General features: G+C 47.9%; 46 protein-coding genes and 5 rRNA genes (2 of these 51 cut by a window edge). 29 read left to right on the top strand and 22 right to left on the bottom strand.

Annotated features, from left to right (window positions below; genetic code table 11):
- On the top strand, positions 1-642 hold the final stretch of the coding sequence (locus FIU82_RS00470) for a M48 family metalloprotease (protein WP_152440089.1). Its footprint begins 1,203 nt before the window's first position; 642 of the gene's 1,845 nt are visible here — the last part of the coding sequence; its start codon lies off the left edge, out of view; its stop codon occupies positions 640-642.
- Between the two features lies 1 nt (position 643).
- Here FIU82_RS00470 and FIU82_RS00465 read toward each other — a convergent pair whose 3' ends face one another.
- From FIU82_RS00465 to ylqF, 4 genes are all read right to left on the bottom strand, one after another.
- Positions 644-1,309 (bottom strand): SDR family oxidoreductase, encoded by a 666-nt coding sequence (locus tag FIU82_RS00465; RefSeq protein WP_053911903.1) that lies wholly within the window; start codon positions 1,307-1,309, stop codon positions 644-646.
- A gap of 62 nt (positions 1,310-1,371) precedes the next feature.
- Complete coding sequence (locus tag FIU82_RS00460) at positions 1,372-2,151, bottom strand: VOC family protein (protein WP_152440088.1); 780 nt, start codon at positions 2,149-2,151, stop codon at positions 1,372-1,374.
- 36 nt (positions 2,152-2,187) lie between these two features.
- Positions 2,188-2,652, bottom strand: coding sequence for a DUF2383 domain-containing protein (locus tag FIU82_RS00455; RefSeq protein WP_022946258.1), 465 nt, complete (start codon positions 2,650-2,652; stop codon positions 2,188-2,190).
- A gap of 432 nt (positions 2,653-3,084) precedes the next feature.
- Entirely contained in the window at positions 3,085-4,029 is a 945-nt protein-coding gene (gene ylqF / locus FIU82_RS00450; RefSeq protein WP_022946257.1) for a ribosome biogenesis GTPase YlqF, read from the bottom strand.
- 106 nt (positions 4,030-4,135) lie between these two features.
- Between ylqF and FIU82_RS00445 the strand changes: the two genes are divergently transcribed.
- A complete protein-coding gene (locus FIU82_RS00445; RefSeq protein WP_022946256.1) occupies positions 4,136-4,681 on the top strand; it encodes a YaeQ family protein in 546 nt (181 codons plus the stop codon).
- A 32-nt stretch (positions 4,682-4,713) separates the two neighbouring features.
- Positions 4,714-5,310, top strand: a complete 597-nt coding sequence (locus FIU82_RS00440; RefSeq protein WP_138588380.1) for an alpha/beta hydrolase — start codon at positions 4,714-4,716, stop codon at positions 5,308-5,310.
- On the opposite strand, the gene FIU82_RS00435 is transcribed toward FIU82_RS00440, so the two are convergent.
- Positions 5,307-5,504, bottom strand: coding sequence for a hypothetical protein (locus FIU82_RS00435; protein ID WP_022946254.1), 198 nt, complete (start codon positions 5,502-5,504; stop codon positions 5,307-5,309). The two genes, FIU82_RS00440 and FIU82_RS00435, sit on opposite strands and share 4 nt — an antisense overlap.
- Before the next feature lie 289 nt (positions 5,505-5,793).
- Here FIU82_RS00435 and FIU82_RS00430 point away from each other — a divergent pair, with 289 nt between their 5' ends.
- The 4 genes from FIU82_RS00430 to FIU82_RS00415 all read left to right on the top strand — a co-directional run bounded on the left by FIU82_RS00430 (position 5,794) and on the right by FIU82_RS00415 (position 8,719).
- Positions 5,794-6,267: a Dps family protein gene (locus tag FIU82_RS00430; RefSeq protein WP_022946252.1), complete on the top strand. Its 474-nt coding sequence runs from the start codon at positions 5,794-5,796 to the stop codon at positions 6,265-6,267.
- A gap of 75 nt (positions 6,268-6,342) precedes the next feature.
- A complete protein-coding gene (locus tag FIU82_RS00425; RefSeq protein ID WP_138510058.1) occupies positions 6,343-6,705 on the top strand; it encodes a hypothetical protein in 363 nt (120 codons plus the stop codon).
- A 10-nt stretch (positions 6,706-6,715) separates the two neighbouring features.
- Positions 6,716-8,101 (top strand): lyase family protein, encoded by a 1,386-nt coding sequence (locus FIU82_RS00420; RefSeq protein WP_152440087.1) that lies wholly within the window; start codon positions 6,716-6,718, stop codon positions 8,099-8,101.
- A 93-nt stretch (positions 8,102-8,194) separates the two neighbouring features.
- Positions 8,195-8,719: a hypothetical protein gene (locus FIU82_RS00415; protein ID WP_152440086.1), complete on the top strand. Its 525-nt coding sequence runs from the start codon at positions 8,195-8,197 to the stop codon at positions 8,717-8,719.
- 789 nt (positions 8,720-9,508) lie between these two features.
- Here FIU82_RS00415 and rrf (FIU82_RS00405) read toward each other — a convergent pair.
- The 5 genes from rrf (FIU82_RS00405) to rhlB all read right to left on the bottom strand — a co-directional run bounded on the left by rrf (FIU82_RS00405) (position 9,509) and on the right by rhlB (position 17,792).
- Positions 9,509-9,623, bottom strand: a 5S ribosomal RNA gene (gene rrf / locus FIU82_RS00405).
- A 115-nt stretch (positions 9,624-9,738) separates the two neighbouring features.
- Positions 9,739-12,623: ribosomal RNA gene (locus FIU82_RS00400) — 23S ribosomal RNA — on the bottom strand.
- 259 nt (positions 12,624-12,882) lie between these two features.
- Positions 12,883-14,417: ribosomal RNA gene (locus tag FIU82_RS00395) — 16S ribosomal RNA — on the bottom strand.
- The 16S, 23S and 5S rRNA genes sit together here, the layout of an rRNA operon.
- A gap of 554 nt (positions 14,418-14,971) precedes the next feature.
- Positions 14,972-16,465: a guanosine-5'-triphosphate,3'-diphosphate diphosphatase gene (gppA, locus tag FIU82_RS00390; RefSeq protein WP_045979503.1), complete on the bottom strand. Its 1,494-nt coding sequence runs from the start codon at positions 16,463-16,465 to the stop codon at positions 14,972-14,974.
- A gap of 55 nt (positions 16,466-16,520) precedes the next feature.
- Positions 16,521-17,792, bottom strand: a complete 1,272-nt coding sequence (gene rhlB / locus FIU82_RS00385) for an ATP-dependent RNA helicase RhlB (protein ID WP_022943567.1) — start codon at positions 17,790-17,792, stop codon at positions 16,521-16,523.
- A gap of 91 nt (positions 17,793-17,883) precedes the next feature.
- On the opposite strand from rhlB, the gene trxA reads away from it, so the two are divergent.
- The 3 genes from trxA (at position 17,884) to FIU82_RS00370 (ending at position 21,023) form a co-directional block, all read left to right on the top strand.
- The gene (gene trxA / locus FIU82_RS00380; protein ID WP_022943568.1) at positions 17,884-18,210 is read left to right on the top strand and encodes a thioredoxin TrxA; all 327 of its coding nucleotides are present in this window, start codon (positions 17,884-17,886) and stop codon (positions 18,208-18,210) included.
- Between the two features lie 173 nt (positions 18,211-18,383).
- Positions 18,384-19,643, top strand: coding sequence for a transcription termination factor Rho (gene rho, locus FIU82_RS00375; protein ID WP_022943569.1), 1,260 nt, complete (start codon positions 18,384-18,386; stop codon positions 19,641-19,643).
- Positions 19,644-19,760: 117 nt separating this feature from the next.
- The gene (locus FIU82_RS00370; RefSeq protein ID WP_152440084.1) at positions 19,761-21,023 is read left to right on the top strand and encodes a methyl-accepting chemotaxis protein; all 1,263 of its coding nucleotides are present in this window, start codon (positions 19,761-19,763) and stop codon (positions 21,021-21,023) included.
- Here FIU82_RS00370 and FIU82_RS00365 read toward each other — a convergent pair.
- On the bottom strand, positions 21,015-23,801 hold the full coding sequence (locus FIU82_RS00365; protein ID WP_152440083.1) for an ATP-binding protein: 2,787 nt from the start codon (positions 23,799-23,801) through the stop codon (positions 21,015-21,017). The two genes, FIU82_RS00370 and FIU82_RS00365, sit on opposite strands and share 9 nt — an antisense overlap.
- 72 nt (positions 23,802-23,873) lie before the next feature.
- On the opposite strand from FIU82_RS00365, the gene FIU82_RS00360 reads away from it, so the two are divergent.
- From FIU82_RS00360 to FIU82_RS00340, 5 genes are all read left to right on the top strand, one after another.
- Positions 23,874-24,473: a DNA-J related domain-containing protein gene (locus FIU82_RS00360; RefSeq protein ID WP_152440082.1), complete on the top strand. Its 600-nt coding sequence runs from the start codon at positions 23,874-23,876 to the stop codon at positions 24,471-24,473.
- Between the two features lie 51 nt (positions 24,474-24,524).
- Entirely contained in the window at positions 24,525-26,594 is a 2,070-nt protein-coding gene (locus tag FIU82_RS00355) for a TonB-dependent siderophore receptor (RefSeq protein WP_152440081.1), read from the top strand.
- Between the two features lie 114 nt (positions 26,595-26,708).
- Positions 26,709-28,103: a M20/M25/M40 family metallo-hydrolase gene (locus FIU82_RS00350; RefSeq protein ID WP_138508521.1), complete on the top strand. Its 1,395-nt coding sequence runs from the start codon at positions 26,709-26,711 to the stop codon at positions 28,101-28,103.
- Between the two features lie 63 nt (positions 28,104-28,166).
- On the top strand, positions 28,167-29,018 hold the full coding sequence (locus tag FIU82_RS00345) for a tetratricopeptide repeat protein (RefSeq protein WP_152440080.1): 852 nt from the start codon (positions 28,167-28,169) through the stop codon (positions 29,016-29,018).
- Positions 29,019-29,139: 121 nt separating this feature from the next.
- Positions 29,140-30,426, top strand: coding sequence for a hypothetical protein (locus FIU82_RS00340; protein ID WP_152440079.1), 1,287 nt, complete (start codon positions 29,140-29,142; stop codon positions 30,424-30,426).
- Positions 30,427-30,534: 108 nt separating this feature from the next.
- Here the strand turns inward: FIU82_RS00340 and FIU82_RS00335 are convergent, their stop codons facing one another.
- Complete coding sequence (locus FIU82_RS00335; protein ID WP_152440078.1) at positions 30,535-32,493, bottom strand: S9 family peptidase; 1,959 nt, start codon at positions 32,491-32,493, stop codon at positions 30,535-30,537.
- Positions 32,494-32,874: 381 nt separating this feature from the next.
- On the opposite strand from FIU82_RS00335, the gene FIU82_RS00330 reads away from it, so the two are divergent.
- The 4 genes from FIU82_RS00330 to FIU82_RS00315 all read left to right on the top strand — a co-directional run bounded on the left by FIU82_RS00330 (position 32,875) and on the right by FIU82_RS00315 (position 36,053).
- Complete coding sequence (locus FIU82_RS00330; protein WP_045979496.1) at positions 32,875-33,180, top strand: MliC family protein; 306 nt, start codon at positions 32,875-32,877, stop codon at positions 33,178-33,180.
- A gap of 58 nt (positions 33,181-33,238) precedes the next feature.
- Positions 33,239-34,705: a 4-hydroxy-3-polyprenylbenzoate decarboxylase gene (gene ubiD, locus FIU82_RS00325; RefSeq protein WP_045979495.1), complete on the top strand. Its 1,467-nt coding sequence runs from the start codon at positions 33,239-33,241 to the stop codon at positions 34,703-34,705.
- 69 nt (positions 34,706-34,774) lie between these two features.
- Positions 34,775-35,488 (top strand): NAD(P)H-flavin reductase, encoded by a 714-nt coding sequence (gene fre, locus FIU82_RS00320; protein WP_045979494.1) that lies wholly within the window; start codon positions 34,775-34,777, stop codon positions 35,486-35,488.
- A gap of 151 nt (positions 35,489-35,639) precedes the next feature.
- Positions 35,640-36,053, top strand: a complete 414-nt coding sequence (locus FIU82_RS00315) for a CBS domain-containing protein (protein WP_152440077.1) — start codon at positions 35,640-35,642, stop codon at positions 36,051-36,053.
- Position 36,054: 1 nt separating this feature from the next.
- Here FIU82_RS00315 and add read toward each other — a convergent pair whose 3' ends face one another.
- The 8 genes from add to cyaY all read right to left on the bottom strand — a co-directional run bounded on the left by add (position 36,055) and on the right by cyaY (position 45,622).
- On the bottom strand, positions 36,055-37,059 hold the full coding sequence (gene add / locus FIU82_RS00310; protein ID WP_152440076.1) for an adenosine deaminase: 1,005 nt from the start codon (positions 37,057-37,059) through the stop codon (positions 36,055-36,057).
- 62 nt (positions 37,060-37,121) lie between these two features.
- On the bottom strand, positions 37,122-39,788 hold the full coding sequence (locus FIU82_RS00305) for an ATP-binding protein (protein WP_152440075.1): 2,667 nt from the start codon (positions 39,786-39,788) through the stop codon (positions 37,122-37,124).
- 27 nt (positions 39,789-39,815) lie between these two features.
- Positions 39,816-40,928, bottom strand: coding sequence for a heme biosynthesis HemY N-terminal domain-containing protein (locus FIU82_RS00300; protein WP_152440074.1), 1,113 nt, complete (start codon positions 40,926-40,928; stop codon positions 39,816-39,818).
- Between the two features lies 1 nt (position 40,929).
- Complete coding sequence (locus FIU82_RS00295) at positions 40,930-42,768, bottom strand: uroporphyrinogen-III synthase (RefSeq protein WP_152440073.1); 1,839 nt, start codon at positions 42,766-42,768, stop codon at positions 40,930-40,932.
- Positions 42,769-42,783: 15 nt separating this feature from the next.
- Positions 42,784-43,725 carry a hydroxymethylbilane synthase gene (gene hemC / locus FIU82_RS00290; protein WP_152440072.1) on the bottom strand — a complete coding sequence of 314 codons (942 nt, stop codon included), beginning with the start codon at positions 43,723-43,725 and terminating at the stop codon, positions 42,784-42,786.
- Between the two features lie 18 nt (positions 43,726-43,743).
- The gene (locus FIU82_RS00285; RefSeq protein ID WP_152440071.1) at positions 43,744-44,619 is read right to left on the bottom strand and encodes a DUF2914 domain-containing protein; all 876 of its coding nucleotides are present in this window, start codon (positions 44,617-44,619) and stop codon (positions 43,744-43,746) included.
- Between the two features lie 22 nt (positions 44,620-44,641).
- The gene (locus FIU82_RS00280; RefSeq protein WP_249311460.1) at positions 44,642-45,301 is read right to left on the bottom strand and encodes an alpha/beta hydrolase; all 660 of its coding nucleotides are present in this window, start codon (positions 45,299-45,301) and stop codon (positions 44,642-44,644) included.
- Positions 45,302-45,622: an iron donor protein CyaY gene (cyaY, locus tag FIU82_RS00275; protein ID WP_026110922.1), complete on the bottom strand. Its 321-nt coding sequence runs from the start codon at positions 45,620-45,622 to the stop codon at positions 45,302-45,304. It abuts the gene before it with no gap.
- A 146-nt stretch (positions 45,623-45,768) separates the two neighbouring features.
- Between cyaY and FIU82_RS00270 the strand changes: the two genes are divergently transcribed.
- From FIU82_RS00270 to FIU82_RS00225, 10 genes are all read left to right on the top strand, one after another.
- Entirely contained in the window at positions 45,769-45,954 is a 186-nt protein-coding gene (locus FIU82_RS00270; RefSeq protein WP_022943589.1) for a lipoprotein, read from the top strand.
- Positions 45,955-46,020: 66 nt separating this feature from the next.
- Positions 46,021-46,851, top strand: coding sequence for a diaminopimelate epimerase (dapF, locus tag FIU82_RS00265; protein ID WP_022943590.1), 831 nt, complete (start codon positions 46,021-46,023; stop codon positions 46,849-46,851).
- Complete coding sequence (locus FIU82_RS00260) at positions 46,848-47,459, top strand: DUF484 family protein (protein ID WP_152440070.1); 612 nt, start codon at positions 46,848-46,850, stop codon at positions 47,457-47,459. The genes dapF and FIU82_RS00260 overlap by 4 nt, the downstream gene beginning before the upstream one ends.
- Complete coding sequence (xerC, locus tag FIU82_RS00255; RefSeq protein ID WP_152440069.1) at positions 47,456-48,388, top strand: tyrosine recombinase XerC; 933 nt, start codon at positions 47,456-47,458, stop codon at positions 48,386-48,388. The genes FIU82_RS00260 and xerC overlap by 4 nt, the downstream gene beginning before the upstream one ends.
- Before the next feature lie 2 nt (positions 48,389-48,390).
- Positions 48,391-49,083, top strand: a complete 693-nt coding sequence (locus FIU82_RS00250; protein WP_152440068.1) for an HAD-IA family hydrolase — start codon at positions 48,391-48,393, stop codon at positions 49,081-49,083.
- Between the two features lie 116 nt (positions 49,084-49,199).
- A complete protein-coding gene (locus tag FIU82_RS00245) occupies positions 49,200-49,499 on the top strand; it encodes a GNAT family N-acetyltransferase (RefSeq protein ID WP_253946328.1) in 300 nt (99 codons plus the stop codon).
- 142 nt (positions 49,500-49,641) lie between these two features.
- Entirely contained in the window at positions 49,642-51,807 is a 2,166-nt protein-coding gene (gene uvrD, locus FIU82_RS00240) for a DNA helicase II (RefSeq protein ID WP_045979484.1), read from the top strand.
- Positions 51,785-53,848: a GNAT family N-acetyltransferase gene (locus tag FIU82_RS00235; protein ID WP_172972686.1), complete on the top strand. Its 2,064-nt coding sequence runs from the start codon at positions 51,785-51,787 to the stop codon at positions 53,846-53,848. The genes uvrD and FIU82_RS00235 overlap by 23 nt, the downstream gene beginning before the upstream one ends.
- Before the next feature lie 8 nt (positions 53,849-53,856).
- Positions 53,857-54,939: an ABC transporter substrate-binding protein gene (locus FIU82_RS00230; RefSeq protein WP_152440065.1), complete on the top strand. Its 1,083-nt coding sequence runs from the start codon at positions 53,857-53,859 to the stop codon at positions 54,937-54,939.
- Positions 54,940-55,011: 72 nt separating this feature from the next.
- A complete protein-coding gene (locus FIU82_RS00225; protein WP_151172252.1) occupies positions 55,012-55,845 on the top strand; it encodes a chemotaxis protein in 834 nt (277 codons plus the stop codon).
- Positions 55,846-56,232: 387 nt separating this feature from the next.
- Here the strand turns inward: FIU82_RS00225 and rrf (FIU82_RS00220) are convergent.
- A 5S ribosomal RNA gene (gene rrf, locus FIU82_RS00220) occupies positions 56,233-56,347 on the bottom strand.
- 115 nt (positions 56,348-56,462) lie between these two features.
- Positions 56,463-57,671 (bottom strand): 23S ribosomal RNA (locus FIU82_RS00215); it runs 1,676 nt beyond the window's last position.

Here is a 57,671-nt window from a genome sequence, read left to right as displayed (position 1 = left end):
TGTCTTCATCAACACTGGCCGAATCGCCAAGCACAACTAACGTTTATCGCCGCGCTTCCTTATGTGGATATGTATAAGCTGGATAGGGCTGAGCTTGCATTAACGAAGCTCAGCACCGAACCTCAATTTCGCCTGCTTGAGGTTGCCATTGGTGCAATTCGCTGTTTGCCCAAAGCGCAACGCAGCCAATTTCTTGCCCAGCTAAAACAGCTCGCTGCGCTGTGTGAGGACTGGGAGCTTGTTCCTTGGTCTTTTCAGCAGCTGAGCGCTCATGCCCTCGCTGATAAAACCGTTGGTGCGTTGCCGGTTATGAATAAAACAGTGATTGTTGCAGCTTGTGAGCAGCTTCTTGGCGCTTTGGCAAGCTATGGCCATGCTAACCCAGAGCAACAACGCCTGGCGCTTGCTGCAGCGGCGCAGCATCTACAGATACCGCTTAGCTTAGAGCATGAAGCGCGATGCCAGCTGACACGATTGCAGCGCGCCCTGCGAGTCATAAAAGGCCTCCCTGTGGTCAAACGGCAACAGTTACTGGAGGCTTGTCGTGTATGCGTAGAGCACGATGCACACATTAACGAAGCGGAGCAAACGCTGCTCTACACGCTTGCTGCCTGCTTAGAGATAGATGGTATCGATTGCTAGCTTACCACGGTAAGGTTTCACCGTTAGCATGCCAAAAGCCGCCGCTGTTATTTAAGTTTAGCTCGTCAATACGCTCACTGATCCGCTGTGCTGCAACGTCAGGGCCTATATCGCCAGCGTAACCGACCATTTCGGTTTGCACGAATCCGGGGTGAATTAACCCCACCGCCACATCTTGTGCTTTAAGTTCATGGGCCAAGCTCACTGAGGCTGCATTTAACGCTGCCTTGGACATACGGTAGCCTATATAGCCTCCAGAACCATTGTCGGCAATAGAGCCCATACGTGAGGTGATCATCGCCACTTTCGCGCCTTTGCTAAAGTTATCACGCAATGCATGAGTCACACGCACAGGAGCCACTGCATTGACCGAGAGCTGTTCATTGATAGTGTCAAAGTTCATCTCTGCCAGGGTTTCGTTACGAAACACACCGGCATTATTAATCAATAAATCGATGTGCTCGTCTTTAAGCTCAGTGCGCAAGCGGGCCACATCGTCAGCGTGGCTTACATCAAACCCGGTGCGCACATCAACACCTAGCTCATCAAGCTCATCGCTGCTACGCCTAACCACGGCAATAACCTTAGCTCCAGCAGTTTTATAAATTTTCGCTAGCTGTAAACCGATGCCCCGATTGGCACCGGTGATCACCACATGTTGGCTCATAATCACTCATCCTCTTTTTAAGTTGATGAGTTTAGGGTGGGGGTGAATCAATAAAACCCAAGTTATTGATTAAGGTTTATGATTGAAAAGACTGCCCCTTGTGGATCTGTGAGGACGCAAAAACGGCCTACTTCAGGTACATCCATGGGCTGCACACATACTTCACCACCAAGTTTTTTAGCTTGCTCTGCTTGTGCATCACAATCGTTGACACTGAAGTAGATCATCCAATGTGGCGGAATATCATCAGGCCACTGCTCATCCATGGCCACCATACCACCGACCATAGTGTCACCCGCTTTGAACAGGGTGTAATCCATCCCTTCCATGGCTTTTAGTTCGGCGCGCCAGCCCAACAACTCACTGTAAAAACTAGTACTAGATTCAATATCGCGGGTCGCTAACTCAAACCAGCACGGCGTATCAACCTCATTTTGCACACTGGCCCCTTTGTGCCCCTGGCCCTGCCATAGCGCTACCATGGCGCCCACAGGGTCGCACAACAACACCATGCGACCTGCCTCGGGCACATCATGTGGACCGTGTACTATGGTTGCCCCCAGCGACTTTGCTTTGTCTGCCATCGCGTCTACATCATCAACGGCAATATAGCTCAACCAATAACTGGGAACACCCTGAGCATGTTGATCGGCGGGCATTTGATACATCGCAGCCACATCCCCATGTGGCTTTTTTAGCATGGTATAGTAAAGCCCATTGCCGATAGGCTGGTCCTCAGCCGACCAAGTAAACAAATCACTATAAAATGTTTTCCCACCTTGCCAGTCGGATGAACACAATTCGGTCCAGCAAAAGTGTCCCTGGGGGTAATTCTCGCTCATAAATTACATCCTTTTGTTGTTTTCATTAACCATAGACTACGCATTCAGAAAACGCTTGAGGTACTGCTCATGAGTTTCCAACTGGGCAATCACGGTCTCAACCTCTTGGGCTCCCTGACTATCATTCATCACCTGCGCGGCATTACGACATTGCACTAAGGTTTTGTGTTGCTGTGAATTCAACTCTTCAAGGAAAGCTTGCACACTGTCACCCACTACGGACTCAAGCTTTGCCTGCCACTCCTTCAAATCTCCTAATAAACTGGTGTCGACTTCGTCGAGTTGCTGCTGTTGCCCTACCGCTTTTGCTAACTCGGTTTGCAAATAACGCTTATGATCATGTAAGACTTTCATGCGTGCTTGCAAAGATTCGTCTTCAGCGTGCTTTTGCACATCTTGAATTAGGACTCGCTCATTTTCTAAAGACTCAATTAATTGATCAATAATTTCAATATCTTGCTCTTGTTCACTGGATACAGAGGTGGGAATTTTTAAACCCATAACATGGCTCCTTCTATCGTTACTGTCCTTAATGCTTACTCAAGAACCATTCCAACAAAAAAGAAGAGAAATAAGTTTCAATAATTTCAGTTGGTTATAGAAAAACACAGATATTAATGAGAATTATTTGCAAAAAGCGTTGACACAAAGGCAAATCTTATTGATAATCAATATCAACAAAACGGGAACGCATTCGAAAGCAGTGATGTCATTAAACGTTTTGTTGCGGACAACTTTGTTTCTCGACCCTGAAACACGTGTTGCGCACGTAATGCGCTTTGGTTGGTGGCTGCACTCCTCAACGCCCCTTGAACTGTTAGGCCGCCAACCACCCTACTATTTTACTTGCTACATTGCTCATATCGGTGACGGTAGATATGAAAACAAAAAAGCCCGAAAGGGCTTTTTTTATGTCTAAAATTTGTCGTGATATCAGCGGCGGTTTTTCCGTGCTCTTGCACGTCGTTGCCGCTTTTCTTCTTCCTTAGCGGCCTTTTTAGCCTCTGCTGCCGCGCGCAATTCGGCAACCATTTGTTCCTCTCGCTCACGCATCTGCGGAGTTTCCATGGTAATACGTCCAATCACCGCATCACGTAACTCGTTAATGAGAATTTCAGCGAACTTATGAAGATCAACCTGATTACCACCACGCAGACAGCCGCGATTTTTGCCCGCTGCAAGCATAAAGTCATAGTCATGTTCTGGCAGTGGTGACACTTTATAGCGTTGGCTCAATAATGCCGGATACGCTTGCAGTAAATACTCACAGGTGTAGCTGGCAACCTCTTCATAATCAATAGCGGTGTCACGAATAGCGCCGGTTGCCGCTAAACGATAGCCGGAGTTCTCGTTTTCAACCTTAGGCCATAACATCCCTGGGGTGTCGTAAAGCATGATCCCTTCGTCTATTTTTATCCGCTGTTGCGCTTTGGTGACCGCAGGTTCATTGCCGGTTTTAGCAACGATGCGCCCTGCAAGCGTATTGATAAGCGTTGACTTACCAACGTTAGGGATCCCCATAATCATGGCTTTAATCTGTTTATCAGCACCTACTTTGTGCGGCACAAGCTTTTTACACAGTTCAATGACTTTGCCAGTATGGCCCGCTTTATCGTTCGCGAGCGGCATGGCTTTGACACCATTTTCACGCTCAAGGTAGTCCATCCATTGGGTGGTCATCTGCGGGTCGGCTAAGTCAGCCTTATTTAGGATCTTAATGACTGGCTTATCACCGCGCAACGCGCCAACCATAGGGTTCTCACTGCTGTAGGGAATGCGCGCGTCCAATACCTCAATGATGACATCCATTTGTGGCATGATCTCTTTAATTTCGTTACGCGCTTTATTCATATGGCCTGGGAACCACTGGATTGCCATGTTTTCTCTCCCCTAAGTGATGAATAATTATTTTACCTTCGAGACACGCCAAGATCACCCGTTAATGTGTATACTGCCCGCTTTTCTTCTCTCTTATGGAACAGGCATGGCCCTAAAAGCAACGATCATCAAGGCACGATTGAATATTAGTGATTTAAACCGCCATCATTACCAGCAATACTCTTTTACCCTCGCGCAGCACCCATCAGAAACCGACCAACGGATGATGATCAGAGTGCTTGCCTTTGCCTTAAATGCTAATGATAATTTAGTTTTCACCAAAGGCTTATGTGCCGATGATGAGCCCGAGCTGTGGTGGATAAACGACGATGATAGCATTCACTTATGGGTAGAACTTGGTCTCGCTGATGACAAGCGCCTAAAAAAGGCCTGTAGCCGAGCACAGCAAGTATTACTTTATGCCTATGGTGAAGGAAGCCAGCAAGCTTGGTGGCAAAAACACCAAGCGAAACTCGCTGGGTTTGATAACCTGCGTATCGTCAGCCTTGCTTATGAAGATACGCAGAAGCTAGCAGCAATGGCCTCCAGAAGCTTAGATTTAACGATTACCATCGAAGATAATGAAGTGTGGGTGAGTGATAGCGAGACCAGCTTACAAATCCCCTTGACCTTGTTGCAAGGACAAGGCTAAATACTAGCGCCATTGTTATCAACGGAGTCACTATGATCACTAAGGTAGTTGTATTACACGGATTGTATATGTCTGGCTTCGTAATGCGCCCTCTTTGCGCACGTCTTAAAAAGCAGGGGTATGGCATTTTAAATGTGTCATACAACACCCTGAACCCAGATACCGATAAAATCTTTGCGCAAATTAATGACTTCATCGCCGATGACCAGTGCGCTTTTGTTTGTCATTCCTTGGGCGGCCTTATTGCTCGGCAATACCTCAGTCAGGCGTTTCCACAGACGAACCAGGTAAAAAAGGTCTTTACCCTTGGCACCCCACACAAAGGGGCACAAATAGCCCGCCATATGCAGGACCGGGGCATGCAAGCACTGTTGAAGAATAGCCTTGAGTACCTCGTGAGTGAAAGCCAAGATTGGCCCTTCTCAGCCCAACTCTACAGTATCGCCGGAGACTTGCCCTTTGGCTTACTGCCATTATTTGAGCAAGGCAAGCCGTCAGATGGTACGGTCATGGTCGATGAAACCCGCGTCTCAGGTATGGCGCAGCATAAAGTTTTTCACCTTAGCCACACCAGCCTCATTTACTCGCGTAAGGTGGTCGATTATATCTTGGCGCAGCTAAAGACTTAATCCTCAGCAGCCGCTGCAATTTTATACGCAATTACCGCAATAACACCGACTATCAATGGGATCGGCGCAGCAATAATGCCAAACGCATCAGAGTTGGCATAACTGGCTCCAGCTAAATGACCAACAAGACCGATTACAAAGGTTAGTACGGCGATAATACATACTGTGATTTCTGCTTTTTTTGCTTTTGTCATTGCCCTATCTCCTCATCGTTGATGGTTTCAGTATGGCCTGCACAAGGAAAGTAACCTTGCGCTAAATCAAGTTTTCACTGGGCAATAATTCATCGGTATCGAGTTGTTGCGTTAGATCAAAAATTCATCTCCTCGGCCTTGTTTTTGGCATACATCATGCCCAAGTATGATTATAGGGTCGGTGTTGTTATCGCTAAAAGTGATGTCAGGCATCGAATTTATCTGCTTGTTATCAGGTGCCTTTAGGCCATACTGATTATCAGCAAACAACCATGCAAAGGAGACAGCTATGTCGCAAATCAATGCCATTGGATTAGATAGTGAAGAAACTCAAAACGTAATTGAATCACTCAATCGGCTATTAAGTTGCTATCAAATTCAGTATATGAATGCCCGTGGCTTCCATTGGAACATCAAAGGTCGTGATTTCTTCGAGCTGCACGTGAAGTTTGAGGAAATTTATAATTTGCTGTTGGAAAAAGTAGATGAAATAGCTGAGCGTATTCTTACCTTGGGTGGTGAGCCCTTACACGCATTTTCGGACTTTATCGAATTAAGCCAAATTAACGAAGTGAAAAATGTCAGCGACGGCGGCCAAGCCGTACAATCACTCGTCGATGGCTACTCAACACTTATAAAAATGCAGCGTAAGGTGCTCAGTGATGCCGGCGATAACCAAGATGAAGGGACAGCCGCATTAATGAGCGATTACATCAAAGAACAAGAGAAGCTTGTTTGGATGTTAAAAGCCTATTTGGATTAATCACAAAATCACTTGCATCTTCCCCCTCTAGCTGTAATGATAATTATTATCAATACAGCTAGAGGGATTTGCACCGTGCCACAGATTTCGCTTGAATTTCTTGGAGCTCAACTGCGCCGTCTATCGCGGTGTCAACAAGGCCAAGCACCCAACTTAGTTGCACAGTTTATTGAAACGGGTTTGCATTGGGCTCGCTACTATGGAGCTCGACAGATGTATTTATTACAAGAGCTTTATTTACGTCGCACGTTTTACCAATTGGTTAATATCATCTGTGACCCTTTGTTGGAACAGCAAGTAAGAAAACAAAGCCTTTGTCAGTTGCATAAACCACAGCTTGCCCTTCAGCGCTTTTATCGCCAGCAACAGGGTATGCATAAGTACAGAGCACTCAGCCAAGAAGCTCGCGTTCTCTGTCATGAGTTCAACCCCTATTAAGGAGCACATTATGAGCACAGAGTACCGACATGAAAAGGACAGCATGGGTGAGCTACAGGTCCCAGCAGATGCCTTATATCAAGCACAAACCCAACGCGCTGTGAACAACTTTCACATCAGTGCCATGCGTATGCCAGCACGCTTTATTCAGGCATTGGCACAGATAAAACGCGCAGCCGCCACCGTTAATACCGAGCTAGGGCATCTTGATGCCAATGTGGGTGGTGCAATAGACAACGCCTGTCGCGAAATTATTGCTGGTGAGCACCTTGAGCACTTCCCTGTGGATGTATTTCAAACCGGCTCAGGGACCAGTACCAATATGAACGCTAATGAGGTCATTGCTACGCGTGCAAGTCAGTTACTGGGTGATAATGTACACCCCAATGATCATGTCAATATGGGGCAAAGCTCCAATGATGTGATCCCAACAGCAATTCATGTAAGTAGTGCGCTGGCGATAGAGAAAGAGCTGATCCCAGCACTGGATCACCTTATTAGTGTGATAGAAGCTAAGATTGAACAAGTGGGCAGCCATGTTAAAACCGGCCGCACACATTTAATGGATGCCATGCCTGTTACCTTCGCTCAAAGCATGTCGGCTTGGCGCGAACAAGTCGTTAAGGCGAAGCAACAAATCAGCGCTAGCGCTGAGCACTTACAGCAACTTGCCCAAGGCGGCACTGCTGTAGGCACAGGTATAAATGCTGATCCTGAATTTTCGGCGCGTTTCGCTAAACAGCTCGCTACCCAAACCGATAGTCACTTCCAAGGGGCAGAAAACCTGTTCTACCACATCGCAACTCAAGATTCGGTGGTTGCGGTATCCGGGCAACTAAAGACTGCTGCGGTCGCGTTTATGAAAATCGCTAACGACCTACGTTGGATGAACTCTGGACCTTTAGGTGGGATTGGTGAAATAGAGCTCGAAGCACTGCAACCTGGTTCATCCATTATGCCTGGCAAAGTGAACCCGGTGATCCCTGAGGCCACAGCCATGGTTTCGGCGCAGGTCATAGGTAATGACAGTACTATTACCGTAGCGGGTCAGGCTGGTAACTTTGAACTAAATGTAATGTTGCCCGTTATCGCCTATAACGTATTGCAGAGTATCGAGTTACTGACTAATACCAGCTATGCTTTGGCCGATAAGGCAATTGCCAGCTTCGTCGTCAGAGAAGATAACTTACAGCGTTCTTTAGCAAAGAACCCCATTCTGGTAACGGCGCTTAACCCCATTATTGGATATGAGAAGGCGGCCGCTATTGCCAAGCAAGCTTACAAAGAGAATAAAGCTATTCTCGATGTAGCTGCAGCACAAACCGACATTCCTTATAAGGAGCTAGAGAAGTTACTCGATCCTAAAGGGCTTACCCTAGGGGGCATTCAAAAATAGATAGCCTGAGCTTAGTGACCATAACATTGGCATTTGCGCATTAGCGCAATGTTTGTATTATGGTCACTATACTCATCAACAATTATAAATATTATGCGCCACTTAATTATCCCCCTTGCACTGCTCTCCCTCACTGCATGTCAAAATAATGAGCCACAAAATACGACCGGTGAAATAGAGACAGCCGTAGAGCAAGCTAGCTCTGAGTCAACAACAGATAATCTAGGAAAAGATAAGCGGATAGACGGCGAACAACTTAGCCAACCGATTAACGAAGAGCGCGCCATTAGTGCCACAGAGCAATCCATCAAAGCTGATTATCAACGTTTAGAAGCACTGACGCAGGACAAATCTTGTGACAGCGCCAGCCAATGTAAAGTGGTTGCAGTGGGTAGCCGTGCTTGCGGCGGCCCAAGCCAATATCTTGTATATTCAAGTAAATCAGCAGATCCGCAGCAAGTGTCTGCGTTAGCAAACAGTTTGGCTGCTCAGGAAAGCCAACTAAATGCTGAAAAAGGCATGGTCAGTATCTGTCAGCACCTTACGCGACCCGCAGCACAATGCAAAGCAAAGCAGTGCGTCGCTGTACAGAGCAATGCCAACCAAGAAACGTATTAATAACCGAAGGCGCTCAACACCAGCGACAATACAGTAACGGCGGCAATACAAGCCAAAGCCCGAATAATAAATTTGGGCTTTATCTCATTCTTATACCAATGAAAGTAAAGGAATTTGACGAAATACGTTGCAGCTACACCAAACAGCGCAAAGATCAATAAGTAAGCAAGTAACGGAAGGGTCAAAAGTCAGCCCTAATAAATTCAAAATCTGTTCTCTAGCCTAACAATTCCACTCGAAAAAGACCAAAAATATATAGCCATTTGGCACCCCCTAATCATGTTTTTAAAAGCCTAATATTGTAGGTCATGGGTTACCCAGCCTAGCCTACAGGTGTGGGGTTTTCTGTTGTTTGGTTCTGTTGTGGGTCAGGGTTTACCCTGACTAGGGTGATGCAAGGCTGAAGCCTTGCCTACAGGTGCTGTGACAGATGGTGCTGTGTTGTGGGTCAGGGTTTACCCTGACTAGGCTGATGCAAGGCTAAAAGCCTTGCCTACAGGTGTGGGTTTTTTCTGGTGTTCCGCTCTGTTGTAGGTCGGGATTTATCCTGACTAGGGTGGTGCAAGGCTAAAAGCCTTGCCTACAGATGCGGTGACGGTGTGCTGTGTTGTAGGTTGGGGTTTACCCGGACTAGATGCTGCAAGGCTGAAGCCTTGCCTACAGATGCGGTGACGGTGTGCTGTGTTGTAGGTCAGGGTTTACCCTGACTAGGATGTTGCAAGGCTGAGGCCTGGCCTACAGGCATAAAAAAACCCGCTGCACTGGTGCAACGGGTTTCTCTAATTAGGAGCCTGGTGATGACCTACTTTCACATGGGCGAACCCACACTATCATCGGCGCAGTTCCGTTTCACTTCTGAGTTCGGCATGGGGTCAGGTGGGTCCAGAACGCTATTATCACCAAGCATAAACTTGGGCTAACACGGCGTGTTAGTCATTTGGAAAGCTGTATAAGTAACTCTACTTTAGTCTCTTAACTTCTGTGCTTAAACAGTCACATACAAACCACTTTGGCGTTGTATGGTTAAGCCTCACGGGTAATTAGTACAGGTTAGCTTAACGCCTTGCAGCGCTTCCACATCCTGCCTATCAACGTTGTCGTCTTCAACGGCCCTTTAGTGGCGTTAAACGCCAAGTGAGAACTCATCTCGAGGCTCGCTTCCCGCTTAGATGCTTTCAGCGGTTATCGATTCCGAACGTAGCTACCGGGCAATGCCTTTGGCAAAACAACCCGAACACCAGCGGTTCGTCCACTCCGGTCCTCTCGTACTAGGAGCAGCCCCTCTCAATTCTCAAACGCCCACGGCAGATAGGGACCGAACTGTCTCACGACGTTCTAAACCCAGCTCGCGTACCACTTTAAATGGCGAACAGCCATACCCTTGGGACCGACTTCAGCCCCAGGATGTGATGAGCCGACATCGAGGTGCCAAACACCGCCGTCGATATGAACTCTTGGGCGGTATCAGCCTGTTATCCCCGGAGTACCTTTTATCCGTTGAGCGATGGCCCTTCCATTCAGAACCACCGGATCACTATGACCTACTTTCGTACCTGCTCGACGTGTCTGTCTCGCAGTTAAGCTGGCTTCTACCATTACACTAACCGTACGATGTCCGACCGTACTTAGCCAACCTTCGTGCTCCTCCGTTACTCTTTGGGAGGAGACCGCCCCAGTCAAACTACCCACCAGGCACTGTCCGCAACCCCGATTCAGGGGCCAACGTTAGAACATCAAACATACAAGGGTGGTATTTCAAGGATGGCTCCATGATTACTGGCGTAACCACTTCAAAGCCTCCCACCTATCCTACACATGTAGGCTCAATGTTCAGTGCCAAGCTGTAGTAAAGGTTCACGGGGTCTTTCCGTCTAGCCGCGGGTACACAGCATCTTCACTGCGATTTCAATTTCACTGAGTCTCGGGTGGAGACAGCGTGGCCATGGTTACACCATTCGTGCAGGTCGGAACTTACCCGACAAGGAATTTCGCTACCTTAGGACCGTTATAGTTACGGCCGCCGTTTACCGGGGCTTCGATCAAGAGCTTCGACAAAGTCTAACCCCATCAATTAACCTTCCGGCACCGGGCAGGTGTCACACCGTATACGTCATCTCACGATTTAGCACAGTGCTGTGTTTTTAATAAACAGTCCCAGCCACCTGGTCACTGCGACCCACTTCAGCTCCAGACGCAGGTCCTTCACCTAATGTGGGCGTACCTTCTCCCGAAGTTACGGTACTATTTTGCCTAGTTCCTTCACCCGAGTTCTCTCAAGCGCCTTAGTATTCTCTACCTGACCACCTGTGTCGGTTTAGGGTACGATTCGATATAGACTGAAGCTTAGAGGCTTTTCCTGGAAGTATGGCACCAACAGCTTCCACTCCGTAGAGTGTCGTCTCGACTCTCAGCCTTAAAGAATCCCGGATTTACCTAAGATTCAAGCCTACTGCCTTTCACACGGACAACCAACGCCGTGCCTGCCTAGCCTTCTCCGTCCCCCCATCGCATCTATACCAAGTACGGGAATATTAACCCGTTTCCCATCGACTACGCCTTTCGGCCTCGCCTTAGGGGTCGACTCACCCTACCCTGATTAACATGGGATAGGAACCCTTGGTCTTCCGGCGTGCGGGTTTTTCACCCGCATTATCGTTACTCATGTCAGCATTCGCACTTGTGATATGTCCAGCATGCCTCCCGGCACACCTTCAGCCACTTACACAACGCTCCCCTACCCCGCAACATAAAGTTGCAGCCGCAGCTTCGGTGGTATGTTTAGCCCCGTTACATCTTCCGCGCAGGCCGACTCGACTAGTGAGCTATTACGCTTTCTTTAAAGGGTGGCTGCTTCTAAGCCAACCTCCTAGCTGTTTTAGCCTTCCCACATCGTTTCCCACTTAACATACACTTTGGGACCTTAGCTGGCGGTCTGGGTTGTTTCCCTCTCCACGATGGACGTTAGCACCCACCGTGTGTCTCCCGGATAGTACTCATTGGTATTCGGAGTTTGCATGGGGTTGGTAAGTCGGGATGACCCCCTAGCCCAAACAGTGCTCTACCCCCAATGGTATTCGTCCGAGGCTCTACCTAAATAGATTTCGGGGAGAACCAGCTATCTCCCGGTTTGATTAGCCTTTCACTCCAAGCCACAGGTCATCCCCTAACTTTTCAACGTTAGTGGGTTCGGTCCTCCAATTGATGTTACTCAATCTTCAACCTGCCCATGGCTAGATCACCGGGTTTCGGGTCTATACCTTGCAACTCAACGCGCAGTTAACGCTCGCTTTCACTACGGCTACCCTATTCGGTTAACCTCGCTACAAAATATAAGTCGCTGACCCATTATACAAAAGGTACGCAGTCACCCTCGAAGGGCTCCTACTGCTTGTACGTACACGGTTTCAGGTTCTATTTCACTCCCCTCACAGGGGTTCTTTTCGCCTTTCCCTCACGGTACTGGTTCACTATCGGTCAGTTGGGAGTATTTAGCCTTGGAGGATGGTCCCCCCATATTCAGTCAAAGTTTCACGTGCTCCGACCTACTCGATTTCACTTATTAGACGTTGTCGTGTACGGGACTATCACCCTGTATCGTGGCACTTTCCAGAGCCTTCCACTAACATCAAATAAGCTTAAGGGCTGCTCCGATTTCGCTCGCCGCTACTTTCGGAATCTCGGTTGATTTCTTTTCCTACGGGTACTTAGATGTTTCAGTTCTCCGCGTTCGCCTCTTACACCTATGTATTCAGTGCAAGATACCTGCAAGCAGGTGGGTTTCCCCATTCGGAAATCCTGGCCTCAAGCGCTTTTTACTAGCTTGACCAGGCTTATCGCAAGTTAATACGTCCTTCATCGCCTCCAACTGCCAAGGCATCCACCGTGTACGCTTAGTCACTTAACCATACAACCCAAAGTAGTTTGAGCTGTTTGGTGCGACTGTTTAACTTCGCCAGAAGTTATAGAATACTAAAGTAGACGCACAATTAATCTGTCGATTAACTGGCATTTTCTTTACTTATTGAGAACTCTAAATCACTTACGTGATTCAAAGTTTTTATCAGCTTTCCAAATTGTTAAAGAGCAAATATTACCTACCCGCCTTGGCAAGTAAGTAACAATCATCTGTGTGGACACTGCGAACAAATTCGTTCTAAATCGTATAAGGAGGTGATCCAGCCCCAGGTTCCCCTAGGGCTACCTTGTTACGACTTCACCCCAGTCATGAATCACTCCGTGGTGATCGCCCTCCCGAAGGTTAGGCTAACCACTTCTGGAGCAACCCACTCCCATGGTGTGACGGGCGGTGTGTACAAGGCCCGGGAACGTATTCACCGCGACATTCTGATTCGCGATTACTAGCGATTCCGACTTCATGGAGTCGAGTTGCAGACTCCAATCCGGACTACGACGCACTTTAAGTGATTCGCTCACCCTCGCAGGCTCGCAGCACTCTGTATGCGCCATTGTAGCACGTGTGTAGCCCTACACGTAAGGGCCATGATGACTTGACGTCGTCCCCACCTTCCTCCGGTTTATCACCGGCAGTCTCCTTAGAGTTCCCGACCGAATCGCTGGCAACTAAGGATAGGGGTTGCGCTCGTTGCGGGACTTAACCCAACATCTCACAACACGAGCTGACGACAGCCATGCAGCACCTGTCTCAGAGCTCCCGAAGGCACCAATCTATCTCTAGAAAGTTCTCTGGATGTCAAGTGTAGGTAAGGTTCTTCGCGTTGCATCGAATTAAACCACATGCTCCACCGCTTGTGCGGGCCCCCGTCAATTCATTTGAGTTTTAACCTTGCGGCCGTACTCCCCAGGCGGTCTACTTAATGCGTTTGCTTTGGAAAACAGCTCCGAAAAGCCGAGCTCCTAGTAGACATCGTTTACGGCGTGGACTACCAGGGTATCTAATCCTGTTTGCTCCCCACGCTTTCGTACATGAGCGTCAGTGTTGACCCAGGTGGCTGCCTTCGCCATCGGTATTCCTTCAGATCTCTACGCATTTCACCGCTACACCTGAAATTCTACCACCCTCTATCACACTCTAGCCTGCCAGTTCGAAATGCAGTTCCCAGGTTAAGCCCGGGGCTTTCACATCTCGCTTAACAAACCGCCTGCGTACGCTTTACGCCCAGTAATTCCGATTAACGCTCGCACCCTCCGTATTACCGCGGCTGCTGGCACGGAGTTAGCCGGTGCTTCTTCTGCAAGTAACGTCACAGATGTAAGGTATTAACTTACACCCTTTCCTCCTTGCTGAAAGTGCTTTACAACCCGAAGGCCTTCTTCACACACGCGGCATGGCTGCATCAGGCTTGCGCCCATTGTGCAATATTCCCCACTGCTGCCTCCCGTAGGAGTCTGGGCCGTGTCTCAGTCCCAGTGTGGCTGATCATCCTCTCAAACCAGCTAGGGATCGTCGCCTTGGTGAGCCATTACCTCACCAACTAGCTAATCCCACTTGGGCCAATCTAAAGGCGAGAGCCGAAGCCCCCTTTGGTCCGTAGACATTATGCGGTATTAGCCGTCGTTTCCAACGGTTGTCCCCCACCTCAAGGCATGTTCCCAAGCATTACTCACCCGTCCGCCGCTCGACGCCAGAGGTGCAAGCACCTCTTCGTTTCCGCTCGACTTGCATGTGTTAGGCCTGCCGCCAGCGTTCAATCTGAGCCATGATCAAACTCTTCAATTAAAAGTTTTTTATTCTCTACCTAATGAAAGGCGAAGAATCATGCTCAATGAATACTGATTTTGTTCTTGTTTCCAAGAACGAATTGACTGTGCTGAATAAATTAAATTTATTCCGTTGGTCACTCAGTTCAATTGAGACTCTAAATCTGTTTGCGTCATCTAGCGAACTAGAATCGGCTGTTAGAACTCAATCTGTACGAGTGCCCACACAGATGATTGCTTCATATTTTTAAAGAACGTTTCGAGTTGCTTTCGCGTCTCGAGGGCTGTGCATTCTACTCAACCCTGTTTTATTGTCAACACTTTATTTTAAGAAGTTTGCATTTTTCAATGCGCTTTTTAAAACTCAGTTTTACTTGACTCACCCAACTCGTTGAAGTGCTTGTTTGTAAGCAGTCAGCCGTGTCGGTGGATGCGCATTATAGGGAGATTCGATTTCCACGCAACCCCTTTTTTAAAGAAAACTGCAAAAAATGGATCGTTTGCTTTTAATTTAGGCATTACGGCTTAAATTAATACAAAAAGCCGCTGTTCGGCGGCTTTATTGTGGGACTTTTATTGTTGGATGGTTAACTTCCAACCAGCATTACGTTGGTAGAGTGTCTCTTGGTTAAGTTCGCTTAGCATAAGCGGGTGTTGCTTTAACCATTGCGAGTCTATAGATAAGATGAGTGCCTCACCTTGAGCATTAATGGCTAGTTGCGGTAGTACATCATCTTTACGGCGCATAGAGAGAATAACAGCTAAACGCAAAACTCTAACCAAACATATCGCTAGTTGTTGGTGCGCACCAAGGGACTCAAACTGGTTTGCACTCAAGTCCCCCTTGTGGCTTTGCACTAACTTAGTCACTAATAAGTGCTGTTGACGAGTGAACCCTGGCATATCGGTATTTTTAAGAATATAAGCGCCGTGTTTTGGATATTGCTTATATTCAATTAATAAACCCACTTCATGGAGTTTTGCAGCGCTATGCAGTAAAGCGTGATCAGTCTCATTCAAATGCCAATCACTGGCCAGTTGTGTGGCGAGCAATTTGGCGATACAGGCTACGCGCTCACCCTGGCTATGATCTACATGGTAACGGGTAACAAAGCTGTCGATAGTACGTTGTCTAATATCTTTACGCTGTAGTTCGGGGATCATGCTATAGAGCACCCCTTCGCGAAGCGCACCACCGGCCAAGCCCATCGCTTCAATTTCTAACACTTCAAAGATAGCAATCAGGATTGCTAATCCAGAGACAAAGACCAAACGACGTTCTTCGCTTAAGCCAGGAAGTTGAAGGCTATCAATATTGCTATATTGTACCGTTAGCTGTCGAATATCATGGAGCTTATCCAAGGTCAGTGTTTCGTCCTGACGCTGTGCGACCATAATTTCTTGAATTGCTTGTACGGTGCCCGATGCACCAGCGGCATAGTCCCATCCGGTGTGTTTATACTTAGCGGCGATCGGCTCGACAATATTTTTCGCCGCAGCAATAGCAGCATTATAGTTTTCTTGGCTTAAAGCGCCGTCTTTGAAATAAGCTTCTAGATAGGTAACACATCCCATATTGAGGCTTTGATAATGTATAGGGTGGGACCCTTCACCGATCACCACCTCGGTGCTCGCGCCACCAATATCAATAACCAGTTGCTTGCCACTGCATGAAGAAGTGTGTGCAACGCCTTGATAAATGGTTTTAGCTTCCTCTTCACCACTAATAACATTCACCGGGTGACCGAGAATCTCTTGCGCACGGTTCTTAAACTCTTCGGCGTTAGTGGCTAAGCGCAGCGTTGCCGTGGCAACAATGCACACCTGATGGGCAGGAATATCCTGCAAGCGTTCAGCAAATAAGGCTAAGCACTCCCAACCGCGCTCCATCGCCTCTTGGCTCAGGCACATTTGCGCGTCTAACCCTGCAGCAAGACGTACTTTACGTTTAACCCGACCAATTGTTTGCAAAGAGCCAGCAACGGTCTTAGCTATCAGCATGTGAAAACTGTTTGAGCCAAGATCGATTACCGCATATAAATCATCTTGGAGGGAAGGTTTCACCACTTGTTATTACCTCAAAAAAAGCTTGGCATAGGCCAAGCTTGGGGATCATTTACTTCTAACGCGGCTGACGACGCCGATTTTGCCCTTGGCCTTGGCCTCGACCGCCATTACGAGAACGTCCTTGCGGCCCTCGGCGTTTAATCATTTTTGGTGCTTTGATGTCATCCAACAATGCACTCTTGTCATAATGGGATAATGGGATGCTGTGTTCTATATACTCTTCTATCTCTTGAAGGTTATATGCATACTGCTCACAGGCAAAGCTAATAGCGTGTCCTGAAGCACCAGCGCGCCCAGTTCGACCGATGCGATGCACATAGTCTTCGCAGTCATCCGGTAGGTCATAGTTAAATACATGACTTACTTCCGGGATATGCAATCCGCGAGCGGCTACATCCGTAGCTACCAGAAAGTCTAAATCACCTTTAGTGAATTGCGCCAGGATAGACTGACGTTTTTTCTGATTGACGTCGCCTGTTAATAGCCCAACTCTGTGGTCGTCAGCTTTAAGCCATGCATATACCGTCTCGCAACTGTGTTTAGTATTAGCAAACACAATCGCTTTATCTGGCCATTCTTCTTCAATTAAGGTTAGCAGCAGCTTCATCTTGTCTTCTTGTGAAGGATGGAACAGCTCCTCTTGAATACGCTTACCCGTTTTCACATCCGGCTCAATTTGCACATGCTCTGGATTTGTCATGTGCTCAAACGCAAGCTCTTGGACACGATAAGACAGTGTCGCCGAGAACAATAAGTTCAGTCGCTCACTTGCTTCCGGCATCCGTCTAAACATATAACGGATGTCTTTAATAAAACCAAGGTCAAACATACGGTCGGCTTCATCAAGGACGACCACCTCAATATCATTCAGGGTGTAACAACCTTGCTTATAAAGGTCGATCAATCGTCCCGTGGTGCCAATTAAGATATCAACACCTTTTTCCAGCTGTGCCCGTTGTTTTTCATAATCCTCGCCACCATATAATAAACCTAGTTTAAGGTTGCAGTGTGGCGCCAAGATTTCTGCGTCTTTGTGGATCTGAATCGCGAGCTCCCGAGTGGGAGCCATGATCAGGGCTCTTGGTTGCTGACCCGATGGCTTTTGACTACGCAATAAGTAATGGCAAGTGGCCGTAAGAAACGCCAAAGTCTTGCCGGTGCCCGTTTGTGCCTGACCAGCAATATCTTGGCCAGCCATAATGTATGGCATACACTTTGCCTGAATTGGCGTGCAGTATTCAAAGCCACTTGCTTGCAATCCGGCAACCACTTCCGGTGCTAAAGCAAAGTCTGCAAATTTTTTATCGGTTAAATGTGTCTTATTCATAGCGATAAAGCATAACGCTTAAACTTGCAATAAGAAACAAGAGTGTTTAAATACGCACTAAATAAATTCGCCAAAATTAACGGAGAACGTGATGAGCGATAAAATTATCCAATTAACTGACGACAGCTTTGACGCTGACGTATTGCAATCAGACAAGCCTGTACTAGTCGACTTTTGGGCTGAATGGTGCGGACCTTGTAAAATGATTGCGCCAATCCTTGACGAAGTAGCTGGCGAATTTGACGGCCGTGTAAGCATTGGCAAACTCAACATCGACCAAAACGCAGGCACTCCGCCTAAGTTTGGTATTCGAGGTATTCCAACTTTATTGCTATTTAAAGATGGCCAAGTTGCAGCAACGAAAGTAGGTGCATTATCTAAAGCTCAGCTAGTTGAGTTCTTAGAGAACAACCTGTAATCACGCCGTTAAAAAAGGGCTTTGGCCCTTTTTTACTCTACAATTGTGTTTAAACACTGGACGATGCGCTTTCGAGCTGCTAGTTTATAACCCCAACAATCCTAAGTTTATCCAAAAACCTCACTCGGGATACTTCCATTTCGAGACGATAAATAGTTAAAGAACCCACCAATATGCATTTACGCGAACTGAAAGACAAGTCTATCAAAGAACTTGTAAAACTAGCCGAGTCTATGGGCTTAGAAAACGTAGCCCGCCTTAGAAAACAAGATATTATCTTCTCAATCTTAAAAGCGCACGCCAAAAGCGGTGAAAACATTTATGGCGGCGGTGTCTTGGAGATTTTGCAAGACGGCTTTGGCTTTTTACGTAGCTCTGAAGCCTCGTACCTAGCCGGCCCTGATGATATTTACGTCTCGCCAAGCCAAATTCGTCGTTTCAGTTTGCGTACTGGCGATACGATTGCGGGACTGATTCGTCCACCTAAGGATGGCGAACGCTACTTCGCACTATTAAAAGTGAACGAAGTTAACTTCGATAAACCTGAAAACTCCCGTACTAAAATCCTCTTCGAAAACCTTACTCCACTGCACGCAAACGAACGTTTACGCATGGAACGTGGTAATGGTAGTACCGAAGACATCACCGCACGGGTACTGGATTTAGCCTCACCAATTGGTAAGGGTCAGCGAGCCCTGATTGTTGCTCCGCCAAAAGCCGGTAAAACCATGTTGCTGCAAAACATTGCCCAGTCTATCAGCTACAATCAGCCTGATTGTGAGTTGATGGTTTTGCTGATTGACGAGCGCCCGGAAGAAGTAACAGAAATGCAGCGCTTGGTGAAAGGTGAAGTAGTAGCGTCAACATTTGATGAACCTGCCAGCCGTCACGTACAAGTAGCCGAAATGGTGATTGAGAAAGCCAAACGTCTGGTTGAACACAAAAAAGACGTGGTTATTCTTTTAGACTCCATTACCCGTTTAGCCCGCGCCTATAACACCGTAATCCCATCATCAGGTAAAGTACTGACCGGTGGTGTTGATGCGAATGCGCTACATAAACCAAAACGCTTCTTCGGTGCAGCGCGTAATGTTGAAGAAGGGGGTAGCTTGACCATCATAGCTACAGCTCTAATTGATACCGGCTCAAAAATGGATGAGGTCATCTACGAAGAGTTTAAGGGTACAGGTAACATGGAACTGCACCTTAACCGTAAGATTGCAGAGAAACGCGTATTCCCAGCAATTGACTTCAATCGCTCAGGTACACGCCGCGAAGAATTACTCACCAAGGCAGATGAGCTTCAGAAGATGTGGATTTTACGTAAGATTGTCCATGACATGTCGGAAATCGATGCCATGGAATTCCTCATCGATAAGCTTGCCATGTGTAAAACCAACGATGAATTCTTTGACTCGATGAAGCGCAAGTAACAACTGCTTTAGCTTACTCGTAGGCCGTGACTGTTTTGCAGTCGCGGCCTTTTTTATTTTGCGCCTAGACGAGATTAGTCTATATCTTAGATAGGGCAAAATATAATCAGTAAGCTAATGAATCTTAGAAATTTTTACCTTCTCTTTGTGGCGGTATTAACATTCACGCAAGTGATAGTGGCCTACCAGTTCACGTCATCGTGGTGGCACACCGCACTTATTTTATTGCCCACTATGGTTATCCTCGCCTTACTTATCTACGTTTTGAAGCGAGGCTCTGTACAAGATCATGAGCTGACCGCTGCCCTAGCACAACATTTGGTGGATGGAGAAAAAGTGAACGTCAGTTTTCGCTTTGATGACAGCAAACACGCTCCCCAATCTTATCTAGTATTCAATAGCTGCTTAGCCACCATTGAGCACTTAATCATGGAGATTCATGCCAGCTCTGCACGCCTTCTTCCGATGGCTGATGAACTTACCGATACTTATTCCTCAGTCACTCAAAAAGCGATGATGCAAAGTACCCATGGTAACGACATGGTAAACTCATTTAATGACATGCTGCACATTACGACCCAACTCGGCGGTGGCATTGACAATATTTGTGGCTCGTTGGAGCTGGCAACAAACTCAGTAAAGCAAACCAAAATCGATGCTGATAAAAGCCAGCGCAGCATGCAAACGCTGTCATCACAGATAGCACAAACCAACGATGAATTAGCACAGTTGCAACAAGACAGCGAAAAAATTAGTTCGGTGATTGATGTTATCAATGCCATTGCTGAACAAACCAATCTACTGGCATTAAACGCCGCGATTGAAGCGGCGCGCGCGGGTGAAATGGGCCGTGGCTTTGCTGTGGTCGCTGACGAAGTTCGCCACCTCGCCGCACGCACGACCAAATCCACCAGTGAAGTGCGGGAAATGGTGCAACATATTCAGCAAGGGACGCAGCGGGTCACCGAGTTGATGCAACAAAGCATCTCGCTGACACAGGAAACCGTTGAATTATCCGCGCAAGCGACTAACGAGGTCGACCAAATAGAGCATTCCATGCTCGACATTAGCGCCCATTCAGAACAAATCCGCAGTCAACTGCAGCAACAGCATACGCTGTCGGATAGAGCGCAAAGCTGCGTCGATGCCATGCAAGAGCTCAACTCAGACGCGCTGTCTAGCTCGCGAATACAATCAGTATCATCACAAGACTTGCTCAATCTCGCACAGTGTATAGAGCAGAAGATAAGCTTATTTATTACCAGTGAAGAACATTATGATACCCGCAAACGTAATGACCCCAGCCGAAAACACATAGATGCGCTGCCGCAAACGACAAGCCATAGTGAGGACCTTACGGGTGATATTGATTTATTCTAGTTCCAGATTTGCCAAGTCTTCGATTAATACACCGACTTGCTCTTTATCCTGATACTTTGCCGCAAGTTCAATATCGCATACCAACTCCGCAATGGTTTGGCTGGCAAACATCTGCGCAGCCCCTGCTAAGCGGTGGGCGACGGCCTTAATTTCATCGAGGTCATTACGAGCATGTGCATTTACTAAGCTTTCGATCTCTCTTGGCAAGGTGTGCATAAAGCTTTCGTGCAAGTCGCTCATATCCACACTCTGAGCCGCACGAGCGTCTATTTCAACATTCAAAAAGTGCTCTAGGGTGCGGCAAAACTCTTCTTTTTCGATAGGTTTCGCCAAGTGATTAGTGAACCCAGCAGCTTTGTACCGTTCAATATCATGGGTCATGGCGTTCGCCGTTAAAGCGATGATCGGTTGCGTATAGCCACATTGGCGCAACAAATTAAGAGCCTCAAGACCATCCATTTTTGGCATTTGGATATCCATTAACACTAAATCAGGGCAGTGCTGCAAAGTAAGCTCTACAGCTTGTTCACCATTAGCAGCGCTGTGCACTTTAATACCTAAGTTGGTAAGTAGACGCTCAATTAGTCTACGATTATCCTCGTGATCCTCGGCCAGTACCACCTCACCGGAAAAGCTCAGGGCCCGTGCTGCCTGAATCGTGTCGTTGCTGCGCTCGTCCATTTCCATACAACGACAAGGGATATAGAAGCTAAATGTACTGCCCTGCCCCAAAACACTGGAGACGCTTATATCTCCACCCATAATCTGCGCTAGTTGCTGCGATAGGCTAAGACCGAGGCCTGTACCGCCAAAGCGCCGGCTGATGGAGTTATCACCTTGGCTAAAGTTCGCAAAAATGGCGTCAAGCTTATCTTCAGCAATACCAATCCCGGTGTCTTTTACACGAAAGCACGCGCCTTGCTCATCAGCAGTAATAGCAAGTTCAACCTCACCTTGCTCAGTGAACTTCACCGCATTAGAGCATAAGTTCACCAGCACCTGTTTTACTCGAATGTAATCAAACTCCGCGCCGAAGCTTGCTGGCAACTTATTATTAATACGAAAAAGAATGCCTTTTTGTGATGCGCTTGGCTGGAACATGGCATTTATATCCGCAAGTAAGGAACAAATACTCACTGTTGAAATAACCAACTCCAGCTTGTTGGCCTCGATTTTACTCAAATCGAGTACATCGTTAATCAGCTCTCCAAGATGTTGGCTATTGTTGTAGATGACTCGTAGCTCCTTGGCTACTTGCTCGGCGGGCACATCGCCTTCGATGATTGCTTGCGCTTGACCCATAATAGAGGTCAGGGGGGTGCGTATTTCATGGCTGATATTGGCCAAGAATTGGCTTTTTATTTCGTTTGCCGCACTGAGCTGATCGGCCAACTCCTCCAGCTCTTTGGTACGTTGCTTTACTTTATCCTCTAGCATTGCCGTGGCTTTGCGCTCGGCAGAGCGCCGGAATAACAGCACTATACTGATAAAAGCCAATATCAATATACCTGCAGCTAGAAATGTCATTTGACGACGCTGCTGCGCTTCGAGTTTGTCTAACTGTTGCTGTTGCTTGAGCGAGTCAACCTGTTGTTGTAGTTCCGTGGCATTGTACTTAGCTTGAAAATCATTCAAAGAGCTGGCTATTTTATTGCTTAGCATCTCTTGCTGCTGGCGCTCATAGCGCTCGTATAGCAATGCGCTTTTGACATGATCACCCTGCGCCGCAGTCACGAGTAATTCAATTAAGGAAATCGCAGGAGAGGCTTTGTCATCGGTCACCTGCTCGCGCATGGTGTATACCTCTCGCAGCGCTTGCTGTGCCTGCTTATATTGACCTTTAGCGAACAGCAACTTGGCTTCAATTTCTTTAATATTGCTGTTGTAATGCAAATTATCCATTACCTCAGCCTGCGCTTGGGCGTCACGCATTTGCGTATAAGCGGCATCAAAACGCCCTTGCACGAAGTTTAATTCAGCTAAGCGAATAAGATTGACAATATGGTTTGGGCGGTCGCCATTTTCTTGGTATTTCACCAGAGCCTTTTGGTAGTAAATTTCTGCTTGTTCGAAATCCATACGTGATTGGTAAATAGAGCCTAAGTTAGTCTCCATTTGCGCTTGCCCTATGGTATCGCCCAAACGCTCAAAGCTATCACCTATTTGCTCATAAATATCGAACGCAGCTTCGAAGCGGTACCAGTCCATGTAAGCAACGGCAATGTTGTGCATGATATTAACTTGGTCATATTCGTCGCCATATTCATCGTAAAGCTCTTTTGCCTTTGAATAAGAGGCGATGGCCGCTTCGATTTGGTCTGCGCCAGAATAAGCCAGGCCAATATTATTATATAAATGGGCCGCAATAATGGGTTTGTCGATTTGCTCGATGATCTCGATGGCGCGAAGATAGTCTTCAATAGCGGTTAAATCTTGACCCCGGTAGTAGTGGCTAACGCCTTGCATCTGTGCGTATCGCGAATGCTCAATTACCGTGCCGTGTTTTGCGGCTAGTTGCTCTGCGCGTAAATAGTAGCGAGCCGCCTTTTCGTAGTTACTGTCTTCAAAAAACTGTTTGGCGATAAAGGCATTGACTGCTAATTGTTGTGGTTCAGAGAGAGATTGAGCGAGTTTGCTGATGGCGTAATCGCGTTGCAATTGCTGAGGTTGGGAGCGAATATCGTCAATCAGCGCATCACCATAGCTCAGGCTAGTAAAAAGTGAGCATACAAGTAACTGGATACACACCAGTAACCGAGGGAGCTTCCTTTGCGACATATTCCATTTCACTGTATTTTAAACCCTGTACACCCTACGCTGGGCAATCTCAATTACGTTAACGGTTTTATTATGGACGACTCACATTACAACCCACTCATAGAGCCTATTTTAGCGCTCTTAACGGACGGTCAAAGTTGGAAAGTCCATACCCTGGCTAGCCAATTAAAAGCACACGGTCACCTTGGCCGCCTTGATGAAGACTCCATGGCCGATCTAGCTAAACGCAACTTCATCATTATGAATGCACTGTTTCAGCTGCAAGATGAATTGCTCAAAAGCGACTGCTATTTGTCCATATCTAGTTTACATATTCAGCTCGTTTACGGCCACCCAAAACAACGACCTAGCAGCAACGATTCATTGCGAGAATATTACCTCAATTGGCAGAATTACGCCTTATCTCGCGAGCAAGTTATAGACTTGTTAGACCAGTTTTGGCAAGCCTTGCCCATTAACACTTTAGACGATACGACCCTAGCACGTATTAACAAACGTTGGAAATTGTCACAGCCGATTCAAATGCAGGCACTAAAAAAGCGATGGCGCGCGCTTGCGCTGGCGCACCACCCGGATAAAAACACCCACAGTAACGCAGACTTTCAACAAATTCATAATGAATACCAACAGTTACTTCAATATGTGCGAGTAAAAAATAACAATTGCAATTGATAATTACTTTCATTAACATGCGCAACGTTGTTTTTTATCTAGGTAATTATTATGAACCGCCACGCGCTCACTTTAGCAATCGCAGCTGCCTTCCCTACCGCGACTCTCGCAACTGAAAACATGGAAAAGATCGAAGTCGTCGGCTCTTATTTTAACGACTATAAAGTGGATAGCGCTTCAGGCGCCTTACGCACAAATACTTCACTGCTAGAGACGGCTCAGTCTGTGACTGTTATTCCTGACACTATCGTTAATGAGCAACTGGCCACCACACTCGGCGAAGTACTGAGTAATGACGCCAGCCTTACATCGGGCTCGAAACAGCGTAACCGAGAAACATTCAACATGCGTGGGTTTGGCTTAAGTTCATCGACTGGCTACTTACGCGATGGCCACCAGCATTGGTCTCATTACCAACAACCGATTGAAATCCTTGAGCGTGTTGAGGTTATCAAAGGCCCTTCGAGTATCCTCTATGGTCAGTCTGGCCCGGGCGGATTGGTCAATATGGTGACTAAAAAGCCCACCGCCAATCAATTTATTAACCTTGCGGCAGATATCGATCAACACGGCTCCACTCGCTTTATGCTTGATGCAAGCTCTGCACTAACCGAAGATGAGCGCCTGCGCGGACGCGGTATTTTAGTCAAGCAAGATGTAAACTTCTGGCGCGAATACCCCAATGGCGAAGAACGCGAACGAGACCGCTTTTTGGGCGCTGTGGTGTTAGATTATGACCTCACGGACGACACCTTAATACGCGTACATTACGACCGCACCGATGATAAAACAGGATTAGACACTGGGGCTTGGCTAAACAACGATGGCGAGCTTATCGGTGACGATAAAACGATTTACGATTTTTCTTGGGCTTTCACTGATATTACTGTGGAAAATATCGGTCTTGATGTACGCCATTTCATTAACAACCAGTGGCAAGTGAAAGTAGGCTACAACGAGCAAACGTTCGAGCGCCAACGTTTTGAGTCAGCACCGCGCAAACCGAGCGACTATCAAGTCGGTGATAGCTACACCTCGCGCCCCTATGATCGCTTTGATGATTGGCAATTTACTACCGCCTACATCGACTTTGTTGGCGAATTTAAGCTGGCCAATATGCAACACCAACTACTGATTGGTGCCAATAGTCTAGATTACTATTATGGACAGCTTCGCACCCGCGCAGATGCAGTGGATTACACACTCGCTCAGCAACAGCCAAGCCGCCCCAATGTAAGCTATCAGAGCGATGATAGCTTATACACCGCAGAATATGACTACTATGGTATCTATATTCAAGACTTGATCACTGTGAACCCACAGTGGCAAGTCTCTATTGGTGGACGCTACGATAAGCAAAATAAAACCGGTGCCGACAATGAATCTGTACTTCCTAAACTAGGCGTACTTTACCACCCACTGGATACCGCCACGATTTACCTCAGCTACTCAGAAGGCTTCGAGCCGCAGGGCGCCGATAAGCTCAATAATGAAACCGACAAGAATCATAATATGAAACTTGACGCTGTGACTTCTGAGCAAATAGAACTCGGTGCTAAGTGGCAGTTGTTCGATGACCGTTTACTGCTAAGCGGCTCACTGTTTGATATCAGTAAAGACGGCACCTTAGTCACTGAGCTCGTTGAACACCCTGATTATGATTCAATCACTACACAGGTGGGCGAGCAGCGTCATAAAGGCCTAGAGCTCGCCGCACAGGGCGCGGTCACCGATCGTTTTTTCGTCATGGCGTCCACTATGTATCTAAATGCTCAATACGAACGTGATGAGAATTATGAAGGCAACCGCCCTGCGGATGCACCCAAGTGGTCGGCTTCACTGTGGTCACGCTATGAGCTTAACGATGCTCTGGCCTTTAATGCTGGCGTTTTTTACACCGGAAAACGCTTTGCCGACAGTGCCAATACCGTTGAGAAAGATGCGTATACGCGCGTCGATGTCGGTGCTACCTACGCGCTTAAGCTTGCCGGTAATGACATTGACTTAAGACTCAATATTGAGAACCTATTTGATACTGACTACCTTGCCGGCGGTGGCGTCAGTAATGTCACTGTTGGCGAAGGCACGAACTTCCGCCTTGCGGCCCAGTTCAGCTTCTAACCATAAAGAGGTCGCCTCTTGGCGGCCTCCTTCCCTCCCGACCTAGCGCATAAATTATCACCATGAGTAAGGATGTGATTAAATACACTTTTATCTCAAGACCTAGGAACAACCATGAAGTTTGTCTCTTTGTTGGCACTGCCCCTACTCGCATTAGCGCCAATACAGCAAGCAGCCGCAGAGCAATTTACCACTGAGCAATTACAACACACCGCACAAATTCGTCAGCAGGCACAAAACAGCGAGTTAAGTTGGCAGCTCGTGGAGTCCCTTACCACCGAGGTTGGCCCTCGCCTGCCGGGTACCGAGAATGATAAAAAGGCCGTTGCTTGGGCCAAAGCTCAGTTCGAACGGCTCGGCTTCGATAAAGTGTGGCTCGAAAAAGCCCACTTCCCACACTGGCGTCGCTATCATGAATCAGGACATATACTCACTCCTAGCAAACAGCCGCTGCATCTAACGGCTTTAGGCAACAGCGTCAGCACCGCAAAAGATGGCCTAACCGCCCCTATCGTACTGTTTGAAACGCTGGCAGAGTTACAAGCTGCACCCGCCGGCTCGCTAGCAGGAAAAATTGCCTATGTAAACTATCGCATGAACCGTGATATTGATGGCAACGGTTATGGGCCTGCAGTGAAAGCGCGCAGTTCAGGCGCCGTTGTCGCGGCACAAAAAGGCGCAATTGGCTATATGATGCGCTCAGTCAGCACCAGCCATCACCGTTTTGCTCATACCGGTGGCAGTCACTATAAAGAAGGGGTAAGCAAGATCCCCAATGTGGCTATTGCCAACCCAGATGCCGATCAAATTGCGCGACTTATCGCACTCGGCGAACAAGTCACCGTACACATCAATATACAAACCGAAGATTTAGGACAGGGCGAGAGCTATAACGTGATTGGTGAGATAACTGGCCATAGTAAACCTGATGAATACGTGCTCTTAGCTAGCCACCTTGATTCATGGGATTTAGGCACCGGTGCCTTAGATGACGGCGCAGGGGTTGCAATCACCATGGCAGCAGCAAAGCATGTGGCAGCGGTGAAACGCCCGCAGCGAAGTATTCGTGTTGTCCTCTTTGCCGCTGAAGAGCTTGGCCTGTGGGGTGCTAAAGATTATGTCAAAACACATAGTGATGAGTTAGATCACATTGTTGCCGCCGCCGAATCAGACTTTGGCGCCGATGTCGTGTATGCGTTCGAGTCGAACGTGCATGCCCAATCCTTACCTATAGTGCGCGCGATTGCTGAACAACTGAGACCTCTCGATGTAACCTATATCGGCGCAAACTCAGCCCGAGGAGGGCCGGACTTAATCCCATTTGAACGAGCACAATCGAGCCCTATATTTGCCTTGCATCAAGACGGCACCGACTACTTTGATTACCATCACACCGCTGATGACACTCTAGATAAAATCGAACCACATAAACTAAAGCAAAATACCGCTGCGTATGCCGTTTTTGCCTATATGGCCGCCGATGCTAAGGACAAAATTCAAGCAAAATAAAATCTTGCTAACATTTTTTAGTTGCGCTAGTGTGAAAATACTTGCGCAACAAGGAATGTTAGTATGCCAGTTTCTGCCGTCCCCACTGAGCGACTCGCTCCGACACACATCAATAAACGCTTTGGCCGCTATTCAGTACTCAGTGCTTATGGCTTGCCCTTGATGCCGCTAGGCAGACCCGGCGCAGCTCTGAGCCATTGGTTCATTTGGGCGACTTACCATAGCTTGGGCTTGTGGCTTATTGCAGCATTAGTGGTTTTGCTTGTTAATCATAACCACCAACAAGGGCAACAAATGGCTGCCAACTTAGCTGCGCCCAAAATTTGGGATGTGTACGTCTTCGAAAAGCAAGGCCTCAGTCGTGCCCTTGGTAAAGACGCAGCGCCGGGATATCAAGTGCTTCAGGTTAAAGCTGTTGATCCTGATACCGTCACTTTCAAAGTCAGTAGTGTCACTTATAAGCGAGAAAGCGGCACAGACAAAGCCATCAGCATGGATAATTTAATGCTTGATAGCTACTTTTTAACAAATTCCATCTCTCTTGAGCGTCAGCAGCTCGCCCCTTTATTTGCGCAGGGCACGATTATTTCAGCCCGTCGCCCCGAGCATATCTACATTGACGGCGGCATCGTTCGTCCACGACCTAAGCCAAAACCCCTCTACGAAGGGCCTAAATTAAATCAAGCCAACCAAAAAGGTATTGAGTATTTTCGTCAAGGCTTGTGGGCTGAGGCATTGAGCGCTTTTCAGCGTGGTGCCGAGCAAGGTGATGCCTGGTCGCAATACAACTTAGGTGACATGTATTTAAAAGGCCAAAGCACTGAACAAGACACTCAACAAGCATGTCTGTGGTTTAAGAGAGCCGCCGAACAAAACCATCCTAAAGCTAAAATAGCGCTAAAGCACTGTAGCTAGTAAGCGATAACTCCTAGCTGTTACTAAAAACCGGCACCAAGCAATGTTATGTTGCAATATAACACCTTGATGTTACTATATAACAAAACATGGAGCTAGAATAATTATTAAGGAGCTTGCTTTGCGCTTACGTTATTTACCATTATTAGTTGCGACGACATTATTGTGGGGTTGTGGCGACAGTATCGATGACCTAAATCAACCCACAGAAGCTGTACCTGAAGAGCATTCAGAGCATGAGCATAATGATGAACACATCGCCGGACGCCTGTTAATTTCGGCGGCTGAACAGGCTGAAGTAAGCGTATTTAACGCTGAGGACTTAAGCCTCGTCGAGCTACTACCGACAACGCATGTGGTATCTGGCATGTACGCTACACCCTCATTGCGTTACGCTGCGTTGATCCAGCGAGACCAAGGCTTAGTCGAGTTTATTGATGGTGGCGTTTATAGCGAAGACCATGGCGACCATATGCACCCTTACGAGCAAGCCCCTAGCTTGTCATCGTTACAACTTAGTGGTGCTAAGCCGACACACTTTGACGCTGCAGAGCAACAAGCGGCCTTATTTTTCGATGGTGATAAACAAAACACGGTCAACGCATCAGTCACCTTACTTGACGATCATCATATTGGCGAAGGTGAGGTAATTGCCCACCACGAGTTTGCTACTTATATGCATGGTGCCGCACAGATACGCGGCGACTACGTGCTAGCAACCTATCGAGAGGCCAGCAGTGACACTGTATTGCCTAGCCAAGTTGAGCTGTTTCATCGCCATGATGATCATCTTCACCATGAACTACGCTTTGCACCAACCTGCCCGATGCTCCACGGCAGCGCGCAAAATGAAGAACATGTCGCCTTTGGTTGTAGCGATGGTGTACTGCTAATAGAGCAACAAGATACGAGCTTCAGTGCCCATAAGATAGCTAACCCTGAGGGGCTTGAGGGTCGCATTGGCACCATCAAAGCAAGCCATAACTCGCATGACCTGCTTGCCATTACCTCAGCAAAGCGATTGTTTAACCTCGATCCAGAAAATCATGATATGACCGAAGTGTTATGGCGTGATGAAGCAGACGTCGATGCTTTAGCTAGCACCTTTAGCGCTCATCACGGTGCTTACTTTATTCTCGATAATCACGGTGACTTACACGTTTTTGAAGGCGATGGAGGCTGGCATCACAGCACTCACTTCAACCTTTTTTCTCAGGTATCAGAGAACTACCAGTTAGCGGTTGCCGCAGACGAGGAAGCTCTTTACGTGCTCAATCAGCAAGAGAACATGCTACACAAAGTGGACTTAGAGTCGCAGGCCATCACTGCGACCCAAGAGCTTAACTTTGCTGCCGGTAAATTGCAGTGGTTAGGTATCGCTGAAGATGAGCATGACCACGCACACTAGGTTTGTTCCCGTGGCCTGCTTGCCCTTGCGGCTGTAGGCCATTTTCTTACTAAAAGGCCCTGTTTTAAAACAGGGCCTTTTTACATCGCTCAATCACAAGCTAAACCTTTATAAATTAAGGTGTTCAGTGATAAATGCGATCATCTGCTGGTAGTAATGAAGTTGGTGCTCGGCGTTATAAAAGCCGTGTCCCTCATCCTCCAGCAACACATATTGATACGGATGTTCGGTCTTATCTAGGGCGGCTATCAAGGACTCGGCCTGTTCAATGGGTGCGCGCTGATCTTCTCCTCCATGAACAATGAGTACGGGCGCCTTTAATTTATCGACATTGTAACTCGGTGAGAACGCCTTTAGCTGCTTCTTGTCGTTGCCTAAGACCTTGCGTAAGTAGCGCTGTCCACTATCGCGAGCAGCCACGTCACCCTCATCAAACATCAACGGTAAATCATAGACCCCGACTACGCCCACCGCACATTGGAACATATCGGGTTCAATAATAGCGCTTTGCAATGCTGAGTAAGCGCCAAAGCTGGCTCCCATGATGCACATATTATCTTTATCAACCCAGCCTAGCTCTGCCACGTAGTTAACACCGTCAATGATGTCATACTGAATATCACTGCCCCATTTGCGATACCCTGCACGCTGGAAGTTGCCACCAAAGCCGCCTGAGCCCCTGAAGTTGACCTGCAACACAGCTATGCCTCTGCTAGCCAAGAGCTGTACTTCGGGATCGAATCCCCACCAGTCACGAGGACCATGGGGGCCGCCGTGGGGAAGTACAACTAATGGTAAGTCTTTTAATTCCTTACCATGGGGCACGGTAAAGTAACCGTAAATATTCAGCCCATCACGCGCAGTATACTGAATGGGCTTGGTTTGTGACATTTGCGTGGTATCAATCCAAGGCCGCGACGAGAACAAAAACTTCAACTCGTTGGTACTGGCATTAAACAGGTAAAAGCTACTGGGGTGACGATCGCTACCAGTCCACACCACATTCAGGTTGCCATCTTCGGTGCTGCTGATAATGCGTACTTGCCGTCCAGGAACGGCTTGCAAGAGCCCTTTCAGGCGCTTTGCCATAGGCGCATTCTTATCAACAAAAGCATAATTAGGATATTGCGCTTCATATTCAATCGCGAATACCGATTTATCGACCTCATCAACCCATACCTTGCTAGGAGAGACATGCTCTTCTTGATAGACCAATTCATGGGTTTTAGTCTCTAAGTTCAACTTATAAAGGCCGGCTGGTTCGCCATTTTTAGAGGCACTGGCGTACACGACATCCCCTTTTTGGTTAAAGCCATGCAACTTAATATCTGACAACCCCAGGGCCCCGCGCTCAAGCTCAACCCACTGACCCTCATCAAGGTCACGTAAGTGAATCTCTTGGTCGGTGTCATTATCAGTGGAGACCGATACCCGCAAGCGTCCTTGCTCGTCAGTTAAAAACTGCGCCATACGCGACGGTGAACGGGTGACCTGACGACGCAACCCGCGATACACATCCACTTCATAAACGATGGTATGCGGCTCCTTGCTGCCAGTCCAAGGGTAGGTAACCACCAGCATATGTCGCTCATCATCAACCAATGGGTCAAGAATATAAGAGGTGCCGTATACGGAGGTCGCCTTGCGTAAACGCGAGCCTGTCTGTTGCTCCCCCTGATAGCCCATCAGATATTTAGAGCGGCTACCATCGACGTTTACGCCGAATAATTCGCCATAGTATTCAGGATGGTCTTTCCAGCCTCGTAAATACTCTTTGCTTAACACCACGCGCTCATTATTGACCCACTGATAATTGCCAACCTGTGCGTTGCCGGGAAAACTGACGCCGTGATGCATTTTGAAGTTTTCGGTATCAAGAATAAACAGAACATCCTTGCCCTCTTTTTTGGTCATCGCCCCTAAGTAGGCGCCATCAGGAGATAATTTAAGAGAATGGTACTGTGCGCTACGGGAGAAATGTTCTAGGGGAATAAGCTCTGTTTTGGCTTCCTCGGAAACAACGGCCGTGCTAACAAGCCCCAACAGCAGGGCAATAAATAATTTCATTATTTCACTCCATGAAATGCATTTTAAAAGTAGTACTTTTTATTTTTGTTAAATAAGTTACAAGAGTGTACCGCGATAGCAATCATGGTTCCAGCTACGGACTAGATGAAAGAGTTGCTAACATCAGCACAAACGCCAGTCTCTAGCCCAACGTTGTGTGCGATGCGGATTCAGCGCAATACCAGCACCGAATGCGCCCACGATTTTTTGTTTGTGCTGATAACTTTATTTATCGTCGCTCACCCCAAGGGTCGGGCGCTCATGTCATAGCAAAAAGACGGTGAGCTAACGCAGCTGCAATAAATCCTAAAAAAGGGTAATAGGCCGAGTGAAGTGCATACGCTACACTGTAGTTGTCCACAAAATAGGAGTCTTTCACTTATGAAGCCCTCCCTAATAATATTGTTACTTGTCACTTTGTTATCCGCGTGTTCAGAGTTATCCATAGAACCATCCGACAATTCCGTTGGCATTAGCTATCGGTGTGATTCTGGATCGGTATTAAAGGTCGAATATAACGACAGCACGGCCACATTAACGCTTGACGGCGATACTTACAGTTTATCGGGAGAACGCTCAGCCTCCGGGAGTAAATATACTAACGGTGAAATGACCTTCTGGGGCAAGGGCGATGAAGCAATGCTAATGATAGGGAATGAAACCTGGCAGTGTCACCGTAGCCACTGATCGCTTTTCCATTGGGTTACAGTATAATGCTGCAAACACTCAGGCTTAACGAGGCGTAATGAAATATAAAGATCTTCGCGACTTTATCGCGTTACTGGAAAAGCGCGGCGAGCTCAAACGAATTAGCCAGCCCATCGATACTTACCTGGAAATGACGGAAATAGCCGATCGCACATTGCGCGCTAAAGGCCCGGCCCTGTTATTTGAAAACCCCAAAGGTTACGACATTCCAGTATTAGCTAACCTCTTTGGCACTCCTGAACGCGTAGCCCTGGGTATGGGCCAAGATAATGTAGAGGCCTTGCGTGAAGTAGGTAAGCTGTTGGCCTTTTTAAAAGAGCCTGAGCCCCCGAAAGGTATTAAAGAAGCCATAGGCCAGCTGCCGGTGTTCAAGCAAGTGCTTAACATGCCAGCGAAGGAAGTGAAGAAAGCGCCATGCCAACAAGTAGTATTAGCTGGGGAGCAAGTAGATTTAACCCGCCTGCCCATTCAGCACTGCTGGCCGGGTGATGCTGCACCGTTGATCACTTGGGGCCTAACCGTTACCAAGGGCCCGTACAAGAAACGCCAGAACCTCGGTATATATCGCCAGCAATTATTGGGGAAAAACAAGATCATCATGCGTTGGCTATCCCATCGCGGTGGTGCGCTTGACTTTCAAGAGTGGTGTAAAGAGCATCCGGGTGAACCTTATCCGGTGTCGGTTGCCCTCGGAGCCGACCCTGCCACCATACTAGGGGCGGTAACACCTGTGCCCGATACTCTGAGTGAATACGCCTTTGCAGGTTTACTTCGTGGCGGTAAGACCGAAGTGGTCAAGTCTGTTTCCAACGATTTACAGGTTCCCGCTAGTGCCGAATTCGTGCTTGAAGGTTACATTGCTCAAGACGAGCGCGCCCCTGAAGGCCCTTATGGTGACCATACCGGCTATTACAATGAAGTCGATGACTTCCCTGTTATGACGGTGACCCATGTTACGCACCGTGAAAATCCTATTTATCACAGCACCTATACTGGCCGCCCACCCGATGAGCCGGCTATTTTAGGCGTCGCCCTGAACGAGGTATTTGTACCTATACTGCAAAAGCAATTCCCAGAAATAGTCGATTTTTACCTGCCCCCAGAAGGCTGCTCATACCGCATGGCCGTAGTGACCATGAAAAAGCAGTATCCAGGACATGCAAAACGAGTAATGATGGGAGTCTGGTCGTTCTTACGCCAGTTTATGTACACTAAGTTCGTCATTGTCTGTGATGACGATGTCAACGCACGCGACTGGAATGATGTCATTTGGGCGATCACCACCCGTATGGACCCCGCTCGCGACACCACCCTAGTGGAAAACACCCCGATCGATTATCTCGACTTTGCTTCACCTATTTCTGGTTTAGGTTCAAAAATGGGCATGGACGCAACCAATAAGTGGCCAGGGGAAACGGATCGCGAATGGGGTGAGCCTATCGTTATGGATGACAAGGTCAAACAACGCGTTGACGAAATCTGGGATTCCCTAGGTATCGACTAAAGTGCAGACTTATCGCCACAGCCGCTTATGTGATACGCTGTGGCGCAGCTAAAATCATAAAGGTTAATCATGCAAACACTAAAAGCGGATGTGGTAAGCATCACGCCACTGACAGAATTTGTTTCCAAGGTTGTCTTGGCACCAGAGCAGCCAGCTGAGTTTGAGGCGGGTCACTACTTGCAGCTCGTTTTAGCCGAGAAAGATAAGCGCGCCTTCTCTATCGCCAGCCGCCCAAGCCAAAAACAGCAAATTGAGCTGCATATCGGCGCATCGGGCGCTGATAGCTATGCGATGCAAGCCCTCGATCATTTGCGCCAGCACCATGAAAATGGCACCCAAGCGCTGATAGAAGTAGGTTTAGGCGTATCGCAGTTACGCATCGACTGCACCCGTCCGGTGGTATTGTTAGCCGGTGGCACCGGTTTTTCATACGTAAAATCAATGGCCGACCACCTAGCTGAAATTGACTGTGACCGTCCCGTCTTTTTTTACTGGGGTGTGAAGCATGAAGATGCTTTATATGCCAAAGAGGAAATGCAGCAGTGGGCAGCTAAACGCAGTAACTTCACTTTTATCCCGGTGGTTGAGCAGCCTCAAGGTGAATGGCATGGTCATACCGGCCTTGTGCACCACGCGGTGATGAAAGACATTGTTTCCTTGGAGCCTTACTCTATTTATATGGCGGGACGCTTCGACATGATAGGCATTGTACGCGACGACTTCATAGAGCATGGTGCCCAGCGCGAATATATGTTTGCCGACGCATTTGCTTTTATCAAATAGAGGCAGCAAGCTAAAGCCCTACATTCCACCGATGTAGGGCTAACTCTCACTCAACCATCCATTAGATCGAACGCTTCCATTTATTTATTCCCTTTTACCTATCAAAAAGACAAGCCTACACTGCTCCTAAGACTTAAAGGAGTGACAGATTATGTTCGATTTAAAAGTACACCATGTTATGAGCCGCAGCTTTCTTTCTCTCAGCCCAGACTTGGAACTAACAGCAGCCATTGCGCTGCTCAAGAAGCACCAAGTTATAGGCGCACCTGTTGTTGATGAACAACAACAGTTGGTGGGTTACTTGTCGGAGCAGGATTGTCTGGCACCGCTGACCATCAATAGCTATTTTTGTGATGGCCGCATTACAGTGGCTGATGTGATGCACCAAGATGTGCTCACAACATCCACACAGACGCCACTGCTGGAGGTTGCGCTAAAAATGCAACAACCTCATAAACCCAAGCAATACCCCGTAGTGGAGCAAAACAAAGTGATAGGCATCGTTAGCCGTACTCAGGTTTTACATGCGCTAAGTCGCAGCTATCAAAGCTGCAATGCAGCCTAATTTATGAACGCTGCGCCGCTTTCACTTTTAATGCAGCTTTATCACCGTCACTTAAATAAGCGATAGTCAGGGCGTTTTCTTGGGCCTGAGTGATATGCTCTTGGCTGAGGCCGGCTTGGTAGGCAGCATGCTGATATTCATTAGCAAGCTCGATGCCTTGCACCGCTGGGTCATCGGTGTTGATGCTAGCCAAAATGCCATGCTCTAAAAATTGTTTGAGTGGATGTGTATCAATTTGAGCTACTGTGCTGGTCAGTACGTTACTGGTCAAGCAAGATTCAATACCGATACGGTGATCGCGCAAATAATCCATCAGCTTGGGGTCTTTAGCGGCGTTAACGCCATGGCCGATGCGGTCAGCCCCTAATCCTTCAATGGCTTGCCAGATACTGCGTGAATCTTCGGCCTCGCCAGCGTGAATAGTCGCTCGCAAGTCGGCTTTGTGAACTTGCCTAAAGTGATCAACAAACAACTCCCCGGGGAAGCCCAACTCATCACCAGCTAAATCAACGGCGACCATGTGCTCTTTGAAGGCTAAGATGGCATCGAGTTCTTGCTGGCACTTTTGCTGGCCAAAGGTACGCGATAAAATGCCAATTAAGTTGACTTGAACGTCATGCTCTTGCACCGCGCTGTGGATACCATCAACCACCGCTTCTACTACACCTTGCGGATGCAGACCATGACTCATCGCCATGTAATAGGGGCTAAAGCGCAACTCGGTATAGTCAATACCTTGTGTAGCTGCGTCTTCGACATTTTCAATAGCAATACGACGACAGGCGTCATAATCCCCTAACACTTTCACTCCCCAATCCAGCTTAGCCAGAAATGAGACTAAGTCTGGAGCAACCTCGATTACCTGAACATGAGGGCGTAGCGATTCAAGATCGCTGCCTGGAAGGTCAAGATTAAACTGCTGACCAAGCTCTAAAATTGTTTTGGCACGCACATTGCCATCAAGGTGGCGGTGTAAGTCGAGCAATGGTAACTGGCGATTGATCATAATGACCCCCTAGGTTTCGATAAAATTTCGCGGATCATACGCACTTGAGGGATAAATTCAAGCTACGCGTGCTGCTTCGCTGGGTGCTGTTTTAACTGCATGGCGATACTACTAAATAACCGCTCCGCGTCTATGGGTTTGACCACGTAATCATTCATGCCGTAGTGCTCAGCCAGCTTAAAGTCATGCTCTTGAGCATTGGCAGAGAGCCCAATAATTGGCAAGTCGTCTAGCAGTAGCTCATTGCGAATAGCTCTAGCTGCGGTTAAACCATCCATGTTCGGCATTTGAATATCCATTAGAACTAAGTCATAGTGGTTTTCACTCACCATCTCAATAGCCTCGACACCGTCATTAGCAATATCAGGCTGAGCTCCTTTGCCCTCGAGCATGGCTTTGGCAACTTGTTGGTTTAACAAGTTATCCTCAACTAACAAAATAGCGACGCCGGTGAGGTCTAACTCCAAAGTGGCTTGCTCTTTCGCCTTGGGCACATCTGGACGCACAGCTAAAGGGCTCTGTTTGGGAAGATAGACACGAAAACACGAGCCTAGCCCCTCTTCACTTTCTAGGGAAATACGCCCGCCCATTAAGGTGACCAGTTTCTGACAGATACTCAAGCCTAATCCTGTGCCGCCGAAGCGTCGCGAGGTGGAGCCATCGGCTTGAGAAAAGGGCTTAAACAATTGCTTTTGAATATCTTCGCGAATGCCCATGCCGGTATCCGTGACACTAAAGCAAAGCTCGTTATCGTGTTCGTCTACCTTTAGGCGGATCGCCCCTTGCTGGGTGAATTTAACGGCATTATTTAATAGGTTTAATAACACTTGCTTCAGGCGAATTGCATCGGTGTGGAATACAGGGTTCACTCCCTCGTTAATTTCATAGTCAATCACTAAACTTTTGTTACCCGCTTCCACACTCATAAGGTGTTTTAGTTCTTTGCACAGCTCTTCAAGTTCTAAAGGCTCTTGATACAAGTCTAGTTTGCCCGCCTCCATTTTCGAAAAGTCGAGGATATCATTGAGCACCCGAAGTAATACGCTCAGAGCACTGTCGGCTTGAGTGATATATTGCTGTGCTTGTGGCCAATCTTGTTGTTGCAACGCTAAATAGTGCAAACCTTTAATGCCATTGATTGGCGTACGAATTTCATGGCTCATGTTAGCCAGAAACTGAGACTTAGCGTCATTGGCACTATCAGCTTTGGCTTTTTCTTCTCGTAACACCCGGGTTTGTTTTGCTACTTGGTCACGCACCCGAATATTACTGCCGGTAATGGCGATTAGAAAAGTAATTAGTAACCACACAAACAACATGCCTATGACCTGTGCATACCAGTAGCCAGACCATGCGTGGGCTATTCCTTGACGGTGCAAATTAAGTTGCCATTGACGGTTAGCGATCGCAAAGTCATGACGCATGATAACGGGTCCGGACTGCGCTAAAGGTAAAATAACTTTATGAGGCTGCGCACTCATATCCACCAGCTCAACCCCAACATTATTGAAGGTCAGGTTGGCCATCGCCGAGCGATACAACAAGGGCAAGCTAACCACCGCAGCCACATACCCTCTGATACTTTTATCTTTGGCTCTGACAGGCGACAACACCAAAAACCCTAAGTCTCCTTGAGGGCTACTTTCTAGCGCAAAGGTATCCGTGACGAAGAGTTCACCTTTATAGGCTTGAAGATGCTTAAAATAAGGCTCAGCACTGATATCTAAACCAAAAACCTGTCGCATTCCCTGAGAAAAGTGGCCGTAGTAAACCGGAAAGTGTGCGCCGTTATTGGTGTCGCGCTCATAGCGGGCAAACACTTTGAAAGGGTTGCTCATTTCCACCGTGGTAGATTGTTCAAACTGGTCGATATCTTGGCTTTTTACTTTAGGCATCCACACCAGCGCGTTTATTTCTGGGTTGTAATTCATCTGTTTAGCCGTGAACTCACGAAATTCACCACGAGTCACCGACTGTTGATTACCAATGAAGGATGCTAGCACTTGAGTATTGGCCCGCAGGCGAGTAAGAATTTCATCGAATTGGTCAACAACGACCTGAGCTTGAGCTTGGAATAATTCTTGGTCTTTATTGTGCTTATTGGTTGCAGCAGCATAAAAGGTCAGGCTAATGGCCGCATAAATCACCATGGATGGCACAATCACTTGTAAGCGATGACGCATCACCGCGAAGTTGAAACCTGCCAACAACAACGGAGTAAAAATCATAACTCCGATGCTATCGCCTATCCACCAAGTGACGAAGCTGTCCCATCGCGCCACCTCAGGAATAACCTCATTAGTGATCAGCAGCTCAGTACCCACTGTAGCGGCAAAGACACAAACAACTGGTCCACCAAAAATAATACTGGTGATGGTCAGTTTGAGGTCTGAGAGATCCAGAGGCGCTTTTATTATTCGAGTGATGACCCAGTAACCTAGAAAGGCCTGAGCTGTTGAAGCTGCGGTCACAGAGGCCGCATGCAAAGCAACTTGCCAGTGTAAGATGTCGGCGACCACTTCAAGGTGAAGTAAGTTGGTCATCAACGCGCCAAGCACAATGCCAACCAACGCTCGCCGCCCTGCAATCAATAATGCCGCTAACGCTACTCCTGAGGGGGGCCAGGAAGCCACCGCATAGCCATCAATAGCCAGTAGCGCGTTGCTTAAAAAGCCGGTAATGAAGTAACCCAGTGCTACTACAAAGGTTAAGTTAAAGAGATTCTTCATTACCTTCCCTGCTTCTGGTCTTAAGTCTTAGCTATGATCGAGAACCAATAATGCTTTTTCAGCTTGCTGCGTTGCGCGATAACTACGCATCGCACGCTGCGGATGAGGCAGGGTTTGTTGTTGTGCTAGCACCTTATCGAAAATACGCGATGCGAGGTCATGCTCTCCTTGGCTTTGTGCCAAGTAAGCGAGGCACAATAGCATTTCTGCTTCGTCAGGTTGCTTCTTCAGCTCTTGTTGCAGTGCCTTTTGCAGTGCTTCAACGTCACCTTGCTCTATCTCACTAAGGATAGACAATAATTGCGAATATTCACCGCGTTTCAATAACTTCTTCAGGGCATCAGTCACCGACGCAATGTCGCCTATGCGCACAACAGCACGTAAATAGTGTGTATGCGCCGCCTCACGGATATGCTTTGGCAGCTCACTTTGGCGCTTATCGAGCTGAGTTTTATCTGCTCCTTGGAAATATTGTCGTAGCGCCCAGTCCCATTGGTATTCATTAAGACTTTGTAATTTCACCAAACGCGGCACTAGCTCTGCAAATTCACTGTATTTGCGTAATCTTAGTAGCACCTGTGCATACAAATTTAGCTGCTGTGATGTCGCTTTTTTACTATTACACTGTTGCCGTAAGGTCGCTAATACCTCTGCATCTGAGTGGCTCTCTAACCACAGTGCTGCCGGCTTCGCACGGTTGGTATCCGAGAGTTCATCAAGCAAGTTTAGGGCTAGATCTGGCTTATCTTGACGCAAACTTGCTTTGGCGCGCATTGCCAATGCAAAATCCTGCCAATGGTCTTCCACCTTGCCTTTGCTCAATGTATGTTGCAGCTGTTCCATGTCGTCATTAATCAACGCCCAAATCGCTTGTTCCAATACGGCCTGTTTGCGCTCTTTCGCGCGCGCGAAAAAGCCATGACGCAGATTGCGGTAACTGCCCCAGCCATAGCGCACCAAGCTGTAAATTAGGTAGCCAAGAAACAGCGCCAAGGCGGTAAGAATGGCGAAGCTTACAATGCTTCCCTCTACAGTCCACTGGCCGAACGCAATAAGAACATAACCTTTCTCGTCTATCAGCCAAGGCGCTATCGCTGCAACTGCAGCAATAACAATAAAAACAATTAATAAACGCGCCATTTTAAGACTCCCCCACGACCTGGACAGAGCTGAGCGTAACTGGCTGCTGAGGAACCAAGGTTTTTAATTGTAGCTGTTTAAGCTGACCCAAAAACTGGCTGGTCTGCGGTTGTTGCAGGTTAAAGTAACGCGTGACAATCTCGGCGGCACTTTGCAAAGCTTGTGTATACAACTTCGGATGTTTATGGCTAGCGGCAAAGCCTGCCTGATCGAGATAAAAGTGAAGTCGCTGTTTAATAAGTCGCTGCTGCTGGTTATCTAATAAGGGCTCTATAGCGGCCTCGCGCTTGCGCACTTTTATAAAATCATCCACCAGCTTATCCCAGGTTGCAGCTAAATTGCGTCGCCAATCAGATACATTGTCCGACAATGCCTGTGATTGCTCGCCATTGTTTTCGGTAGGCGCCAATTCAACCATATTAAATTGTAACTTATCGACCTGACCACCAAGGCCGTGAAGTCGAAGCACCACCGCTTCAACATCGGCCACTTCGATGCTGGCCAGCTGCTGTAAATCAGTGTGAATAGCGCGTCTTAATTGGGCATTGCCAGGATAACTTGCCAGTAATGCATCGAGTCGCTTCAGCGTTGCTGCAGCGCCTGCGTAGTTCGCTTCCGACCAAAGTTGAAAATCAGCCATGGCGACCAAGCGCTTCACTTCGTTGATGTCTAACGGCGGTTGCTCTTGATTGTTCAAGCCATCAATGGCTTGCTCTATTTGCCCAGCTACGGCACGTTGATTAGCGCTTAGCTCGCCATTAACCCTATCACTAAACTGTCGTTGCCATTGCTGAGCACTATGCTGCTGTTGTTGCAGAGCGTTGGCCAATGCTTCAAGGCGTTGATTGAGCGCTTGATTATCGCTTTGTAGCTGCTCTAAATGCTGTTGTAGTTGGTTTTGTTCTTGGTCTTGCGCCTGCTGTTGTAACCAATATTGATACCCAGTTACCCCAGCTGCAGCCAATGCCACCAGCAACGCTAGAACGGCTGTTTTACTTATTTTTTGTGTCATTGGTTTACTCTGTGATGGTACTGCTTTAGGTTGTGTTGCGCTTGGCGCAGGCTCACTCTTTGGTGTGTTTTTTGGTTGTTCGCTCATGTTTCCTTCCTGCTCGGCACCAATACATGCGGCAATGGCCTCGTTGTCGACATCGGCTGCAACCTTAATTTGCTCGCCTTTCACCCCAAGCTTCACTAAGTGCGCCTTAGTGCGCTCACTTACAATATAAAATTGCCTTGATTTAAGCCACTGTAACAGGCTTTCATCTTGGCAAGCAAAAATAGCATCTGCACCACTGTTACTGGTGATTACCAACGCCTCAACACCCTGCTGCTGCCACTGCTGTAACCATGCCTTGCTGCTACCGTTGACAGCTTTGCGCTCGTAAGTCACCAGTGAGTTAACAAAAGCACCTCGGTCTTTCAGCGTTTTGGCAATCAAAGTGCGCCCACCTCGGCCTTTGATTAACACGACTGTTTTGCCTTCAATCTTCTGCAGCTCGGGTAATCTCAATAACCCTTCAGAGTCATGCTGTTTTTTTGGCACCTTGGCATTACATGAGAATTGCTGTTCAAGGGCTTGCGCGGTCGTGGGTCCAACCGCAAAGCAAGCCAAATTGGCGGGTAAAGTATCGCGCTGTTGATACAATCCTTGCACAGCATCTTGCGACACAAAAATAGCGATATCAGCCTCATCGAGGGTAGCCAGCTGATTTGCGTCGACTGAGAGATAGTCAATCTGCAGCACAGGTGTGGTACTGACGCGATGACCTGCAGCAATCAACAGCTCAGCGAGTGCTTCTCCTTTGCCTTGAGGGCGGGTGACCACAATATGCGCCATAGTAATAAATCCGTATTATTTTAGTTCGCCATATACTTCGGCAAGAATACTTCCCGCCCCTTGCGCTAACAGGTCATCCGCTAGCGAAATACCAAGCTGCTCAGCTTCAGAAGCAGGACCGGTGATCTCAGCCCGTAAAATTTGCTGACCATCCACTGAACCCACTAAACCACGTAAATAAACGTGATCTTCGTTCAGCTCGGCATAGGCTCCTATTGGAACCTGGCAGCCTCCCTGAAGTCGACGATTCATCGCTCGCTCGGCATCAACTCGAATCCGGGTTTCGCGATGCTCCAGCGGTGCTAGCAATGCCTTAATCGCCGTATCATCACTGCGACACTCGATACCCACAGCCCCTTGGCCATTGGCAGGGAGTGATTGCTCAGCACTGATATAACTGCGAATACGCTCGGGCATGTGCAACCGTATTAAACCGGCCGCAGCAAGAATAATGGCGTCATATTGACCATCATCTAGTTTTGCCAAGCGGGTGTTCACATTACCTCGTAAATCACGCACCTCTAAATCTGGGCGCTGCTCTTTAAGTTGGCACTGCCGGCGTAGGCTAGACGTGCCGACGATAGCACCTGCAGGCAAGCTATCAATGTTATCAAACGTATTCGAAACAAAAGCGTCACGAGGGTCTTCACGCTCGCAGATGGTGTGTAACTCGAGACCCTCGGGAAACTCTACCGGGACATCTTTCATTGAATGCACAGCGATATCAGCGCGACCATCCAGCATCGCTTGCTCAAGCTCTTTAACAAACAAGCCTTTTCCACCCACTTTTGCCAGTGGCGTATCAAGAATAATATCACCCTTGGTGGTCATGGTGACGAGCTCTACGGTAATACCCCTGTGATGACGCTCTAGTTGCGCTTTTACAAACTCAGCTTGCCATAGCGCTAACGCGCTTTTGCGAGTAGCAATACGCACTCGCGCGGTCGAATTGGTCATGAAATTCCTACTTCGAATTTATCGTGAGCCAACCAAGCGAAATGCTCGGGTAGCCAATAGTTTATTATTTTCGTCTCTCAGCTCTACTCGCCATGTGCCGAGCTGGCTTGGCATGATGTTCTTAGACGAGAAGGTACGGTAACGAGTGGTATGAACACCGAGCTCAACGTTGGCCATAGTTTGGTCATTAAAGTACCACACATGCTTTACTTTTTGTCCTTGTAAACCATGTAATTCGGTGAAGAAAAACAGCTGTTGCTGGAAGTCACTGGTTTTGACTTCTTGGCCAAGAGAGTTAATCGGTTCACGGTCTTGCACAGCGGTTGTGAGCACCGCTCGGCTTACCTTGTCGGTGTCAATTTTGGTGCCTTGAGACAAGCTTGCTACTTTAGCCTCAGTATTAAACTCACTCTCGGGCGCAGGCGCATCCACTATCGTGTCATTCGCCTGTACCTCAGTTGAGGACGCGGAAGTGGAGCTCTCAACAGTGCTCGTTTCATTGGTACTCACTTGTGCCACCAGCGTTTGCTCAGACTCCATCATGGCGCTCTTTGAGTCAGCCTCTACTTCATCTTCTTTGTGGGGCTGGCTCGATTGTACTGGTGCCTGCGCAGCTAACGCGACGGGTGCTGCTTTTGCAACCGTGACCTCTTGCGCGCTTTCATTAGGCGCTTCAGCCTGACTCTGTATATTATCGGATGACGCCGTATTCACCTCGCCCTGCTCGGCGTTGGCAGGCGTAAATGCTAGGTACCAAATCGCAGCCACGGAACACAAACCAAGCGTTGCAGCACCAACGATGCGGCGCCAATGCCATTGATATTGCACTTCCTTGCGCTCAATACGTTGAGTCTTGTTATTCATATTCGCTGTGATCACGATTTTTTGTCCCATTACCGTTGTTCCTGAATCATTATTAACTTAGTCGCTCAAGCAGCCATTGTCGAATAGCGTGCAGCTCGGCATCACAGACTTGGTGGGCCATAGCGTAAGATTGCCAAGATACGTTCATGCCTTCATTTTGCAGGTAAGTATAGGCTTGTTTACCTGCATCTAAAGGCACCACATTGTCAAAATCGCCATGAGCCATGAAAATATTAAGATCGCGATGGCGGGCCTCATCCGTTAAACGCTCAGGCTCAGACATATAGGTTGATAGCGCCATAACACCAGCCAGCTTATGGTGGTAACGCGGCGCTAAGTGTAAGGCGATAACTCCCCCTTGAGAGAAGCCAGCTAGAATAATTTTATCCGCAGGGATCCCGGCCGCTATCTGCTCATCTATTAATGCACTGATACTTTGCGCCGATTGTTGCACACCTTGGGCATCTGCACGTTTATCTAGATCAAGAGATTTGATGTCGTACCAAGCCCGCATCTCCATACCACCATTGATGGTCACCGCTTGCACCGGGGCGTGTGGGAAGAGGAACTTGACCCCGAGCTCCGCTGGTAGGTTTAAGTGTGCAGCAACAGGTGCAAACCCTTCACCAGAATCGCCTAAACCGTGAAGCCAGATAACTGTACATTTGTGCTCTGGCGCATCAAACACACTCACGCCGTCAAAGCTACTCACTTAATCATGCTCCCAGCGGATTTCAACACCCGCTTGTTTACTCGCCGCATCACACATAAACTGCCAAAATTCCGCACCAGAGCGGTTATCAATCCAAGTATCGCCGCGTAGTTCAAAATGGTGTCCGTTAAACTTAGTAGCGACCCAAACTTGATGTAATGGCGCTTGTTTATTAATGACGATTTTACTGCGATCAGCAAAGATAATTTCTAATATTCCAGCTGCAGACTCATAATCTAAATCCGCATCAATATCGTCTATCTGCTCTTCTATTGTTAGCATCAAGGCATCGGCTAACTGATGGTATTCGGTATCGGTCATGGTGGTTTCGCTCATTGTGGCTGCGCTCCTATATGCTCGCAGTAACGTTCGATGGGAAATAATTCAACAGCAACGACTACATTTTTTGTATTTTCTGTTACTCTGCGATTATAAAACGAGTCATATTAATTATCTATCGAATCGCTATGTACAAAAGTCATCGTTTGCTTCGTATCCTTGCAGCCTCCAGCTTAACGCTTCTCAGTGCGTGTGGTCAAAGCGGCGCGCTCTATTTGCCACAACAAGAACAAGTAGATAACCAACAAGCAGAAACACCGCTAAATGCCAAGGAAACCGCAAACGATAACGCAGAGCCGTCGCCACAGCAGTAAAAGCAATGGCCTTGGCGCAACTTTGTAGGCATAGTAACAGCATAGAGTGAGCGATTATAAAGCGTTATGTTAGTTAACTTTTCAAAGATGCATGGTTTGGGTAATGACTTTATGGTCGTGGACAATGTTACCCAAAATATTTTTCTCTCCCGAGACCAGATCAAGCGCTTGGCGGATCGCCATTTTGGCGTTGGCTTTGACCAGCTGCTGATGGTGGAAGCACCTTATTCACCGGATTTAGACTTTCATTACCGCATTTTTAACGCCGATGGCAACGAGGTTGAACAATGCGGTAACGGCGCACGTTGTTTTGCTCGCTTCGTACGTATGAAGGGACTCACTAATCGTCATAAAATCACCGTTTCCACAAAAGGCGGCAATATGACGCTGTATATTGAAAAAGACGGGCAAGTGACGGTCAATATGGGGCAGCCAATATTAGAGCCCAAAGATATACCGCTTCAAGCCAATAAGCGTGAGCTAACGTATATTCTTCGCCACCAAGAACATACATTATTTATGGGCGCCGCATCGATGGGTAATCCACACTGTGTGATCGAGGTTGAAGACATTACTGCCGCCGAGGTGCACACCCTAGGTCCAGCTGTTGAGCAGCATGAACGCTTTCCAAAGCGTGCCAATGTTGGTTTTATGCAGATTATTGACGAGTCTCATATTAAACTCAGAGTGTGGGAGCGTGGCGCAGGTGAAACCTTAGCCTGTGGCAGCGGTGCATGTGCAGCCGCCGTTGTCGGCCAGTTGCAAAGCAAGCTTGGGCGCAACGTCAAGGTAGACCTACCAGGCGGAGCATTGCAAATACGGTGGCAAGGTGAAGGTCACCCAGTCAAGATGACGGGCCCCGCTGAGCATGTTTTTGACGGACAAATAGCCTTATGAGCGAATTAACTACACAGCAAGTCAGTAAATACCTACAACAGAACCCAGACTTCTTTTTAGAAAATCCGGGCGTGTTTGCTTGTATGAACTTTGGCTCTCAGCATGAGAGCGTCGCTTCCTTACAACTGCGCCAGCAGCAGCTATTAAGAGAACAAAACCTTGCTCTTCAAGAACAATTACAACAACTTGTAAGTCAAGCGAAGCAAAACGAACAGGTTTACCAAGTATTCAGTGCCTGTCATCGCCAGCTTATGAGTGACTGCGAATTTGTCGAGCTTGCCAGTAGCCTAGAGCAACTTATTTGCGAGCAACTGCAGCTTAACGAGTGCAAGTTGGTTCAGTACAATGACGCTCTGCAACCGCTAATAAATAGCCGTTTACACGCACAAGGCCATTATCTAGGACGTCTCTCGGAGCAAGAGCAGGCATTGATCTTTAATCATACCTGCAAGAGCGCGGCATTGTACTTAATTGGTGAGCCGGATGCGCCCTTAGCATTGCTCGCATTTGCCAGCGAAGATGAACTGCATTTTGAGCCCGCGCAGGACAGCTTTTTTATCTTCGAGTTTGTGAAAGCATTACAAGAGCGTCTCGCTACCAGTTCATGAGCGAGTCGCAGGCGCTAACATTTTCGACCATGGCTGACACTTGGGCCACACCTGTCCAGTCGTACAGTGATTATCTTCGTTTTGAAAAACAATATTCGCCACTCACCTTAGAACAATATCAACGACAACTTCTTGAAGTGGCGCGGTATTATCATGAAGAGCGTGATGGTTGGCTGACCTTAAGCGCGGATGATATTCGTCGGTTCGCCATGTCATTGCGAGCACGAGGCCTAAGTGCACGTACCGTCAGTTTAAAATTAAGTTGTCTGCGGGCTTTTTTTCGCTATTTGAAGCTTCACCACCAGCACCACGACAACCCGGCGCAGTACGTAAAAGGGCCAAAATTCGATAAGCCCCTGCCTCGTAACTTAGATGTAGACCAAATGCATCAATTGTTAGATATTGATGATGATGATCCCCTTGCAGTTCGTGATAAAGCCATGATGGAGCTGATGTACTCCAGTGGTTTGCGGATCAGCGAACTGGTGAGCTTAAATGTAACCGATATAGACGTGCGTGGCGGAGAAGTTCGGGTCCTAGGTAAAGGCCGTAAAGAGCGTATTGTTCCTGTGGGCCGCCAAGCCATTAGCGCATTAAACTCGTGGCTAAAAATACGCCCAGCGCTGATAGGCCAAGACTCTGATGCGCTATTTTTATCACAGCGCAAGTTGCGCATTTCTGCTCGTCACGTACGTGAGCGCATGCGTGAATGGGGTGTCAAACAAGGGATTAGTGCCCAGGTACATCCACACAAACTACGCCACTCTTTTGCTTCGCATGTACTTGAGTCCAGTGGTGATTTGCGCGCGGTGCAAGAGTTGCTTGGACACAGCAGCTTGTCCGCCACTCAGGTTTATACCCATTTGGACTTTCAACACCTTGCCAAGGTGTATGATAATACCCACCCTAGAGCCAAAAAACAGAAGTAACTATGATTCGATTCAATCGCGCCTTAGAGCAAGCCAAAGTGCTCAGTTTTGATTTGGATGACACGCTGTATAACAATCATCCGGTTATTAAGGCTGCACTGCAGGCGCAACATGATTACTTACAAACATTGCCGCAATGGCGCGAGCAAGAAGCTGATTTTTGGCAATACTGTCGCGAGCAGGCGTTAATGCGGCAGCCAGCATTAGCGCATGATGTTACCGCCCTGCGTAAGCAGGCACTTACTCACGCCATGAATCACTTGGGTGTTGATAACAGCCATGCTGAACATGCCTATCGGGCGTTTGCCGAGGCCCGTAGTGACATTGTTGTTGCCGACAGTGTGCTGGCATTATTGGACACTTTGCGCCAACGCTTTCGCCTGATAGCCATCACCAACGGCAATGTCGATGTCACCCGCTTTAACCTTCATGGCCAGTTTGATGCCGTGTTTATGGCCGGCCCAGACGGTCGTGCTAAACCTTATAGCGACCTTTACCACAAAGCAGCACAGGCAATGGCAGTCATACCGCAACAAATAATCCATATCGGCGATAGCTTAGACACCGATGTACAAGGCGCTAATAATGCTGGTTGCAAGAGTGTATGGCTCAATAACCAAGCGACTAGTTACCAGTACAAGGGGTTAGCGGATATGGAGATTAGCGATATCCATGAGCTCGAAATTCTCACTTAAACCGGTTAGTTTGTCCGAGTGTTTAACAGCTCAGCTGTCGTATTCCAGAGCTTGCCACTGGGGCCAGCCTAGCTCGCTATGAGCGAAAAATCGCAGCGGCTCCTTTCCTTGCTCTCGTGGCTTATCAGCAACATCATATTATCGGTTTCAAACTGGGCTTTGCGTTGTCACCACAATGTTTTTATAGCTGGCTTGGCGGTGTGGTGCCCAGTTATCGCTCTCAAGGGGTAGCCAGGGCGCTGCTGCAATATCAAGAGCGCTGGGCCAAAGCCCATGGCTATCAAGAAATTCAAGTTAAGAGCATGCTGTGCTTTAGCGCTATGCGTGCCATGTTGGCGAAATATCAGTACCTACAACTCACTGCTAACAGCCAAATTGATGCCGATACTAAGATTGTATTTAGCAAGCTGCTATAAAGCCATCAAGTGCCAGTGTAGGGCCTGCAAAACCATAGTTAATGACAAAGAGACAGCGCACTGGTTATAAAAACAGTATTCTATTTAGCCAAGCTGGAACTCTTGTTATACTGGTGGCAATTATGACAGGTGGAAAGCGGCGATGGATGTATCTGAATTACTTGATGGCTTAAACGACAAGCAACGCGAGGCGGTAGCAGCGCCGTTGCAAAATATGCTGGTATTAGCAGGAGCTGGCTCGGGCAAAACCCGAGTCTTGGTGCACCGCATCGCTTGGCTTACTCAAGTTGAAGGAGCCTCGCCTTTTAGCATCTTCGCCGTAACCTTTACCAACAAAGCCGCAAAAGAGATGCGTGCTCGTGTCGAGCAGACCATTCAAGGCTCCGTTGGCGGCATGTGGGTAGGCACATTCCACGGCTTGGCACACCGTATTTTGCGCGCCCATCACCGCGAGGCCAAGCTACCTGAGTCTTTTCAAATTCTTGATAGCGATGATCAACAGCGAATGATCCGTCGCTTACTCAAGGCCATGAATATTGATGAGAAGAAGTGGCCAGCCAAACACCTCGCATGGTATATCAGCGCCAAAAAAGATGAGGGCCTGCGCCCGGGTGACATTCAAGCCTATGATGTCAATGAGCAGCTATTGCTGCGTGTATACTCAGCTTACCAAGAAGCTTGCGATCGCGCCGGACTGGTCGATTTTGCAGAAATACTGTTGCGCTGCTACGAGGTACTGCAGCAAAACCCCACTTTGCTGCGCCATTATCAACAGCGCTTTGCGCATATTCTGGTGGATGAGTTTCAAGATACCAATACCATTCAGTACCGCTGGCTAGCACTGATCGCAGGCGATACCAACAGTATGATGATTGTCGGCGATGATGATCAAAGTATCTATGGCTGGCGTGGTGCCCGTATCGAGAATATCAAACGCTTTTTAGACGACTTCGACGCCGAAACCATTCGTCTTGAACAAAATTACCGCTCGACTGCCACCATCTTGAAAGCGGCGAACTCTCTAATTGAGAATAACGCAGAACGCATGGGTAAAAACCTGTGGACCGACGGCAATCAAGGCGAGCCTATTTCCATTTATGCTGCTTTTAATGAGCTAGATGAAGCGCGCTTTATTGTTGGCAAAATAAAAACCTGGATGGATGCAGGCAATGCGCTAACCGATACCGCAATTCTTTACCGTAACAATGCGCAATCTCGAGTCTTAGAGGAAGCCTTGTTACAAGAGGGATTAAAGTACCGTATTTATGGCGGCATGCGCTTCTTCGAGCGCCAAGAAATCAAAGATGCATTATGTTATTTGCGCCTGGTGAGTAATCGTCAAGATGATGCCGCCTTTGAGCGTGTGATCAACACCCCAACTCGAGGCATTGGCGATAAGACGCTCAGTCATATTCGTGACTGTGCCCGAGCCGAGTCGCTGCCGTTATGGTATGCCGCCAAGGCTATCTTAGAGCAGAAACATTTGTCTGGTCGCGCCGCCACGGCAGTTAATCGCTTTATTGAGTTGGTTGAGGGGGTGGAGCAGCGTATTGCTGAGTTGACCCTCGCAGAGCAGGCAAAATACACCATAGAGAATACCGGTTTGATGGCCATGTATCAGGCCGAAAAAGGCGAAAAAGGCCGTGCTCGCGTGGAAAACTTAGAAGAGCTTATTAACGCTTGCGAGCAGTATGAATTACCTGTTGATGAAGAGTTTTCCTCACCACTGCAAGGCTTTTTAGCCTATACCTCTTTAGAAGCCGGAGAGGGTCAAGCCGAAGAGCACGAAGACGCTGTGCAAATGATGACTCTGCACTCTGCCAAAGGCTTAGAGTTTCCACTGGTATTTATGGTCGGCGTAGAGGAAGGCATGTTCCCATCACAACAAAGCCAAGAGGAAAGTGGTCGCTTAGAAGAAGAGCGCCGTCTATGTTATGTGGGCATGACCCGAGCCATGGATAAACTCTATATTACCCACGCTGAAAGCCGGCGCTTATATGGCCAAGAAAAGTATCACAGCCCGTCACGGTTCCTACGAGAAATGCCGGAAGACTGTGTAGAGGAGATCCGCGTTAAAACAAAAATCTCAGCGCCACAACAAGCTAACCGCTTTAGCCCTTCATTGACTCAAGCCGCGTTTGCCGACAGCGGCTTTAGTCTCGGCCAGCGAGTTATCCATGCTAAGTTTGGTGAGGGTACCGTGCTTAACTACGAAGGAGCTGGCCCGCAATCACGGGTACAAGTAAACTTCGACGATGTTGGTAGCAAATGGTTGGTCACCGCTTATGCGCGCTTACAAGCAATCTGAGCTAGCCTCGTTACTGAGTGGCTTAACCCAGCGGCGTTGGCGACAACTGCTGCTGCTGCGGGGTGAGCCGTCATGGTGCACACAGCAACTGCAATATTTGCAACAGGATACCGACAGCGACTGGTTCACTTTAAGTAAATCTAACCACTGTGTTGATAACCAATGGCCGGAGCATCTGCATCAAATTCTTGGACAAGAGCATAGCTTTGTTGCCTACGATTGCTACAGCGGCTTTTATGCCGATAAGGTAGCCGCAGCCGCTGGCACTGTTAAAGCCGGGGGCCTGATGGTCGTTATGCTGCCAGAAAATACCCACGATTTTGTCGACCCTGGTATCAATAAAATTCTGCCTTATGGCCACCCTCAACCCGAGAGTTGCTTGTTTTGGCGCTGGTTTGAGCAACAATTAGTTGACTGTAAGCCACTAAGCCTCTGTCAATCAGCGCAAACTCATCAAGCACTTACTTATCAATCGCTAGCTGCTACGCCCCCGAGTTCTCAGGACTACAGCGAGCAAGAGCAAGCTATAGCGATGATCATCAAAACAGCCACAGGGCGTGCCAATCGGCCTTTGGTGCTCAGCGCTGATCGAGGTCGTGGGAAATCAGCTGCACTTGGCATAAGTGCCGCGAAACTGCCTGACAAAGATATTATCCTCTGTGCCATTCAGCGCCGCTCCCTCGACAGCGCTTTTAAGCACTTAGCAGAGCAGACACAACTCGATGCAGACAACGGCAATCAACTGGCTAACGTACGATTTATGCCGCCGGATAAATTAATCAGTGAGCAGCCGCAATGTGACGTGTTATTTGTTGATGAAGCGGCCACCATACCCATTCCGATACTAAAGCAACTCTTAACTCTTTATCCTCGGGTTGTTTTTGCCAGCACCATGGCCGGCTATGAAGGCAGCGGTCGCGGCTATACATTGCGATTTTTGGACTTCTTGAAAAAAGCCTATAAGAATCACCGCACCTTCAATATGTTTACTCCCATACGTTTTGCTAACGGCGATCCACTAGAGCAAAGCATCAACCGGCTGCTGTTACTGGATATGCGCACACCGGTGCCCGCACAAAGGGTGGACAACAGCGAGGTGGAGCTGCTTAAAGTGCCAGCCCATAGCTTGCTGACTGATGCCGTCTTACTGGAGCAATGCTTTTCCTTATTGGTACTCGCTCACTACCAGACGTCCGCCAACGATTTGCGGCAACTGCTTGATGCACCGGCACAACACCTTTATATCTGCCGGAATGGTACCAAGGTCCTTGGTGTGGCGCTTGTCAGCATGGAGGGGGAGTTAGATCAGGATATATCAAGCTCAATTGCCATCGGCCAGCGCCGTCCTCAGGGTCATCTATTAGCGCAAAGTATGATTAATATGTCCGGTGACGCACAGCTCGGACAATTAAGTTATGCACGCATAGTGCGCATCGCCATTGTACCCGAGCTGCACCATCAAGGGTTGGGTCATTTATTGCTGTCATTTATCGAGCAGGACTTACGACAATCGCAGGTAGCGGTTGTTGGCACTAGCTTTGGCGCGCATGCAGCGCTACTCTCGTTTTGGCAATCAGCCAACTATCGCACTATCAAACTAGGTAGTAAACGCGACCATGTCAGTGGTGAACATAGTGCATTAATGGTAAAAGGTCTCAACAGCCTGGGTACTTCGAGTGTTACAAATCTGAATCAGAGCTGGTGCCAAGATATGCCACTGTTGCTAAGCCACTGCTTTAATGACATAGCACCAAAGTTAACATTACAGCTGTTAAAAGAAGCGCCAACAAGGCCACTCACCGAAGCGGACAGGCTTTGTCTAACTCGCTTTGTGAATAATGAGATACCATTGAACCTATGCTACGGAGCCCTGTACCGCGCAATCGCAGGTAATTGGTCATTGCTGTTCAACGTGGACGATGAAGCCCAAGCGCTTATCTTGCATACCTTAGGTATAAATAAGCGGGTGGTTGATTTGCAGCAAAGCAAAAAGCAGACTAATAAGGTATTAATAGCTTTAGCTTCACAAATACTAACCTAAGGATCAGCATGCTCAGTGCTCTACTGCTTTCGCTCACCCTTGACGTTGCAATGCCCGTGGCGACGAAGCAAAAGCAATCTCTGAGTTTGGGCATGTCATGTGCACTCACCGGCCCCGCACAAGAAATTGGTAAGGCACTTAAGATTGGCGCCCAACTCTACTTTGATAATCATAATAGACACAGTGATACCATCATCAACCTGACGGTCTTGGATGATGGTTATGAGCCAATTAATACTGTGGCTAATACCCATGAGTTCATCACACAAAGAAAGGTCGATGCCCTGTTTGGCTATATGGGGACACCGACTACTGCAGCCATCGTCGATTTAATTTCCAAACACCAAGTCCCGCTATTATTTCCCTACTCTGGAGCAGCTTTTCTGCGCAATCTAGAAACATCCAACGTTATTAATCTGCGTACTAGCTACGACGATGAAGCTATGGCTCATGCCCAGTACTTTAAAGACCGAGGTGTAAAAAGTGTGGGGATAGTTATTCAGGCTGATGAGTTTGGTCTCGAGGCAGGGTCTAGCACCCTAAAAGCACTAGCCAGCAAAGGGTTAGCTGTTAAACAAACGGCACGATTTCGGCGCAATACCCAAGATTTAGCCATCGCGCTAAAGAAGCTTTTGCCTCTGCGTCTTGATGCCATCGTGTTGATAGGTACCTACGTACCGGTTGCTGAGTTTATAAATACCGCAGCAGAACAAGGGCAGGAACCTTGGTTCGCGGCAATGTCATTTACTTCCGAAAGTGCATTACGGCCTCACCTTAAGCAAAGCTCTCGAGCTATAGTCACAGAGGTAGTGGCAGACCCTAACACGTGTCAGCAACCCCTATGTAACGCCTTTCGGCGGGATTTCTCCGCCGCAGGCATGAGTAAGGCCAATCGCTTACATTTTGAAGGTTACTTAAATGCTTATGCGATGACACTGATTGCTGAATTCTGCCAGCAAAGGCAAGCCCCTATGTCATCCTGCATTGCTCAAAATGGCGCACTCATCAGCTCTCAAGATCCACAGCTTGCAACACTCTTCAAGCTTTCAAAGCCCGTTGGTGAGAATAGTTACATCGTTCCACTTAATTAACTGTATTTGCTGGTTAAAAAGTCTATCTAGACTAAGCTTTAGAATAACGATTGCGGCAACTCTTAGACTTTTATGGACTTTGTTAATTTTCGTATTGGCGCTAAAACCATCTCTTTAAAGATCCTTGATATCTTACTCACTGAGCGTTACGACGATAACCTCACCAGCCTTCCTAATGAGCACAAAGCGTTTCTCGGGGTTAAAGACTATATGGATATACCAACACCGGTATTCGATTTAGGTATTATGCTCAATGGTGTCTCCACGAAGCAGAGTAATGCAAACTTGGCGCATAAGTTGGACCAGTTTATTACATTAAATAAAACGTGGTTTACAGCGCTGGAGAACGCCGTAGAAAATACCCAAGCCATGACCAACGAGTACGACGATGATATTCGTCAGTTTGTGCGCTGGTACCAAAATATGCACGCCCACGACAGTGACCTAAAAGATATCCTACAGCGCTTAAGTGACAGCCATCAGCGTCTATTAGAGCAAGCTAAATTGGTGCGCACTGCCACACAAGAACAAGGGCGTGAAATATTGAGCTATGAAAAGCATCACAGCTTCGCTCACCTCAATCGCTTATTAGAAACCGCCAAAGATCAGATCTTATACAACTATAAGCCTATCATCGTTTTTACCACTAAAGATGGTCTAAACCCCTATATTGGTTTGCTTATAGACAGAGTGGAAGACAGTATCAGTGTCGAGCAAGATGATATTAAGTCACTAAGTGAATTAACGTCGGTTGGGTTCAATATAGATAATGAAACTAAACATATGATGGCCGGGTTAATAAAGCTCGGCGATAGCCACTCAGTGATCATAGAGCCCAGTGCTATTTTTAGGCCTGAACACCTTTCTCACAGTCCAGAAGAAACGCCCGCATATGGATTATTCTGACCAGTAGAGGTTTATGCCGGCTAGGTTGCTGTGTTGTAGGTCAGGGTTTACCCTAAATAGGTGCTGCAAGGCTGAAGCCTTGCCTACGGGTGTGGTGATGGGTGTTTCGCTCTGTTGTAGGTCAGGGTTTTACCCTGACTGGGGTGATGCAAGGCTAAAGCCTTGCCTGCAGGTGTGGGGTTCTTCTGTTGTTTGGTTCTGTTGTGGGTCGGGATTTATCCCGACTATATGATACAAGGCTGAAGCCTGGCCTACGGGTGTGGTGATGGGTGTTTCGCTCTGTTGTAGGTCAGGATTTATCCTGACTAAGATGCTGCAAGGCTGAAGCCTTTTCTACACGCATAAAAAAACCCGCTGCACTGGTGCAACGGGTCTCTCTAATTAGGAGCCTGGTGATGACCTACTTTCACATGGGCGAACCCACACTATCATCGGCGCAGTTCCGTTTCACTTCTGAGTTCGGCATGGGGTCAGGTGGGTCCAGAACGCTATTATCACCAAGCATAAACTTGGCCTAACACGGCGTGTTAGTCATTTGGAAAGCTGTATAAGTAAATCTACTTTAGTCTCTTAACTTCTGTGCTTAAACAGTCACATACAAACCACTTTGGCGTTGTATGGTTAAGCCTCACGGGTAATTAGTACAGGTTAGCTTAACGCCTTGCAGCGCTTCCACATCCTGCCTATCAACGTTGTCGTCTTCAACGGCCCTTTAGTGGCGTTAAACGCCAAGTGAGAACTCATCTCGAGGCTCGCTTCCCGCTTAGATGCTTTCAGCGGTTATCGATTCCGAACGTAGCTACCGGGCAATGCCTTTGGCAAAACAACCCGAACACCAGCGGTTCGTCCACTCCGGTCCTCTCGTACTAGGAGCAGCCCCTCTCAATTCTCAAACGCCCACGGCAGATAGGGACCGAACTGTCTCACGACGTTCTAAACCCAGCTCGCGTACCACTTTAAATGGCGAACAGCCATACCCTTGGGACCGACTTCAGCCCCAGGATGTGATGAGCCGACATCGAGGTGCCAAACACCGCCGTCGATATGAACTCTTGGGCGGTATCAGCCTGTTATCCCCGGAGTACCTTTTATCCGTTGAGCGATGGCCCTTCCATTCAGAACCACCGGATCACTATGACCTACTTTCGTACCTGCTCGACGTGTCTGTCTCGCAGTTAAGCTGGCTTCTACCATTACACTAACCGTACGATGTCCGACCGTACTTAGCCAACCTTCGTGCTCCTCCGTTACTCTTTGGGAGGAGACCGCCCCAGTCAAACTACCCACCAGGCACTGTCCGCAACCCCGATTCAGGGGCCAACGTTAGAACATCAAACATACAAGGGTGGTATTTCAAGGATGGCTCCATGATTACTGGCGTAACCACTTCAAAGCCTCCCACCTATCCTACACATGTAGGCTCAATGTTCAGTGCCAAGCTGTAGTAAAGGTTCACGGGGTCTTTCCGTCTAGCCGCGGGTACACAGCATCTTCACTGCGATTTCAATTTCACTGAGTCTCGGGTGGAGACAGCGTGGCCATGGTTACACCATTCGTGCAGGTCGGAACTTACCCGACAAGGAATTTCGCTACCTTAGGACCGTTATAGTTACGGCCGCCGTTTACCGGGGCTTCGATCAAGAGCTTCGACAAAGTCTAACCCCATCAATTAACCTTCCGGCACCGGGCAGGTGTCACACCGTATACGTCATCTCACGATTTAGCACAGTGCTGTGTTTTTAATAAACAGTCCCAGCCACCTGGTCACTGCGACCCACTTCAGCTCCAGACGCAGGTCCTTCACCTAATGTGGGCGTACCTTCTCC

Origin of the sequence: Pseudoalteromonas sp. THAF3 (genome assembly GCF_009363775.1) — a bacterium.
Classification (GTDB): Bacteria; Pseudomonadota; Gammaproteobacteria; order Enterobacterales; family Alteromonadaceae; genus Pseudoalteromonas; species Pseudoalteromonas ruthenica.
This window is presented reverse-complemented; position numbering and strand designations above follow the sequence as displayed.

Coding starts and splice junctions, on each gene's coding strand:
- FIU82_RS00465 (WP_053911903.1), bottom strand. CDS start 1,309: ATGAGCCAACATGTGGTGATCACCGGTGCCAATCGGGGCATCGGTTTA.
- FIU82_RS00460 (WP_152440088.1), bottom strand. CDS start 2,151: ATGAGCGAGAATTACCCCCAGGGACACTTTTGCTGGACCGAATTGTGT.
- FIU82_RS00455 (WP_022946258.1), bottom strand. CDS start 2,652: ATGGGTTTAAAAATTCCCACCTCTGTATCCAGTGAACAAGAGCAAGAT.
- ylqF (WP_022946257.1), bottom strand. CDS start 4,029: ATGGCAATCCAGTGGTTCCCAGGCCATATGAATAAAGCGCGTAACGAA.
- FIU82_RS00445 (WP_022946256.1), top strand. CDS start 4,136: ATGGCCCTAAAAGCAACGATCATCAAGGCACGATTGAATATTAGTGAT.
- FIU82_RS00440 (WP_138588380.1), top strand. CDS start 4,714: ATGATCACTAAGGTAGTTGTATTACACGGATTGTATATGTCTGGCTTC.
- FIU82_RS00435 (WP_022946254.1), bottom strand. CDS start 5,504: ATGACAAAAGCAAAAAAAGCAGAAATCACAGTATGTATTATCGCCGTA.
- FIU82_RS00430 (WP_022946252.1), top strand. CDS start 5,794: ATGTCGCAAATCAATGCCATTGGATTAGATAGTGAAGAAACTCAAAAC.
- FIU82_RS00420 (WP_152440087.1), top strand. CDS start 6,716: ATGAGCACAGAGTACCGACATGAAAAGGACAGCATGGGTGAGCTACAG.
- FIU82_RS00415 (WP_152440086.1), top strand. CDS start 8,195: ATGCGCCACTTAATTATCCCCCTTGCACTGCTCTCCCTCACTGCATGT.
- rhlB (WP_022943567.1), bottom strand. CDS start 17,792: ATGAATAAGACACATTTAACCGATAAAAAATTTGCAGACTTTGCTTTA.
- trxA (WP_022943568.1), top strand. CDS start 17,884: ATGAGCGATAAAATTATCCAATTAACTGACGACAGCTTTGACGCTGAC.
- rho (WP_022943569.1), top strand. CDS start 18,384: ATGCATTTACGCGAACTGAAAGACAAGTCTATCAAAGAACTTGTAAAA.
- FIU82_RS00370 (WP_152440084.1), top strand. CDS start 19,761: ATGAATCTTAGAAATTTTTACCTTCTCTTTGTGGCGGTATTAACATTC.
- FIU82_RS00365 (WP_152440083.1), bottom strand. CDS start 23,801: ATGTCGCAAAGGAAGCTCCCTCGGTTACTGGTGTGTATCCAGTTACTT.
- FIU82_RS00360 (WP_152440082.1), top strand. CDS start 23,874: ATGGACGACTCACATTACAACCCACTCATAGAGCCTATTTTAGCGCTC.
- FIU82_RS00355 (WP_152440081.1), top strand. CDS start 24,525: ATGAACCGCCACGCGCTCACTTTAGCAATCGCAGCTGCCTTCCCTACC.
- FIU82_RS00350 (WP_138508521.1), top strand. CDS start 26,709: ATGAAGTTTGTCTCTTTGTTGGCACTGCCCCTACTCGCATTAGCGCCA.
- FIU82_RS00345 (WP_152440080.1), top strand. CDS start 28,167: ATGCCAGTTTCTGCCGTCCCCACTGAGCGACTCGCTCCGACACACATC.
- FIU82_RS00335 (WP_152440078.1), bottom strand. CDS start 32,493: ATGAAATTATTTATTGCCCTGCTGTTGGGGCTTGTTAGCACGGCCGTT.
- FIU82_RS00330 (WP_045979496.1), top strand. CDS start 32,875: ATGAAGCCCTCCCTAATAATATTGTTACTTGTCACTTTGTTATCCGCG.
- ubiD (WP_045979495.1), top strand. CDS start 33,239: ATGAAATATAAAGATCTTCGCGACTTTATCGCGTTACTGGAAAAGCGC.
- fre (WP_045979494.1), top strand. CDS start 34,775: ATGCAAACACTAAAAGCGGATGTGGTAAGCATCACGCCACTGACAGAA.
- FIU82_RS00315 (WP_152440077.1), top strand. CDS start 35,640: ATGTTCGATTTAAAAGTACACCATGTTATGAGCCGCAGCTTTCTTTCT.
- add (WP_152440076.1), bottom strand. CDS start 37,059: ATGATCAATCGCCAGTTACCATTGCTCGACTTACACCGCCACCTTGAT.
- FIU82_RS00305 (WP_152440075.1), bottom strand. CDS start 39,788: ATGAAGAATCTCTTTAACTTAACCTTTGTAGTAGCACTGGGTTACTTC.
- FIU82_RS00300 (WP_152440074.1), bottom strand. CDS start 40,928: ATGGCGCGTTTATTAATTGTTTTTATTGTTATTGCTGCAGTTGCAGCG.
- FIU82_RS00295 (WP_152440073.1), bottom strand. CDS start 42,768: ATGGCGCATATTGTGGTCACCCGCCCTCAAGGCAAAGGAGAAGCACTC.
- hemC (WP_152440072.1), bottom strand. CDS start 43,725: ATGACCAATTCGACCGCGCGAGTGCGTATTGCTACTCGCAAAAGCGCG.
- FIU82_RS00285 (WP_152440071.1), bottom strand. CDS start 44,619: ATGGGACAAAAAATCGTGATCACAGCGAATATGAATAACAAGACTCAA.
- cyaY (WP_026110922.1), bottom strand. CDS start 45,622: ATGACCGATACCGAATACCATCAGTTAGCCGATGCCTTGATGCTAACA.
- FIU82_RS00270 (WP_022943589.1), top strand. CDS start 45,769: ATGTACAAAAGTCATCGTTTGCTTCGTATCCTTGCAGCCTCCAGCTTA.
- dapF (WP_022943590.1), top strand. CDS start 46,021: ATGTTAGTTAACTTTTCAAAGATGCATGGTTTGGGTAATGACTTTATG.
- FIU82_RS00260 (WP_152440070.1), top strand. CDS start 46,848: ATGAGCGAATTAACTACACAGCAAGTCAGTAAATACCTACAACAGAAC.
- xerC (WP_152440069.1), top strand. CDS start 47,456: ATGAGCGAGTCGCAGGCGCTAACATTTTCGACCATGGCTGACACTTGG.
- FIU82_RS00250 (WP_152440068.1), top strand. CDS start 48,391: ATGATTCGATTCAATCGCGCCTTAGAGCAAGCCAAAGTGCTCAGTTTT.
- uvrD (WP_045979484.1), top strand. CDS start 49,642: ATGGATGTATCTGAATTACTTGATGGCTTAAACGACAAGCAACGCGAG.
- FIU82_RS00235 (WP_172972686.1), top strand. CDS start 51,785: ATGCGCGCTTACAAGCAATCTGAGCTAGCCTCGTTACTGAGTGGCTTA.
- FIU82_RS00230 (WP_152440065.1), top strand. CDS start 53,857: ATGCTCAGTGCTCTACTGCTTTCGCTCACCCTTGACGTTGCAATGCCC.
- FIU82_RS00225 (WP_151172252.1), top strand. CDS start 55,012: ATGGACTTTGTTAATTTTCGTATTGGCGCTAAAACCATCTCTTTAAAG.